The sequence below is a fragment of the Mesorhizobium sp. STM 4661 genome, from assembly GCF_000359125.1.
Classification (GTDB): Bacteria; Pseudomonadota; Alphaproteobacteria; order Rhizobiales; family Rhizobiaceae; genus Mesorhizobium.
Genome location: NZ_CAAF010000067.1, coordinates 1 through 57,671 on the forward strand (window position 1 = coordinate 1; position 57,671 = coordinate 57,671).

At 63.3% G+C, this 57,671-nt stretch carries 49 protein-coding genes, 1 tRNA gene and 1 riboswitch (1 of these 51 running past the window's edge); of the genes, 19 read left to right on the top strand and 31 right to left on the bottom strand.

Annotated elements, in window-relative coordinates; genetic code table 11:
- Positions 1-1,247, bottom strand: a 1,247-nt coding sequence (locus MESS4_RS22575) for a D-amino acid dehydrogenase (protein WP_036241906.1), incomplete at its 3' end; no start/stop codon positions are given.
- A 111-nt stretch (positions 1,248-1,358) separates the two neighbouring features.
- On the bottom strand, positions 1,359-2,354 hold the full coding sequence (gene galE / locus MESS4_RS22580; protein WP_006335963.1) for a UDP-glucose 4-epimerase GalE: 996 nt from the start codon (positions 2,352-2,354) through the stop codon (positions 1,359-1,361).
- A 276-nt stretch (positions 2,355-2,630) separates the two neighbouring features.
- Here galE and hemA point away from each other — a divergent pair, with 276 nt between their 5' ends.
- Positions 2,631-3,908, top strand: coding sequence for a 5-aminolevulinate synthase (gene hemA / locus MESS4_RS22585; protein WP_006335964.1), 1,278 nt, complete (start codon positions 2,631-2,633; stop codon positions 3,906-3,908).
- Between the two features lie 24 nt (positions 3,909-3,932).
- Here hemA and MESS4_RS22590 read toward each other — a convergent pair whose 3' ends face one another.
- Together MESS4_RS22590 and mscL are read right to left on the bottom strand one after the other, a co-directional pair.
- Positions 3,933-5,099, bottom strand: a complete 1,167-nt coding sequence (locus tag MESS4_RS22590; protein WP_006335965.1) for a pyridoxal phosphate-dependent aminotransferase — start codon at positions 5,097-5,099, stop codon at positions 3,933-3,935.
- Positions 5,100-5,206: 107 nt separating this feature from the next.
- Positions 5,207-5,629: a large conductance mechanosensitive channel protein MscL gene (gene mscL / locus MESS4_RS22595; RefSeq protein WP_006335966.1), complete on the bottom strand. Its 423-nt coding sequence runs from the start codon at positions 5,627-5,629 to the stop codon at positions 5,207-5,209.
- A 248-nt stretch (positions 5,630-5,877) separates the two neighbouring features.
- Between mscL and MESS4_RS22600 the strand changes: the two genes are divergently transcribed.
- Complete coding sequence (locus MESS4_RS22600) at positions 5,878-9,366, top strand: PAS domain-containing hybrid sensor histidine kinase/response regulator (RefSeq protein WP_006335967.1); 3,489 nt, start codon at positions 5,878-5,880, stop codon at positions 9,364-9,366.
- A gap of 11 nt (positions 9,367-9,377) precedes the next feature.
- On the opposite strand, the gene MESS4_RS22605 is transcribed toward MESS4_RS22600, so the two are convergent.
- Both MESS4_RS22605 and MESS4_RS22610 read right to left on the bottom strand, forming a co-directional pair.
- A complete protein-coding gene (locus MESS4_RS22605; RefSeq protein ID WP_006335971.1) occupies positions 9,378-10,037 on the bottom strand; it encodes a response regulator transcription factor in 660 nt (219 codons plus the stop codon).
- Between the two features lie 156 nt (positions 10,038-10,193).
- On the bottom strand, positions 10,194-10,631 hold the full coding sequence (locus MESS4_RS22610) for a hypothetical protein (protein WP_006335972.1): 438 nt from the start codon (positions 10,629-10,631) through the stop codon (positions 10,194-10,196).
- Between the two features lie 103 nt (positions 10,632-10,734).
- Here MESS4_RS22610 and MESS4_RS22615 point away from each other — a divergent pair, with 103 nt between their 5' ends.
- Together MESS4_RS22615 and MESS4_RS22620 are read left to right on the top strand one after the other, a co-directional pair.
- Complete coding sequence (locus MESS4_RS22615; protein ID WP_006335973.1) at positions 10,735-11,085, top strand: DUF952 domain-containing protein; 351 nt, start codon at positions 10,735-10,737, stop codon at positions 11,083-11,085.
- Positions 11,082-12,158: a quinone-dependent dihydroorotate dehydrogenase gene (locus MESS4_RS22620; RefSeq protein ID WP_006335982.1), complete on the top strand. Its 1,077-nt coding sequence runs from the start codon at positions 11,082-11,084 to the stop codon at positions 12,156-12,158. The genes MESS4_RS22615 and MESS4_RS22620 overlap by 4 nt, the downstream gene beginning before the upstream one ends.
- Positions 12,159-12,516: 358 nt before the next feature.
- Here the strand turns inward: MESS4_RS22620 and MESS4_RS22630 are convergent, their stop codons facing one another.
- Positions 12,517-13,854: an MATE family efflux transporter gene (locus MESS4_RS22630; protein ID WP_006335988.1), complete on the bottom strand. Its 1,338-nt coding sequence runs from the start codon at positions 13,852-13,854 to the stop codon at positions 12,517-12,519.
- 130 nt (positions 13,855-13,984) lie between these two features.
- Here MESS4_RS22630 and MESS4_RS22635 point away from each other — a divergent pair, with 130 nt between their 5' ends.
- Complete coding sequence (locus tag MESS4_RS22635; RefSeq protein ID WP_006335989.1) at positions 13,985-14,887, top strand: histone deacetylase; 903 nt, start codon at positions 13,985-13,987, stop codon at positions 14,885-14,887.
- A gap of 103 nt (positions 14,888-14,990) precedes the next feature.
- On the opposite strand, the gene MESS4_RS22640 is transcribed toward MESS4_RS22635, so the two are convergent.
- Positions 14,991-15,254, bottom strand: a complete 264-nt coding sequence (locus tag MESS4_RS22640; protein ID WP_006335992.1) for a DUF6460 domain-containing protein — start codon at positions 15,252-15,254, stop codon at positions 14,991-14,993.
- Positions 15,255-15,395: 141 nt separating this feature from the next.
- On the opposite strand from MESS4_RS22640, the gene MESS4_RS22645 reads away from it, so the two are divergent.
- Positions 15,396-15,469, top strand: a tRNA-Gly gene (locus tag MESS4_RS22645).
- 19 nt (positions 15,470-15,488) lie between these two features.
- On the opposite strand, the gene MESS4_RS22650 is transcribed toward MESS4_RS22645, so the two are convergent.
- On the bottom strand, positions 15,489-16,478 hold the full coding sequence (locus MESS4_RS22650; protein WP_006335993.1) for a LysR family transcriptional regulator: 990 nt from the start codon (positions 16,476-16,478) through the stop codon (positions 15,489-15,491).
- Between the two features lie 293 nt (positions 16,479-16,771).
- Between MESS4_RS22650 and chvE the strand changes: the two genes are divergently transcribed.
- From chvE to araD1, 4 genes are all read left to right on the top strand, one after another.
- Positions 16,772-17,836 (top strand): multiple monosaccharide ABC transporter substrate-binding protein, encoded by a 1,065-nt coding sequence (gene chvE / locus MESS4_RS22655; protein ID WP_006335994.1) that lies wholly within the window; start codon positions 16,772-16,774, stop codon positions 17,834-17,836.
- 101 nt (positions 17,837-17,937) lie between these two features.
- On the top strand, positions 17,938-19,470 hold the full coding sequence (gene mmsA, locus MESS4_RS22660) for a multiple monosaccharide ABC transporter ATP-binding protein (RefSeq protein WP_006335995.1): 1,533 nt from the start codon (positions 17,938-17,940) through the stop codon (positions 19,468-19,470).
- Positions 19,467-20,759: a multiple monosaccharide ABC transporter permease gene (mmsB, locus tag MESS4_RS22665; protein ID WP_006335996.1), complete on the top strand. Its 1,293-nt coding sequence runs from the start codon at positions 19,467-19,469 to the stop codon at positions 20,757-20,759. Before mmsA ends, mmsB begins: the two co-directional genes overlap by 4 nt.
- Before the next feature lie 210 nt (positions 20,760-20,969).
- Entirely contained in the window at positions 20,970-21,962 is a 993-nt protein-coding gene (gene araD1, locus MESS4_RS22670; RefSeq protein ID WP_006336001.1) for an AraD1 family protein, read from the top strand.
- Between the two features lie 384 nt (positions 21,963-22,346).
- On the opposite strand, the gene MESS4_RS22675 is transcribed toward araD1, so the two are convergent.
- Both MESS4_RS22675 and MESS4_RS22680 read right to left on the bottom strand, forming a co-directional pair.
- Positions 22,347-23,120, bottom strand: coding sequence for an ABC transporter substrate-binding protein (locus MESS4_RS22675; protein ID WP_036241907.1), 774 nt, complete (start codon positions 23,118-23,120; stop codon positions 22,347-22,349).
- A gap of 201 nt (positions 23,121-23,321) precedes the next feature.
- Entirely contained in the window at positions 23,322-24,413 is a 1,092-nt protein-coding gene (locus MESS4_RS22680; RefSeq protein WP_006336005.1) for a 2'-deoxycytidine 5'-triphosphate deaminase, read from the bottom strand.
- A gap of 141 nt (positions 24,414-24,554) precedes the next feature.
- A riboswitch (SAM riboswitch) is annotated at positions 24,555-24,632 on the top strand.
- Positions 24,633-24,689: 57 nt separating this feature from the next.
- On the opposite strand from MESS4_RS22680, the gene MESS4_RS22685 reads away from it, so the two are divergent.
- Complete coding sequence (locus MESS4_RS22685) at positions 24,690-25,880, top strand: O-succinylhomoserine sulfhydrylase (protein WP_006336007.1); 1,191 nt, start codon at positions 24,690-24,692, stop codon at positions 25,878-25,880.
- Between the two features lie 24 nt (positions 25,881-25,904).
- Here MESS4_RS22685 and MESS4_RS22690 read toward each other — a convergent pair whose 3' ends face one another.
- Positions 25,905-27,053, bottom strand: a complete 1,149-nt coding sequence (locus MESS4_RS22690; protein WP_006336009.1) for a ceramide glucosyltransferase — start codon at positions 27,051-27,053, stop codon at positions 25,905-25,907.
- Between the two features lie 229 nt (positions 27,054-27,282).
- On the opposite strand from MESS4_RS22690, the gene apaG reads away from it, so the two are divergent.
- Entirely contained in the window at positions 27,283-27,675 is a 393-nt protein-coding gene (gene apaG / locus MESS4_RS22695) for a Co2+/Mg2+ efflux protein ApaG (protein ID WP_006336011.1), read from the top strand.
- 270 nt (positions 27,676-27,945) lie between these two features.
- On the opposite strand, the gene MESS4_RS22700 is transcribed toward apaG, so the two are convergent.
- The 3 genes from MESS4_RS22700 to MESS4_RS22710 form a co-directional block, all read right to left on the bottom strand.
- Entirely contained in the window at positions 27,946-28,980 is a 1,035-nt protein-coding gene (locus MESS4_RS22700; RefSeq protein ID WP_006336012.1) for an Hsp33 family molecular chaperone, read from the bottom strand.
- A gap of 93 nt (positions 28,981-29,073) precedes the next feature.
- Positions 29,074-29,985 carry an ornithine carbamoyltransferase gene (gene argF / locus MESS4_RS22705; RefSeq protein ID WP_006336013.1) on the bottom strand — a complete coding sequence of 304 codons (912 nt, stop codon included), beginning with the start codon at positions 29,983-29,985 and terminating at the stop codon, positions 29,074-29,076.
- Positions 29,986-30,002: 17 nt separating this feature from the next.
- Entirely contained in the window at positions 30,003-31,202 is a 1,200-nt protein-coding gene (locus MESS4_RS22710) for an aspartate aminotransferase family protein (RefSeq protein ID WP_006336014.1), read from the bottom strand.
- Positions 31,203-31,558: 356 nt separating this feature from the next.
- Here MESS4_RS22710 and MESS4_RS22715 point away from each other — a divergent pair, with 356 nt between their 5' ends.
- Positions 31,559-32,077, top strand: coding sequence for a GcrA family cell cycle regulator (locus tag MESS4_RS22715; RefSeq protein ID WP_006336016.1), 519 nt, complete (start codon positions 31,559-31,561; stop codon positions 32,075-32,077).
- Between the two features lie 101 nt (positions 32,078-32,178).
- Here the strand turns inward: MESS4_RS22715 and MESS4_RS22720 are convergent, their stop codons facing one another.
- The 3 genes from MESS4_RS22720 to MESS4_RS22730 form a co-directional block, all read right to left on the bottom strand.
- On the bottom strand, positions 32,179-33,189 hold the full coding sequence (locus MESS4_RS22720; protein WP_006336017.1) for a magnesium and cobalt transport protein CorA: 1,011 nt from the start codon (positions 33,187-33,189) through the stop codon (positions 32,179-32,181).
- Positions 33,190-33,384: 195 nt separating this feature from the next.
- Positions 33,385-34,110: a phosphate signaling complex protein PhoU gene (gene phoU, locus MESS4_RS22725; RefSeq protein WP_006336019.1), complete on the bottom strand. Its 726-nt coding sequence runs from the start codon at positions 34,108-34,110 to the stop codon at positions 33,385-33,387.
- Positions 34,111-34,285: 175 nt separating this feature from the next.
- Positions 34,286-35,548, bottom strand: coding sequence for an ATP-binding protein (locus MESS4_RS22730; protein WP_006336021.1), 1,263 nt, complete (start codon positions 35,546-35,548; stop codon positions 34,286-34,288).
- A 229-nt stretch (positions 35,549-35,777) separates the two neighbouring features.
- Here MESS4_RS22730 and ppk2 point away from each other — a divergent pair, with 229 nt between their 5' ends.
- Positions 35,778-36,686, top strand: a complete 909-nt coding sequence (ppk2, locus tag MESS4_RS22735) for a polyphosphate kinase 2 (RefSeq protein WP_006336023.1) — start codon at positions 35,778-35,780, stop codon at positions 36,684-36,686.
- Between the two features lie 74 nt (positions 36,687-36,760).
- On the opposite strand, the gene MESS4_RS22740 is transcribed toward ppk2, so the two are convergent.
- The 3 genes from MESS4_RS22740 to MESS4_RS22750 all read right to left on the bottom strand — a co-directional run bounded on the left by MESS4_RS22740 (position 36,761) and on the right by MESS4_RS22750 (position 38,991).
- Positions 36,761-37,522, bottom strand: coding sequence for an enoyl-CoA hydratase-related protein (locus MESS4_RS22740; protein ID WP_006336026.1), 762 nt, complete (start codon positions 37,520-37,522; stop codon positions 36,761-36,763).
- 1 nt (position 37,523) lies between these two features.
- Positions 37,524-38,162: an acyl-homoserine-lactone synthase gene (locus MESS4_RS22745; protein ID WP_006336028.1), complete on the bottom strand. Its 639-nt coding sequence runs from the start codon at positions 38,160-38,162 to the stop codon at positions 37,524-37,526.
- 97 nt (positions 38,163-38,259) lie between these two features.
- Entirely contained in the window at positions 38,260-38,991 is a 732-nt protein-coding gene (locus tag MESS4_RS22750) for a LuxR family transcriptional regulator (protein WP_006336030.1), read from the bottom strand.
- A gap of 286 nt (positions 38,992-39,277) precedes the next feature.
- On the opposite strand from MESS4_RS22750, the gene MESS4_RS22755 reads away from it, so the two are divergent.
- A complete protein-coding gene (locus tag MESS4_RS22755) occupies positions 39,278-40,093 on the top strand; it encodes a transporter substrate-binding domain-containing protein (RefSeq protein WP_036241908.1) in 816 nt (271 codons plus the stop codon).
- Between the two features lie 14 nt (positions 40,094-40,107).
- Here the strand turns inward: MESS4_RS22755 and MESS4_RS22760 are convergent, their stop codons facing one another.
- Complete coding sequence (locus MESS4_RS22760; protein ID WP_006336037.1) at positions 40,108-40,521, bottom strand: tellurite resistance TerB family protein; 414 nt, start codon at positions 40,519-40,521, stop codon at positions 40,108-40,110.
- A 152-nt stretch (positions 40,522-40,673) separates the two neighbouring features.
- On the opposite strand from MESS4_RS22760, the gene MESS4_RS22765 reads away from it, so the two are divergent.
- Positions 40,674-42,323, top strand: a complete 1,650-nt coding sequence (locus MESS4_RS22765; RefSeq protein WP_006336038.1) for a lysine--tRNA ligase — start codon at positions 40,674-40,676, stop codon at positions 42,321-42,323.
- Here MESS4_RS22765 and MESS4_RS22770 read toward each other — a convergent pair.
- The 9 genes from MESS4_RS22770 to MESS4_RS22805 form a co-directional block, all read right to left on the bottom strand.
- Positions 42,286-43,113: a thermonuclease family protein gene (locus MESS4_RS22770; protein WP_006336039.1), complete on the bottom strand. Its 828-nt coding sequence runs from the start codon at positions 43,111-43,113 to the stop codon at positions 42,286-42,288. The genes MESS4_RS22765 and MESS4_RS22770 overlap by 38 nt on opposite strands.
- Positions 43,114-43,123: 10 nt before the next feature.
- Positions 43,124-43,774 carry a helix-turn-helix transcriptional regulator gene (locus MESS4_RS22775; protein ID WP_006336041.1) on the bottom strand — a complete coding sequence of 217 codons (651 nt, stop codon included), beginning with the start codon at positions 43,772-43,774 and terminating at the stop codon, positions 43,124-43,126.
- An 81-nt stretch (positions 43,775-43,855) separates the two neighbouring features.
- Positions 43,856-44,401 carry a thioesterase family protein gene (locus tag MESS4_RS22780; protein WP_006336042.1) on the bottom strand — a complete coding sequence of 182 codons (546 nt, stop codon included), beginning with the start codon at positions 44,399-44,401 and terminating at the stop codon, positions 43,856-43,858.
- A 9-nt stretch (positions 44,402-44,410) separates the two neighbouring features.
- Positions 44,411-46,630 (bottom strand): 3-hydroxyacyl-CoA dehydrogenase NAD-binding domain-containing protein, encoded by a 2,220-nt coding sequence (locus tag MESS4_RS22785; protein WP_006336043.1) that lies wholly within the window; start codon positions 46,628-46,630, stop codon positions 44,411-44,413.
- Between the two features lie 14 nt (positions 46,631-46,644).
- Positions 46,645-47,853 carry an acetyl-CoA C-acetyltransferase gene (locus MESS4_RS22790; protein ID WP_006336044.1) on the bottom strand — a complete coding sequence of 403 codons (1,209 nt, stop codon included), beginning with the start codon at positions 47,851-47,853 and terminating at the stop codon, positions 46,645-46,647.
- A gap of 31 nt (positions 47,854-47,884) precedes the next feature.
- Positions 47,885-49,054: an acyl-CoA dehydrogenase family protein gene (locus tag MESS4_RS22795; RefSeq protein WP_006336045.1), complete on the bottom strand. Its 1,170-nt coding sequence runs from the start codon at positions 49,052-49,054 to the stop codon at positions 47,885-47,887.
- A gap of 1 nt (position 49,055) precedes the next feature.
- Positions 49,056-49,199, bottom strand: a complete 144-nt coding sequence (locus MESS4_RS33670) for a hypothetical protein (protein WP_157385645.1) — start codon at positions 49,197-49,199, stop codon at positions 49,056-49,058.
- A gap of 119 nt (positions 49,200-49,318) precedes the next feature.
- Positions 49,319-51,115, bottom strand: a complete 1,797-nt coding sequence (locus MESS4_RS22800) for an acyl-CoA dehydrogenase (RefSeq protein WP_006336047.1) — start codon at positions 51,113-51,115, stop codon at positions 49,319-49,321.
- A gap of 348 nt (positions 51,116-51,463) precedes the next feature.
- Positions 51,464-51,925, bottom strand: coding sequence for a MerR family DNA-binding transcriptional regulator (locus tag MESS4_RS22805; protein ID WP_081609828.1), 462 nt, complete (start codon positions 51,923-51,925; stop codon positions 51,464-51,466).
- A 498-nt stretch (positions 51,926-52,423) separates the two neighbouring features.
- On the opposite strand from MESS4_RS22805, the gene MESS4_RS22810 reads away from it, so the two are divergent.
- From MESS4_RS22810 to MESS4_RS22820, 3 genes are all read left to right on the top strand, one after another.
- On the top strand, positions 52,424-56,362 hold the full coding sequence (locus MESS4_RS22810; RefSeq protein ID WP_006336049.1) for a peptidoglycan-binding protein: 3,939 nt from the start codon (positions 52,424-52,426) through the stop codon (positions 56,360-56,362).
- Between the two features lie 191 nt (positions 56,363-56,553).
- Positions 56,554-57,477 (top strand): sulfite exporter TauE/SafE family protein, encoded by a 924-nt coding sequence (locus MESS4_RS22815; protein ID WP_006336051.1) that lies wholly within the window; start codon positions 56,554-56,556, stop codon positions 57,475-57,477.
- Positions 57,477-57,671, top strand: partial view of a TIGR02186 family protein gene (locus tag MESS4_RS22820; protein WP_006336052.1) — the 5' end (the start) only. It continues 597 nt past the right edge of the window; only the first 195 of its 792 coding nucleotides appear in the window; its start codon is at positions 57,477-57,479; its stop codon lies off the right edge, out of view. Before MESS4_RS22815 ends, MESS4_RS22820 begins: the two co-directional genes overlap by 1 nt.

Consider the following 57,671-nt stretch of genomic DNA (forward strand, 5'->3'; position numbering starts at 1 on the left):
TTCCTGTAGACCAGCCCTTGCGGGTCGATCTCCGGCTTGCGGCCGGCGACCAGATCGGCCAGGAACTTTCCCGAACCGCAGGCCATGGTCCAGCCGACATGGCCGTGGCCGGTGTCGAGATAGAGGTTCTTGTAGCGCGCCTGGCCGATGACCGGCACGGAGTTCGGCATCATCGGCCGCAGGCCAGCCCAGAGTACGGCCTTCTTCTCGTCGAAGGCGCCGGGGAACAGATCATTGCCGGTCCTGAACATGGCGGCGAAATCGCTCGGTCTGTGCGTGCGGTCGAAGCCGGTGAACTCGGCGGTGGAAGCGAGTCTCAGACGATTGCCGAGCCTGGAATAGGCGATCAACTGGTCCTCGTCGGCGCCGCCCATCGTAGGCCCTTTGCTCTCATCCTCCAGCGGGATGGTCGCGGTGTAGCCCTTGACGGGATAGACCGGCAGGTCGATGCCGTGGCGGCGGCCGAGCAGGCCACTTTCCGGCCCCATCGAGATCACCACGGCATCGCAGGTGACAGGGCCCGCGGACGTGATGGCCGCGCGCACCCGGTCGCCGTCGATGTCGAGGCCTTCGACCGTCGTGCCGTAGAGAAATTTCACGCCGAGTTTTTCGGCGGCATGAGCGGCGAGGTTCTGGGTGAACTGGCTGGAATCGCCGGTCTGGTCGATCGGCGAATAGACGCCGCCGGCTATTTTGTCCCTGGCGCCGGCAAGGCCCGGCTCGAGCTCGACCAGCCGGTCGCGGCCGACGATCTCGATCGGCAGGCCATGTTCGGCGAGATAACGGTAATTGTCGGTGCCGGTATCGAGGCTCTGCTGCGAACGGAAGAAATAGAGAATGCCCTTCTTGCGCTCGTCATAGTGGATGCCGGTCTCGGCCGAGATGGCGTTGATGCAATCGCGGGAATAGAGCGCCAGGCGCAGCTTGACCTGGCTGTTTGCGCGCAGCCGCGCCTGCGTGCACTGCCTGAGGAAGCGCAGGCTCCAGGCGAGAAAATAAGGATCGAAGCGCAGCCGCACCTTGATGCCGAGATCATGGTTGTAGAGCGCGCGCAGGAACGTCTTCAGCGCGGCGGGCGAGGCCCAGGCCGTGGCGTCGCCGGGTGATACCAGACCGGCATTCGACTGGCTGGTGCCGCGCGCTGCCGCCTGATGGCGCTCGATCACCGTCACCTCGTGGCCGTCGCTGGCCAGATAATAGGCGGCCGCCGTGCCGACCACGCCGGCCCCCAGCACCAGGATCTTCATGCCATCCCCCAAGGCTCGACGACGCGGTGCAACGCCTCCACGCTCCGCCGCGAGGCCATTCATAGCGCGTCCACGGCCGGCTTTCGAGCCCGCCGCCGAAGAACCGGCGGGTCAGGCCCGCGCCGAATTCTTGCCGGTCAGGATGCGTTCCCAGGCGAGCGCATCGGCGACGATCAGGTCGAGATCGTCGCGCTGGGGCGTCCAGCCGAGTTCGCGGCGCGCCAGCTCCGAATTGGCGACCACCGCCGCGGCGTCGCCCGGGCGGCGTTCGCCCATCCGCACGTCGAAATCATGGCCGAAGACGCGGCGCACGCTGTCGATGACTTCAAGCACCGAATAGCCGTGGCTGTAGCCGCAATTGGCGACGAGGCTGGTGCCGCCGGCGCGCAGCCGCTCGAGCGCCAGCCGATGCGCCGCCGCCAGATCGCTGACATGGATATAGTCGCGCATGCAAGTGCCGTCCGGCGTCGGATAATCGGTGCCGAACACCTGCATGAAGGGGCGCTTGCCGAGCGCCGTCTCGCAGGCGACCTTGATCAGATGCGTGGCGCCCGGCGTCGATTGGCCGGTGCGCCCTCTGGGATCGGCGCCGGCGACGTTGAAGTAGCGTAGCGCCGTGTAGTGCAAGCCGTGGGCGATCGCCGCGTCGCGCAGCATCCATTCGCTCATCAGCTTGGACAGGCCGTAGGGCGATTCCGGCGCTAGGCGCGCATCCTCGCGCACCGGCTCCAGCCCGGCGCCGCCATAGACGGCGGCGGTCGAGGAAAAGATGAAATTGGGCACGCCTTCGCGCACCGCGGTTTCGATCAGCGTGCGGGTCTTGCAGGTGTTGTTCTCGTAATAGCCAAGCGGGTCGGCGACCGATTCGGGAACCACGATCGAACCGGCGAAATGGATGATCGCGTCGACGTGATTGTCGCGGATGATGGAACCGACCAGTTCCTTGTCCGCGACATCACCGACGACCAGCTTTGCTTCCGGCGCCACTGCCCATTCGAAGCCGGTCGAAAGCCGGTCGAGAACGACGACGCTTTCGCCGGCATCCAGCAACTCCCAGACCATGTGGCTGCCGATATAGCCGGCACCGCCCGTCACCAAAACCGTCATCCGTATCCTCGCACCTTCTGATTTATCGGAAACTGTCTCAACAAGCGCCTTACTGGAAAGCCTGCCGCATGGCCATTAAAACCCTGAATGTTAAATCGGTAACAGTCGCTCCGGCCCGCGGCATGATACCGAAACAAAATTGATCCACATCAAGGGAATAGGCCACGATCCGTGGCCGTTAGGAATAAGTCCGGGGCGTGGCATTTTGACCAAACAGGCCCGGTGGACGACCAATGGGGCAATGATTATGATCCCGCGCAAAATTGGGAAGCCGACATGAACTACCAGCGGTTCTTCGAGGAAGCGATCGACCAGATCCATGCAGAGCGTCGCTACCGCGTCTTCGCCGATCTCGAGCGCATCGCGGGCAAGTTTCCGCGCGCCATCTGGCGCTCGAACGGCCGCGCCGAGGAAATCACCGTCTGGTGCTCCAATGACTATCTCGGCATGGGCCAGCATCCCGATGTCATCGCCGCGTTCCAGCAGGCGGCCGGCAAGATGGGATCGGGCGCCGGCGGCACCCGCAACATTTCCGGCACCAGCAACCCGCTGGTTGCACTGGAATTGGAGCTGGCCGACCTGCACGACAAGGAAGCCGCACTGGTCTTCACCTCCGGCTTCGTCTCCAACGAAGCGTCGATCTCGACCATTGCAAAGCTCCTGCCCAACTGCCTGGTGCTCTCGGACGAACTGAACCACGCCTCCATGATCGAGGGCGTGCGACGCTCGGGCGCGGAGAAGAAGATCTTCCGCCACAACGATGTCGCACATCTGGAAAGCCTGCTGCAGGCGGCCGGCCGCGAACGCGCCAAGCTGATCGTCTTCGAAAGCGTCTATTCGATGGATGGCGACATCGCGCCGATCAAGCAGATCGTCGATCTCGCAGAACGCTACAATGCCATGACCTATATCGACGAGGTCCATGCCGTCGGCATGTATGGGCCGCGCGGCGGCGGCATCACCGAGCGCGAAGGCCTGGCCGATCGCATCGACATCATCGAGGGGACGCTGGCCAAGGCGTTCGGCACGCTCGGTGGCTACATCACCGGCACAAGCGCGGTGATCGATGCCGTGCGCTCCTATGCGCCGGGCTTCATCTTCACCACGGCGCTGCCGCCGGCCATCGCCGCGGCCGCCACCACCTCGATCCGCCACCTCAAGCGCTCGCAGGCCGAGCGCGACGCGCAGTCGCGCCAGGCAACGCGGACCAAGCAGGTTCTTGCCGCGGCCGGCCTGCCGGTGATGGACTCCCCTACCCATATCGTGCCGCTGCTGGTCGGCGATCCCGAGCTCTGCAAAATGGCCAGCGACCGCCTGCTCGGCGTCCACGGCATCTACATCCAGCCGATCAACTACCCGACCGTGCCGCGTGGCACCGAACGGCTGCGCATCACGCCGACGCCGTTCCATTCGGATCAGCTGATCGCGGAACTTCAGGACGCCTTGGTCGAGACCTGGGACGCCGTGGGCATCCCCTATGGTTCGGCGGGCCGACCATCCGTGACCAAGAGCGACCGGATCATACCGCTGCTGGTGCCGAAGTCAGGCGGGTGAAGCCAGTCTCCGGCCTCCGGTGCCTCAAACCGTCTTCATCCATTTCGCCAGCCGGTGCGCCGCTTCCTCGAGCTGATCGAGGCGGCGGTGGAAGCACAGCCTGAGGAAGGCTTCGCCACCGGGGCCGAAGGCGGTGCCGGGCGCCAGGCCGACATTGGCCTTGTCGACGATGTCGACAGCAGCAGTGCGTGAATCCGTGATGCCGTCGACGGTGAAGAACAGATAGAATGCGCCCTGCGGCACGGTGAACCGGGCGCGGCCGGTTGCACCGAGAATGCCGCATACCAAATCACGCGCTGCCCGCGCCCGCTCCACCTGTTCGGCGATGAAGGCATCGCCCTCGTCGAGCGCGGCAATGGCGCCGCGCTGCATGAACTGGGCAACGCCCGACGTCGAATACTGGATCAAGTTCTCGAACACCTGCTGCAGCGCGGGATGCGTCTTGATCCAGCCGACGCGCCAGCCGGTCATCGCCCAGTTCTTGGAGAAGCTGTTGACGAACAGGATACGGTCCTCCCCCGTCGCAATGTCGAGGAAGGACGGGCCACGACCATGACCATAATGGAACAACGAATAGATCTCGTCGGCGATGATCCAAAGGTTTTTGGCGCGGGCGAGGTCGAGGATCGCCCGCAGGGTCTCATGATCGGCGGTCCAGCCGGTCGGGTTGGACGGCGTGTTGACGAACAGCGCCTTTGTCCGGGGCGTGACGGCGGCCGCGATCTTGTCGACGTCGCTGGACCAGCCATTGCCGGAATGATCGAGCGCAACCGGCACAGGAACGGCGCCCGCGACACCGGCGGCGGCGGCAAAATTCGGCCAGGCCGGCGACAGGTAGACGACCTCGTCGCCACTGCCGGCAACCGCATCGAGCGCCAGCTGGATGGCGTGCATGCCTGAGCCGGTGACGATGAATTCTTCCTCGGCGAAACTCTTGCCGAAATGCCTGGCGTAGTAGCGGGCCAGCGCCTGCCTGAGCTCGGGAATGCCCTTCTGCCAGGTATAGAAGGTCTCGCCGCCGGCCAGTCCCCGGGCGGCGGCATCGCTGATGAAGGCAGGCGTCGGCAGGTCTCCCTCGCCGGCCCAGAGCGGGATCAGGCCATCGCGCAGGCGGCCGTGGTTGACGACGGCGACAATGCCGCTTTCGGGCGCGGCCCGGGCTTCGGCGCGCAAATTCTGGATCAGGGTCATGCAAATGTCCGTTTGGTTTCGCGACAGCTAGCCTGTTTTAGGGCAGGCGAAAACAGAAAACCCCGGCCGTGGGCGGCCGGGGTTTTGGTCCAGAAATCTGGCCAGGGCTATTTCCTGGCCAGCAGATCGCGAATTTCGGTGAGCAGCGCGACATCGGCTGGCGGCGGAGCAGCCGGAGCAGCGGGCTTCTCACGCTCCAGCCGCTTGCGCATATTGTTCACCGCCTTGACCATCAGGAAGATGATGAAGGCGAGGATGAGGAAGTTCAGCGCTACGGTGATGAAGCTGCCATAGGCAAAAACAGCGCTCTGATCCTTGGCAGCGGCCAGCGAGGTGGCCTTGTTGTCCAACGACAGGGGCAGGAAATAGTTGTTGAAGTCCAGCCCGCCGAAAATCGCGCTTACGATCGGCATGATGATGTCGTTGACAAGAGAATCGACGATCTTGCTGAAAGCAGCGCCGATGATGACGCCGACGGCCAGGTCCATCACGTTACCTTTGGAAATGAATTCCTGGAATTCTTTCAGCATTTGACCCTCCATGTCATCACAGGCCGTGCTGCCGCCTCCACCCGATCCTTCGGCGCCGGCCGCAGGCAACATAACAAAAACCTGCGGTTGCAACAGACGCAAAAAGCGGAAAACCCAGTGGTTTTCACTGTCACCGTCGTCCGACACCGCAGCCATCATGCACCGAAAGCCGTGATGGACTTGCCCCTCAAGCTGTGATTGCCTCACGAGAGGCCGGAGGAAAACCGGCAAGGGAGGATTTCTAGGCCGTGCAGGGCTGGTTCATCGTCATCATCGCGATCGCCTATGTGACGTTGCTCTTCGCCATCGCCAGCCTCGGCGACCGGCGCTCGACGACGTCCAGGCCCGACCAGGCCCGACCCTTCATCTATGCGCTCAGCCTGGCGATCTACTGCACCTCCTGGACGTTCTTCGGCTCGGTCGGCCTTTCCTCCGAACGCGGCCTCGAATTCCTCGGTATCTATATCGGTCCGGTGCTGGTCTTCGTGTTCGGCTTTCCGCTGCTTCAACGCATCGTCAGGCTGGCCAAGACCGAAAAGATCACCTCGATTGCCGATTTCCTCGGCGCCCGCTACGGCAAGAGCTTTGCGGTCGCCGCGATCGCCACGCTGATCGCAACGATCGGCGCGGTGCCCTACATCGCACTGCAGTTGAAGGCGATTTCCGGCTCGGTCAGCCTGATGGTCGAGCACTATACCGGCTCGCCGCCCTCCTTCGATCCCTTCGTCAGCGACATCTCGCTGGTCGTCGCCATGCTGCTGGCGCTGTTTGCGGTGCTGTTCGGCACGCGCCACGCCGACGCCACCGAGCATCAGGACGGGCTGGTGCTGGCGGTCGCGGTCGAAACCGTGGTCAAGCTTGCCGCCTTCCTGGCGATCGGCCTGATGGTGACCTTCCTGATCTTCGGCGGCCCGGGCGACATGATCGACAAGCTCGCGCGGAATGAGCAAGTGCGTCAGGCGATGAGCTACAACACCTCGCTCGCCACCTGGCTGGTGCTGACGGGCCTCAGCGGCTTCGCCATCATCATGCTGCCGCGCCAGTTCTACGTCACCATCGTCGAGAACCGCAGCGAGGCCGAGCTGCGCACCGCGACATGGGTGTTTCCACTCTATCTGGTGGCGATCAACCTGTTCGTGCTGCCGATCGCGCTGGCCGGCCTGTCGCTGGTCGGCACCAAGACCAGCAGCGATCTCTATGTCTTGTCGCTGCCGCTGCTCAGCGGCCATGATGTGCTGGCCATGGCAGCCTTCATCGGCGGCCTGTCGGCGGCGACCGCAATGGTGATCGTCGAAAGCGTCGCGCTGTCGATCATGATCTCCAACGACCTCGTCATCCCGCTGTTCGTGCGCCGCCTGCTCAAAACCACGACCTCCCAGAACGAGGACTGGTCGACGCTCATCCTCAATGTGCGGCGCGGGGCGATCTTCATCATGCTGTTCATCGCCTTTCTTTACTACCGCGAGAGCACCAACAATGCGCGGCTCTCCTCCATCGGCCTGATGTCGTTTGCAGCCATTGCCCAGTTCGCGCCGGCCCTTATCGGCGGGCTGGTCTGGCGCGGCGCCAATGGCCGGGGTGCCGCGCTCGGCATGGTCGCCGGCATCCTCGTCTGGAGCTATACGCTGCTGCTGCCGTCACTGGCCGCACCCGATACCGGCATCGTCGTCCATGGCCTGTTAGGTTTCGAAGCGTTGCGGCCGCAGGCGCTGTTCGGCACCGTCGCCGAGCCGCTGAACCACGGCGTCTTGTGGAGCCTGTCGATCAACACGCTGTTCTTCGTGCTCGGCTCGCTGTCGCGCGCATCGGTGCCGCTGGAGCGCATCCAGGCGGCGATCTTCGTGCCGCGCGACGCCGGTCCGATGCCCAGCCTGCGCCGCTTCCGCACCGCCGTCACCGTCAACGACCTCAAGGACACCATCGCGCGCTACCTCGGTGTCGAACGCACCGAACGCTCCTTTCAGTCGTTCGAAAAGAGCAGCGGCACCTCGCTGCACGGCAACGAGCAGGCGAGCATGGACGTCATCCGCTTTTCCGAGCAGCTGTTGGCGAGCGCGGTCGGTTCGTCTTCGGCGCGGCTGATCCTGTCGCTGCTTTTGCGCCGCAACGACCGCGAATCCAAGGATGCCTTTCGCCTGCTCGACGACGCCACCGAGGCGCTGCAACACAACCGCGATCTGTTGCAGATCGCACTCGACCAGATGGAACAGGGCATCACCGTCTTCGATCGGGATTTTCGGCTGATCTGCTGGAATCGCCAGTACCGGGCGCTGTTCGACCTACCCGACGAGATGGGCCAGGTCGGTGTCTCGCTCGACCGCATATTGCACCACCTCGCCCAGCGCGGCGACATTCCGGCGGACCAGCGGGTGGCGATGCTCAACCGCCTGACCAGTTTCGTCAGCCCCTGGCAGATGGAGCTGAAGACAAGCGGCCGCATCCTCGAATTGCGCTCCAACCCGATGCCGGATGGCGGCATCGTCGCCACCTATGCCGACATCTCCGGACGCGTCGAGCAGGACCTGGCGCTCAAGCGCGCCAATGAATCGCTGGAACAGCGCGTCAGGGACCGTACCGTCGAACTGACCCGCGTCAACGAGGAGCTGGCGCAGGCGCAGATGCTGGCCGAAGAGGCCAATCTCGGCAAGACACGCTTTCTTGCCGCCGCCGGCCACGACATCCTGCAGCCGCTGAACGCCGCCCGGCTCTATTGCTCGTCGCTGATCGAAAAGGTCGGCAAGGGACCCGCCGGCAAGGCCGCGGTCAACATCGAATCCTCGCTGGAATCGGTCGAGACCATTCTCGGCGCGGTGCTTGACATTTCCCGCCTCGACGCCGGCGCGATGAAGCCGGACGATACCGCCTTCAGCCTGGATGGCTTGCTCAGGCAGATCGGCAACGACTTCCGGCCGCTGGCCGCCGAGAAGAAACTCGGCCTGACCATCATGCCGTCGTCGCTCAGCGTGATGACGGACCGCAATCTGTTGCGCCGCCTGATCCAGAACCTGGTGTCCAACGCCATCAAATATACGCGCCATGGCCGCATCCTGGTCGGTGTCAGGCGGCGCGGTGAACTGGCGGAGATTCAGGTGATCGATACCGGCATCGGCATCGCCGGCGACAAGCTGAACACGGTCTTTCACGAATTCACCCGGCTCGACGAAGGCGCGCGCGAGGCAGAAGGCCTGGGTCTGGGCCTCTCCATCGTCGACCGCATCGCCCGGGTCCTGCGCCTCGAAATCCGGATCTTCTCGAATCCTGGCAAGGGCACGCGCTTTTCCGTCATCCTGCCGGTCGCGGCGGTCGAGGCGCCGCGCCGCGCCGTCGAGGCCAAGGCGCCAGTCCGCGCCGCCGCCTCCCTTGCCGGACTCCATGTATTCTGCATCGACAACGACGCCCGCATCCTCGATGGCATGCGGCTGCTTCTCGAAGGCTGGGGCTGCGACGTCGATCTTTTTTCCGGCTCGGAGGATTTCGAGGGGCCGGGGCTGCGAAGGCCGGACATCGTGCTTGCCGACTACCATCTCGACGGCAGGACCGGCATCGACGTGATCGCGAGATTGCGTGCGATCCATGGCGAGGACATGCCTGCCGTGCTGGTCACCGCCGACCGCTCCAGCGAGGTTCGTACGGCCGCCGCCAGGCTCGACGTGCCCGTGGTCAACAAGCCGCTGAAACCGGCGGTGCTGCGTTCGATGATGGCCAGGGTCAGGCCGCTGGCGTCAGCGGCGGAGTAAAGCCCAAACAGTCAATCCGCGGCCTGCAGCGGGTCGCTGCCGATCTTGGAGAGCTGGATCACCGCCTGGGTGCGGCTGTCGACGCCGAGCTTCTGCAGGATCGCCGAGACATGCGCCTTGATCGTCGCTTCGGAGACGCCGAGTTCGTAAGCGATCTGCTTGTTGAGCAGCCCTTCGGCCAGCATGCCGAGCACGCGCGTCTGCTGCGGCGTCAGCGCCTGCAGCCGCTTGATCAGGTCGGAGATCTCTGGATCGCGCTCGACGCCGAGATCGATGCCGACGGGAGCCGCGATATCGCCGGCCAGCACCGACTGCACGGCACTACGGATCTCCTCCATGCTGGCCGATTTGGAGATGAAGCCCGAGGCGCCGAGATCGAGCGCGCGGCGGATCGTCACCGGGTCATCATGCGCCGACACCACAACCAGCGGCACCGCCGGATGGATGCCGCGCAGCGATATCAGACCGGAAAGGCCGCTGGCGCCCGGCATCGACAGGTCGAGCAGCACCAGATCGACATCCTCATTGGCCACGACCAGCGCCTTAGCACTTTCGAAATCGCCGGCCTCGTGAATGACGGCGACATTGCCGATGCCGGCCAGCGCCTCCCGAAGGGCGCCGCGGAACAGCGGATGATCGTCGGCAATGACGAACGTGTAGCCCGACGGCAAATGTCCCTCCCCGAATCCCATCGATGATTTTCTGTTTTTCGGGACCAGTCGAACAATTATGCGGTGATGTCGGCTGTTTTCAAGCGGCAAAGGCCAAGCGCGGATTTTTCCCCAGGCCAGGACCATCGCCATTCGGCGATTTTGCCCTAACTGCGCTCAGGTCTTTTGCGAATTGAGCTTGGCGCCGTCGCCGCCATTGTCCTTGTCCATATCCTTGACGATGTCCATGAAGCCGCGCAGGAAGCGCTCCATGTAGCTCATCGTCTTGTTGAAATCCTCCTCACTCGGCAAGGACGATTCCAGACGGGCGGACAGCGAGTTTTCGAGCTTGACGACGCGCCCGTCCAGCGCTTTCACCGAGCCTTGCAGCCGGTCGATCTCGTCCTGGAAGGCGGCGCGTTCGTCGGCGGCCACCTTGCAGACGAGCTGGCCGGAACGTTCCTCGCAGATCGACATCGCGCCGGTCTGGGTGTCCATGCGGACATAGCCATTGGCCGACTTTTCCAGCTTGTAGCGATCGGTTTCCTCGGAAAAGGCCGATGCCGCGACGAGCGAAACGAGTGCTGCCGGGATCAAGACGTGCTGCAGACGCATGTTGTCCTCCATGGGCCAATAGGTGCAATCTATCACATGTTTGCGCCGGAAATGGGGAAGAAGCGCCCTTCCCCGCCTGGTCTGTTCAGACTATAGCGCAACCATGTCTCAGATTATCTACAAGATAGCCCCTGAAGCGCTTTGGCGCGAGGCCGAAAGAAACGGAAGCTTCACCGGCGCGCCGATCGATCTCGCCGATGGCTTCATCCATTTTTCCACCGCCGGGCAGGCCAGGGAAACGGCAGCAAAGCATTTTGCCGGCCAGGCGGGGCTGTTGCTGATCGCCATCGACGGCACGCGCCTGGGTGAAGCGCTAAGATATGAGGTCTCGCGCGGCGGCGCTCTGTTCCCGCATCTCTACGCCCCACTGGATCTCGAGGCCGTGCTTTGGGTGAGGCCCCTGCCGCTCGACGTGGACGGCCTGCACGAATTCCCGACGCTGGAGGCCGAATGAGCCTGCTCGACCGCGTCGGCCAGAAGCTGCTGTTCGGATTCGACCCGGAAACCGCGCACGGCCTTTCAATCGCGGCGCTGAGATGCGGCCTGCCGATTGCCGGGCGCCCTGTGCGCGACGAAAGGCTGAAGGTCAGCCTCTGCGGCATCGATTTCCCGAACCCGCTCGGCATGGCCGCCGGCTATGACAAGAACGCCGAGGTGCCGGACGCGCTGCTCGGCCTCGGCTTCGGCTTCGCCGAGGTCGGCACGGTCACGCCGCTGTCTCAGGCCGGCAATCCGAAGCCGCGCATTTTCCGGCTGACAGCGGACGAAGCGGTGATCAACCGGCTGGGCTTCAACAATGAGGGTCACGACGCGGCCGAGCGACGCCTTGCCGCCCGCAGGGGCCGCGCCGGCATCGTCGGCGTCAACATCGGCGCCAACAAGGACAGCGCCGACCGCATCGGTGACTATGAACGCGGCGTCACCAGGTTTGCGCCTTACGCCAGCTATCTGACGGTCAACATCTCCTCGCCCAACACGCCGGGCCTGCGCACCATGCAGGCGCGCGAGCAGCTCGGCGAGCTGCTTACCCGTGTCATGGCCGCGCGAGCGGCGGCATCAGTGAAACCGCCGATCTTCCTGAAGATCGCGCCGGATCTGGTCGAGGCCGAGCTGGAGGATATCGCCGCCGAAGTCACCGAGAAGCAGATAGACGGCGTCATCGTCTCCAACACCACCATTTCGCGACTGAGCCTGCATAGCGCCGCTGTCGCCGGCGAGACCGGCGGGCTCTCAGGGAAGCCCTTGTTCGAGCGCTCGACCATCGTGCTGGCGAGGATACGCAAACTGCTTGGCCCGGACCGCGCCATCATCGGCGTCGGCGGCGTCGATTCCGCCCAGACGGCGCTGGAAAAGATCCGCGCCGGCGCCGATCTCGTGCAGATCTACACCGGCATGATCTATGCCGGGCCTTCGCTGCCAGGACGCATTCTTTCCGGAATGATCCGTTTCGTGGAAAAAGAGCGGCTCAAATCCATCCGCGATCTACGTGACAACCGGCTCGACTTCTGGGCGTCGAAGCAACTCTAAACTGCGCCAGAAGCGTGATATCCCAGGTTGAAATTTCGTCCAGGTTCGAGCCGCGCGGATCGTCGACTAAAGCTTTGCCAGTATGGCCCCTGTAGCCAATAAGATAGCGGACGCAAACCACAGAGAAAGCAATACCCACCCCTCTTTCCTACGGTGAATGAAGAAATAATTGAGGTATCGACCTTGCCTGTCTCTCATGAGAGAGAGGTCCTTAAGCACGATGTAGCCAACGCCAGCTATAAAAAGAAATCCAAATGCAAAGGCGCCGTATGCCGAGATATCGGTAATGATGCCACTTCTTCCAACCAGTTCCCGCATATTTTCGACCCTAAGATTGTTCATTCCAATATGACAGCACCTAAAACGCTGTGCGCACCCGCAGCCGCAGAATGGCGAGCAGGCTGAAGCCGCGCACCAGCAGGAAGACATGCAGCGCCGCCCACAGGCCGTGATTGCCGAATGCCGGCGCCAAAGTGAGCAGCGCGGCGCTGAAGACCAGGAACGACAACAGCATCATGTTGCGCATGTCGCGCGACCAGGTTGCACCAATGAAGACGCCGTCCATCTGGAATGCCAGCACGCCGCTCAGCGCGGTGAAGGCGGCCCAGGGCAGATAGATGTCGGCAACGGCTCGAACATCTTCAGATGTCGTGATCAGGGCGACAAGATCGGCACCAGCCAGCAAAAGGATCAAGGTAGCGGCGCCCGCCAGTCCGAGCCCCCAGAACAGGGTCAGCCGCACCGCCTGCCGGAATTGTGTCGCGGCGCGCGCGCCGACCGCCCGTCCTGCGAGTTGCTCGGCGGCAGTCGCGAAACCGTCGAGGAAATAGCCGGCGACGAGGAAAAGATTCATCAGCACGGCGTTGGCGGCCAGCATCACCGTGCCGAACTGTGCGCCCTGGCGGGTGAACAGCGCGAAGGCGGCGAGCAGCGAGAACGAGCGGATCATGATGTCGCGGTTGAGCGACAGCATGCGCAGGAAGGCCGGCAGGTCGAGAACGCGATGGCGCGGCAGTCGGGGGGCCGCCCAGAACCGACGGCCGATGATCGCCAGGCCAAGCAGCATGGCGACGAATTCGCCGGTGACGGTCGCCCAGGCGACGCCGGCAACGCCCCAGCCGAGCTTCAGCCCCAGCAGGATGCAGAGCGCGATGTTGATGCCGTTCAGCACCAGTTGCAGCATCAGCCCCAGCCCGCCCTCGCCGCGCCCCAGCACATAGCCGAGGATGGCGTAGTTGATCAGCGAGAACGGTGCGGCGAGCAATCTGATGCAGATATAGACGCCCATCGCCTCGCTGACGCGCGGTTCGGCGCCCATGAACCATTGACCGGCGATGGCGACCAATGGCGCGAGCGCCGCAGCCACGATGCCGGCGACAACCGCGATCAGCACGGCGCGCCAGAACACCGCCTGTTCCTCCAGTTCGTCGCCGCGCCCGAAAGCCTGGGCGACTAGGCCGGTGGTGCCGGAGCGCAGGAAATTGAAGGACGTGAAGACGACGTCGAAAACAAGCGCGCCCGCCGCCAGGCCGCCGAGAAGGGCCGCGTCGCCCAACTGCCCGACCACCGCCGTGTCGACGATGCCGAGCAGCGGCGTCGTCAGATAGGCAAGCGTCATCGGCACCGCTATGGCGAGCACCGAGCGGTTGGTAACGATGAAAGGCCGGGCATTGACCGTTGATGGCGCCTGATCCAAGGAGCCTCTTTCCTGCGGGAGCATCTTGATCGACCCGCCGATGTGCCCCAGTTTCGTTCCCCCGCGCAACCGTCCATCCCGTCATGGTCAACCGAAACCCGCTTCTGGCGCACCAGCCGTAAACCGCCTCATGCCCCTGCAGATCGTTCATCATCCCGACTACGACGCCGGCTTTGCCGTCAATCATCGCTTCCCGATGAGCAAATACCCACTGCTCATGGAAGCGCTGAGCGCGCGCGGACTGGCCGGGAGCGACGCACTCAACATGCCCGAACCGGCGCCGGCGTCATGGTTGAAGCTTGCCCATGCGGCCTTCTATGTCGACCAGGTGATTGCCTGCGAAGTGCCCGCAAAAGTCGAGCGAGAGATCGGCTTTCCGGTCGGACCGCGCGTTTCGCTGAGAGCACAGCTCGCAACCGGTGGCACGGTGCTGGCGGCACGGCTGGCGTTGCTGAACGGCATCGCCTGCAACACCGCCGGCGGCAGCCATCACGCCCGGCGCGCGCAAGGCGCCGGCTTCTGCACCTTCAACGATGTCGCCGTCGCCTCGCTGGTGCTGCTTGCCGAAGGTGCCGTCCAAAACATCCTGATCGTCGATCTCGACGTGCATCAAGGCGACGGCACGGCGGACATTCTGGGCGACGAGCCGCGCGCGTTCACCTTTTCCATGCATGGCGAGCGCAACTATCCGGTGCGCAAGATCGCCTCCGATCTCGATATCGCGCTGCCCGACGGCACCGGCGACGCGGCCTACCTCGAGAGGCTCAGTGGCCTCCTGCCGAAATTGTCCGCCAGGGCGCGCTGGGACATCGTCTTCTACAATGCCGGGGTCGATGTCCATGCCGAGGACCGGCTGGGCAGGCTGTCGCTGTCGAACGAGGGACTGCGCGCCCGCGACGACACGGTGATCCGCCATTTCCGCGCGCTCGATGCCCCCGTGTGCGGCGTCATCGGCGGTGGCTATGCGACGGATGTGGCCGCACTTGCCGCGCGCCATGCCATCCTGTTCGAGGTGGCTTCGCGCTACGCCTGACGGTCTTATCGTTTGAGCATGATCCTTTCCGAACCGCAGGTCAGCGAAGCAAAAACCGGTTTCCACTTTTCGCTGACGCGGACCTTCGGTTCGGGATCATGCTCTATTTCTTATAGTTGGCGATCCTGAGCAGGATGAAGGCCGGCACGACGATCGCCGCGCCCAGCAGGATATAGCCGAGGAAACGGTCGACGGCGCGGAAACCCAGGTTCCACAGATCGACGAAGAACTTCTGGATGCCGTAGAGCACGTCCATTGGCGACCAGCCGAAGGCGTTCATGACGAGGCCGACGAGGAACGACACGACCAGCAGCTTCAGGAGCACCCGGAGCGGCGTATCGCCGAGAAAGCGGTTCAGTGCGGACAAGGCTCGTCTCCAGAATAGGTTGCACCGATTCGCGTACCGGTTCAGAAATACGCAGTTGCAGCGCCAGCATCAAGCCGGGCTCGGGATTCCGACCGCTTTGCGATTGCCCGAAGCCGGGCCATCATGGTAACGAAGGCTCACGCGGGTATGATGTAATGGTAGCTTGTCAGCTTCCCAAGCTGAACGCGCGGGTTCGATTCCCGCTACCCGCTCCAGCCGCCACCCCATGGCGCTTCATCCCACCTCCCGCAAAATGAAGTCGTGCAACATCTTGGCCGCCGGCGACAGCACGCGGTTCTTCACGGTGATCAGGCTGTAGGGCCTGACCTCGATGTCGAACTCGGTCTGGACGACGTCGATGGCACCGGCCAGCCCCTCGGGGTTCTGGATGAATTTCGCCACCTGGATCGACACCGGCGCGATCGCGTCCGACTGCGCCACCATGACCAAAGTGAGCAGCAGCGAGCTGGTGTTGAGGATGCGATCCGGCAGCGCGATGTTGCGGTTCAGGAAATTGCTTTCCATCGCCTGGCGCAGCGGCGAGCCACCCGACTGGAAGACCCAGTCATAGGCGGCGGTTTCCTCCAGCCGCACCGCCTTGCCCTTGCTCAGCGGGTGGCCGCGGCGCACGATCAGGCAGGCTTTCTCGACGCCGATGACGCGCGATTCGAACAGCCGCGGATTGAGGTCGTCGGGGATGCGCGCGATGATGAAATCGTGTCGCGTGGCGATCAGCTCGCGCGCCAGCACGTTGGAGGTCTCGACCTGCATGGTGATCTCGATGCGCGGATAGATGCGGCGGATTTCGCGGATCGCCGGCACGGCCAGCTCGATCGCCGGCGCGGTCACCGCGCCGAGGAATACCGAGCCGCCCTTGCCGGCCTTGAGCTCCGAGATCTCGCGATCGACCTCGCGCATTTCGAGCAGGATCGAGCGCGCGCGCCTCGCCAATGCCTTGCCATAGGGTGTCAGCGTGATGCCGCGCGGCAGCCTTTCGCACAGCTTGACGTCGAGCACCGCCTCCATCTCGGCGATCATGCGCGAGGCGGCGGGCTGCGAGATGTTCAACACCTGCGCCGCCGCACTCACCCGGCCGTGATCGTCAAGGGCGGCGATCATGCGCATGTGGCGCAGGCTGAGGCCGCTGCGCAACAGGGTTTCGCCGTCGCCCGGAAGCTCGTCGTAACCGGCGGAAATTCCTGAAGGATTTCGCAATGCCGCCATGATCTTCGCCAGCTCCAGCCAATGTCCCGGTCTGCCTCAGTCATATACCAGTTTCGATATAGCAACCATCAAAGATCGCATTTGACAGTTATGTCAAAGGGACACACCCTTCGCGCGTCCCGAGACGTGACAGTCGATGACGAGAAAAATCGTATCGATTGAAATAAGCGTTGCGGGGCCGATTGGGAGGATACCGGAGATCGATAGACGACAGCGGCGCGCTCGCGCTTCTGCTCGACTGCGCGGCCCGCGAAGCCCCGAAATGTCGCGTCCATCAACCAGGGAGAGTTACTGTGAAAATCATCAAGACACTGGCCGCCGTGGCGGCCCTTGGCATCGCGGCCATGACGCTGCCTGCGCAGGCGGGCGAAGGCCTGGTCGGCGTGCTGATGCCGACCAAGACCTCGCAGCGCTGGATCAATGACGGCGACGCCGTCAAGTCCCAGCTCGAGGCTCTCGGCTACACCGTCGACCTGCAATACGCGCAGGACGACATTCCGAACCAGCTCAGCCAGCTGGAAAACGAAATCACCAAGGGCCCGAAGGCGCTGATCATCGCCTCGATCGACGGCACTACCCTGTCGGACGCGCTGCAGAAGGCGGCTGACGCCGGCGTCGTCGTCGTCGCCTATGACCGCCTGATCAAGAAGACCGCCAACGTCGATTACTACACCACCTTCGACAATTTCGGCGTCGGCGTCATCCAGGCCAATTCGCTGCTCAAGGGCCTCGGCATTCCGGAGAAGAAGGGTCCGTTCAACATCGAGCTGTTCGGCGGTTCGCCGGACGACAACAACGCCTTCTTTTTCTACGATGGCGCCATGTCGGTTCTCCAGCCGCTGATCGACAACAAGACCCTCGTGGTGAAGTCCGGCCAGACGGGCATGGACAAGGTCGGCACGCTGCGCTGGCTGGCGGCAACCGCCCAGGCCCGCATGGACAATCTGCTCTCCGCCAACTACTCGGACGGCAGCCGCGTCGACGGCGTTCTGTCGCCATATGACGGCCTGTCGCGCGGTATCACCGCCTCGCTGCGCGCCGTGGGTTACGGCACGGACGCTCAGCCTTGGCCGATCGTGACCGGTCAGGACGCCGAGACCGCCTCGGTCAAGCTGATCATCTCGGGCGAGCAGTACTCGACCGTGTTCAAGGACACTCGCGAACTGGCCAAGGCCACTGTCGGTCTCGTCGACAAGGTGCTCTCGGGCGGCAAGCCTGACGGTCTCGACACCAAGACCTACAACAACGACGTCAAGGTCGTTCCCTCGATCCTGTTGACGCCGTATGAGGTCGACAAGTCGAACTACCAGGCGCTGGTCGTCGACTCCGGCTACATCAAGGCCGACGAGCTGAAGTAATCTCGGTTGCAAAGACAGGGGTCCTGCGCAACGCAGGGCCCCTTTTCGTTAACCAGCGAGCCCGGTATTGTTTTGCCGATCTCGGAGGAGCTTAATTCCTGATGACCTCGACGATTTTGGAGATGCGCGACATCACCAAGACGTTCCCCGGCGTGAAGGCGCTGTCCAACGTCAATCTCAGCGTCGAGGAAGGCGAGATCCACGCCGTGGTCGGAGAGAACGGCGCCGGCAAGTCGACGCTGATGAAGGTGCTGTCGGGCGTATATGCGTCCGGCACCTATGACGGCGCGATCGTCTACCGAGGCGAGGAATGCCATTTCAAAGGCATCCACGACAGCGAACACAAGGGCATCGTCATCATCCACCAGGAACTTGCGCTGGTGCCGATGCTGTCGATCACGGAAAACATTTTCCTTGGCAACGAACACGCCAGATACGGCGTCATCGACTGGAATGCCAACGAGACGCGCACCGGCGCCCTGCTCAAGAAGGTGGGCCTCAAGGAGGACCCCAAGACGCTGATCACCAATATCGGCGTCGGCAAGCAGCAACTGGTCGAGATCGCCAAGGCGCTGAGCAAGGAAGTGAGGCTGCTGATCCTCGACGAGCCGACCGCGAGCCTGTCCGAAAAGGACAGCCAGGCGCTGCTCGATCTATTGCTCGAATTCAAGCGGCAAGGCATCACCTCGATCCTGATCTCGCACAAGCTCAACGAGGTCAACCGGGTCGCCGACAAGGTCACGATCATCCGCGACGGGCGGACGATCGAAACGCTGGCCAAGAAAGACATTTCGGAAGACCGCATCATCACCTCGATGGTCGGCCGCTCGCTCGACGACCGCTATCCGCCGCGCGAGCCCAAGATCGGCGAGGTCGTGCTCCAGGTGAAGAACTGGTCGGTCTATCATCCGATCCATGCCGAGCGGCAAGTGATCAAGGGCATCGACATCGACGTCCGCAAGGGCGAGGTGGTCGGCATCGCCGGGCTGATGGGCGCCGGACGCACCGAATTCGCAATGAGCCTGTTCGGCCGCTCCTATGGCCGCCGCATCAGCGGCGAGGTGCTGCTGAAGGGCAAGCCGATCGATGTCTCCTCGGTGAGCAAGGCGGTGGAACACGGCATCGCCTACGTCACCGAGGACCGCAAGACCTACGGTCTCAACCTGATCGATCACATCAAGCACAACATCACGCTGGCCAATCTTCCCGGCGTGTCGCGCCATGGCGTGATCGACGATTTGCGCGAACTCGCCGTCGCCAACGAATACAAGGCCAAGACCAACATCCGCTCGTCCAGCGTCTATCAGATGACGGGCAATCTGTCGGGCGGCAATCAACAGAAGGTGGTGCTGTCGAAGTGGCTGTTCGCCAATCCGGAAGTGCTGATCCTCGACGAGCCGACGCGCGGCATCGACGTCGGCGCCAAATATGAAATCTATACGATCATCGCGCGTCTCGCCTCCGAGGGTAAGGCGATCATCGTCATCTCGTCGGAAATGCCCGAACTGCTCGGCATCACCGACCGCATCTACGTCATGAATGAAGGACGCATCGTGGGAGAAATGGCAGCAAGCGACGCAAGTCAGGAAAAAATCATGCGCGCCATCGTCCGGGGAGAAGGAAAAGCATCATGAGCACCGAAAGCGCTCCCGCGCCGAAAAGCGGCGTCGCCGAAGATGTGGCCCAGCAGCCGCGCGTTGCCGTCTCGGCGCTGGTCACCAATCTGCGCGAATACGGCCTGATCCTGGCATTGATCGCCATCATGGTGTTCTTCCAGTTCACGACGTCCGGAACGCTGTTCAAGCCGGTGAACCTGAGCAATTTGGTGCAGCAGAACAGCTTCATCATCGTGATGGCGCTGGGCATGCTTTTGGTGATCGTCTCCGGCCATATCGATCTCAGCGTCGGCTCCGTCGCCGGCTTCATCGGCGCGCTGGCGGCGATGATGATGGTCATCTGGCCGCTCGGTCCATTGAGCAATCCGCTGGTGGTGTCGATCATCTGCCTGATCGTGGGTGGCGCGATCGGCGCGGCACAGGGCTACTGGATTGCCTATCACCGAATACCGAGCTTCATCGTCACGCTGGCGGGCATGCTGATCTTCCGCGGCATCTGCCAGGCGCTGCTGGGTGGCGGGTCTTCCGTGGGGCCGCTTCCTGACGGCTTCAAGGCGCTCAGCTCCGGCTTCATTCCGGACGTGATCGGCTCATTGACGCTGATCCCGCCGGTCGTGAACGCCGCCGGCAAGACCATCGTCGGCAGCGGGCTGACGCTGCACATGACGACGATCGTGATCGGCCTCGTCGCCGTGCTCGCCTATGCCTATTTCGGGCTCAGGGCGCGGCGCAGCCGCGAGCGGCATGGCTACGAAGCCGAGCCCTTCTCGCTGTTCGTCGTCAAGACCCTGGTGACCAGCGCTCTGGCGCTGTTCCTTGTCTACCAATTCGCCACCTACAGAGGCCTGCCGATCGTCCTCATGGTGATGGGCGTGCTGATCGCCCTGTTCGTCTTCGTTACCAAACGCATGACGATCGGCCGCCGCATCTACGCGATGGGCGGCAATGCCAAGGCTGCGCAGCTATCGGGCATCAAGACCGAACGGCTGACCCTTATGGTGTTCATCAATATGGGCGTGCTGTCGGCGCTTGGCGGCCTCATCATCGCGGCGCGGCTGGGGCAGGCCGTGCCGGCGGCGGGCCTCGGCAGCGAGCTCGACGTCATCGCCGCCGTGTTCATCGGCGGCGCTTCGGCCATGGGCGGCGTCGGTCAGGTCATCGGCGCGGTGGTCGGCGGCTTCATCATGGGCGTCATGAACAACGGCATGTCGATCATGGGCGTCAATGTCGACTGGCAGCAGGTTGTGAAAGGTCTGGTGCTGCTCGGCGCCGTGGTCTTCGACGTCTACAACAAGAACAAGGGTTGAGCCGGGAAAAACCTGGCCGGACGAGGAAACCATACGGGTCACATCGCGGCTGCCGGCAAGAGGCCGGTGCGAAGAAGTCTCCTGAGAGACCAGGCCAGCGAGCGCAATCCGGACGAAGAATTTCACCCGTGGCGCGGACCTGGTCCGGGTCGCGCTTGGAAGGGTTTGCCAGACCGGCAGGCCGCCAAGGCAAATGAGAGAGGGTACATCATGCTGATCTCCCAGATCCTCGACGACGCCGAGACGATCCGCGTCGTTGCCCGCAACGGCGGCAAGATCCGGATCATCAACGGCGCCCGCAGCGTCTATTCGCTGGCGATGGAAGCCGCCCGCACCGGCACCGGTCTTGCCGCCCTCATCGAGCGCAAGGGGTTCGGTGAAGCGGTCGACCTCGATGCCGCCTACAAGAAGGGACGGCTGTTGTCGCCGATCAACCATCCCGATCCCGCGCATCTCCATCTCACCGGCACGGGCTTGACGCATCTCGGCTCGGCGGCGACCCGCGATTCCATGCACAAGAAGCTCAATACCGACGGCGAGGAACAGCTCACCGATTCCATGAAGATGTTCCGCATGGGGCTGGAAGGCGGCAAGCCGGCCAAGGGCCAGATGGGTGTGCAGCCGGAGTGGTTCTACAAGGGCAATGGCACGATGGCGGTGGCGCCGGGCGCGGCACTGATGTCGCCCGCCTTCGCCCAGGATGCCGGCGAGGAACCGGAAGTCGCCGGCATCTATGTCATCGGCGACGACGGCGCCCCGTTCCGCGTCGGCTTCACGCTGTCGAACGAGTTTTCAGACCATGTCACCGAGCGCGTGAACTATTTGTTCCTCGCGCATTCCAAGCTGCGCAACGCCTCGTTCGGACCGGAGATCCTGATCGGCGACCTGCCCTCCGACATCAGGGGCTCCTCGCGCATCCTTCGCGACGGCAAGCTGCTTTGGGAAAAGCCGTTCCTGTCAGGCGAGGCGAACATGTCGCACACCATCGCCAATCTCGAACACCACCATTTCAAATATTCGGCCTTCCGCCAGCCAGGCGACGTGCATGTGCACATGTTCGGCACGGCGACGCTCTCCTTTGCCGACGGCATCCGGACCGAGGCCGGCGACGTGTTCGAGATCGAAGCCGGGGATTTCGGCCTGCCGCTGCGCAATCCGCTCGAAATCGAGAAGCCGGTGAAGGTTGCGGTGAAGGCGCTTTGAGCGGGTGATCTCCCCCTCGAGGGGAGATGTCGCCGAAGGCGACAGAGGGGATCGTCTCGCGTAGAGCGCCAGCCTCCTGCGTCTGCGATAAAGAGCCGAGCCCGGCTGGACCGACCCCCTCTGGCCTGCCGGCCATCTCCCCCTCAAGGCAGGGCAATCGCATATGGCAGCGCCGGCCCCCTCTCCGGGTGCCGCTGCGCGGCCACCTCTCCCCCACTTTGTGGGGGCGAGGAACCCAAGCTTTTCAAGGCCGCGACCTCGGCGGTTGGCGTTCCTCGCCCCCATGGAATGGGGGAGAGGTGGCTCGGCGAAGCCGAGACGGAGAGGGGGAGCGCCATATGCGATTGCCCTGCCCCACAAGGGAGGAGATCGGCAGCTTGGACCTCAATAAATATCGAAGTCGAAATATTTGGCATGGATCTTCTTGTAGGTGCCGTCGGCGACGATGGCGTCGATGGCCGCGTTGAGCTTTTCGCGCAGCGCATTGTCTTCCTTGCGTACGGCGATGCCGGCTTCCGTCTCGGTGCCCTTGACGTCGCCGACCATCTTGCAGCAGCCGTCGCTCGCCTTCTTCATCCAGTCCATCAGCACGAACTTGTCCGAAAGGACGGCATCGAGACGGCCGTTCATGAGGTCGGTGATCGCCTCTTCCTGGGTCGGATAGAGCTTCGCCTCGGCGCCGGCCTTGCCATAGACGTTCTGGGCATAGTCGGCCTGGGTCGTGGAGGCCTGCGCCCCCACCGTCTTGCCGGCGAGCGCTGCGGCCTCGGTCGAAGCGATGTCGGTGTCGTTCAGCGCCACCAGCGAGAGCGGCGTCGTATAATATTTGTTGGTGAAGGAGACCTGCTTCTTGCGCTCCTCGGTGATGCTCATCGAGGCGATGATGGCGTCGAACTTCCTGGCCTGGAGCGCCGGAATCATGCCGTCCCAGTCCTGCGTGACGAACTCGCATTCGACCTTCATCTGATCGCAAAGCGCATCGGCGATGTCGATGTCGAAGCCGACCAGCTTGCCGTCCGCGGTGATGGTGTTGAACGGCGGATAGGCTCCCTCGGTGCCGATCTTCAGTTTTTCCTGTGCCTGCGCCGAGGAGAGGCCGGCGCCGACCACCAGCATGGCAGCAGCCGCTGCCGATATGATCCATCTCGAAATCCGCATTTTTTTGTTCCCCTTGCGGTTGGTCAATTTTGACGATCGGCACAGCCAAGCATGGCGCGCCCGGCCAGGCAAGCACAGTCTGGAGCGGGATGCGTTCAGGGTTGAACGGCGCATCCCGCTCTATCTATTTGTTTAGCCGCATTTCTGCGACGCCAAGTGATTCCACTTGGCTGCAAAATGCTCTGGCGGCTGGCGGAAGGATCAGCGCGCGGCGCGGAAATGCTTGGACAGTTTCAGGCCCTGTGCCTGGTAGTTCGAGCCGAGATCGGTGCCATAGAGCGCCTGTGGCCGCTTCAGCATATGCTCGTAGACGAGCCGCCCGACGATCTGGCCGTGGTCGAGGATGAACGGCACTTCATGGCTGCGCACTTCGAGCACCGCCCGGCTGCCGGTGCCGCCGGCCGCCGAATGGCCGAAGCCCGGATCGAAGAAACCGGCATAGTGGACCCGGAATTCGCCGACCAGCGGATCGAAGGGCGTCATCTCGGCGGCGTAGAGCGGCGGCACATGCACCGCCTCCTGGCTGACCAGGATATAGAATTCGTCCGGATCGAGCACCAGTTCGCCGGCACCGCTCTTGTAGAGCGGCTCCCAGAAGTCGACGACATCCTGCGCGGCGCGCTTGTCGACATCGACCAGCCCGGTGTGATGCTTGCCGCGGTAGCCGACCAGCCCGTCCTTGTCGCCGTCGAGATCGATCGAGAGTGCGATGCCGCCGCCGGAAATGTTCGGCGGCTCGGTGGCAACCAGCGTCTCGGCGCGATGCAGGTCGTGCAGTTCGCGTTCCGACAGAAGCGCGTTGCCGGTGCGGAACCTGATCTGCGACAGCCGCGAGCCGGTGCGGACCACGATCGGAAAGGTCCGCGGGCTGACTTCGAGATAGAGCGGGCCATGATAGCCGGCGGCGATCTTGTCGAACTCGTGGCCGCGATCGGTCATCACGCGGGTGAAGATGTCGAGCCGTCCGGTCGAGCTCTTCGGGTTGGCCGAGGCCGAAATGTCTTCGGGCAGCGCCAGGCTTTCGAGCAGCGGCACGATGTAGACGCAGCCGGTTTCGAGCACGGCGCCCTCTACCAGATTGATCTCGTGCAGCTTCAGCCGATCGAGCTTTTCCGCGACCCGGTGACCGGGGCCAGGCAGGAAAGAGGCGCGCACGCGCCAGGCCTTGTCGCCGAGCCTGAGATCGAGGCTGGCCGGCTGGATCTGATCGGCATCGAGGGCAGGCGCCTTCAGCGCGCCCGACTGGAACAGCGCGGAAATGTCGTGATCGGGAAGAATGCCTGTCTGCCGCAAAGGCTGGCTCCGCTCCAACGCCGAGTCATTTTTGTCGCAGGTTCTTGTCGCAAAACCGTGGAACACTTTTGCGGAACCTGCTTGGTACAAACCTCTTAATCAAGCCGGCAATTGACGCAAGCGCGGTGCGGGTCTAAAGGGTCGTTATCCCGTGGTGATTTGGCCGGTCGGCTTGCAGCCACGTTAAACAAGTCGCTAAAGGACCGTCGGGCCGCAAGGCCGTATGGACCGGTTGCGACTTTCGCGGCCGGTTTTTTTGTGTCTGGAACAAAAGCGATGAGCATCAAGAAGCGCAACTGGAAGTCTCAAACGGCACTCGTGCATGGCGGGACGCTGCGTTCCGGCTTCGGCGAAACGTCCGAGGCGATGTACCTCACCCAAGGCTACGTCTATGAGACGGCACAGGCGGCGGAAGCCCGCTTCAAGGGCGAGGAACCGGGCTTCATCTATTCGCGCTACGCCAATCCAACGGTCGACATGTTCGAGAAGCGCATGTGCGCGCTGGAAGGTGCCGAAGACGCGCGCGCCACCGCATCGGGCATGGCGGCGGTGACCGCGGCACTTCTATGCAGCGCCAGGGCCGGCGACCATATCGTGGCGGCGCGCGCGCTGTTCGGCTCCTGCCGCTGGGTGGTCGAGACGCTGGCGCCGAAATACGGCATCGAGGCGACGCTGGTCGACGGCACCGACATCGCCAACTGGGAAAAGGCGGTCAGGCCGAACACCAAGCTGTTCTTCCTGGAAAGCCCGACCAATCCGACCCTGGAGGTGGTCGACATCGCCGCCGTCGCAACGCTTGCCAATTCGATCGGGGCGCGGTTGATCGTCGACAACGTCTTTGCCACCCCCTTGCAGCAGAAGCCGTTGCAACTCGGCGCCCACATCGTCGTCTATTCGGCGACCAAGCACATCGACGGCCAGGGGCGGTGCCTGGGCGGCGTCATCCTGTCGGACAAGAAGTGGATCGACGAGAATCTGCACGACTATTTCCGCCACACCGGCCCCAGCCTGTCGCCCTTCAATGCCTGGACGCTGCTCAAGGGCCTGGAGACGCTGCCGCTGCGCGTGCGCCAGCAGACTGAAAGTGCCGGCAAGATCGCGGATTTCCTCGCCGGGCGGCCGGAAATTGCCCGCGTCATCTATCCCGGCCGCGCCGATCACCCGCAGGCGGCCGTCGTCAAGAAGCAGATGTCGGGCGGCTCGACGCTGATCTGCCTCGACATCAAGGGCGGCAAGCAGCCAGCCTTCGCCTTCCAGAACGCCCTCGACATCGTGCTGATCTCCAACAATCTCGGCGACGCCAAGAGCCTGATCACCCATCCGGCGACGACGACGCACAAGAACCTCAGCGACGAGGCCCGCGCCGAACTCGGCATCGGACCGGGCACGCTGAGGCTGTCCGTCGGCCTGGAAGACGCGGACGATCTGCTCGCGGATGTCGAGCAGGCGCTGAAGTCAGCCAAATAGCAGCCGCCGCGCGGCAGGGATTGCTCAGACGCCTTCCTCCAGCTCGGTCATCGCCTTGGTGCGGATGGTCATGGCGTTGCCGCGCCATTCGACAGCGCCGCCCAGCCAGCCACGTGCCCAAATGGCGGGAAGCATTATATCCCGCACGATCATGGCGGTGACGATGCGTGGCGAGAGATACCAGCCCTTGGACCAGGCGAGCATGCATTCCGGCAGATAGGCAATCAGCAGCACGCAAAAAGCCGTGGTGGGCAGACTGATGCCGGCGCTTGCCGCCGCGATCAGCGCCAACAGCAGTGGCATTGCCACGCCGGTCAGGATTTCCGGCGCGAAGAACAGTGGGAAGGTGACGCGCCGCAGCCGCGCCCAGCGCGCCTGGCGCGACCAGATTTCGCCAAATGTGCGCTGGCCGAGCGGCTGCTCGAATGGCGAGGCGACGAGGTTGACGCGCAATCCGAGCCCGTTGACCAGCTTGGTCGCGGCGGCGTCCTCGGCGATCTCGGCGGCAAGCGCGCGGATGCCGCCATTGGTGTCGAGCATCGGTTTCTTCCACAACATACTCTTGCCCTGGGCGAAGCCGAGGCCGAGCGCCTCGCCGGCATATTGCCAGCGCGCCTGCAGCGTATTGAGGAAGGCGCATTCGACCTCCGCCCAGAAGCCGTCCGGCCGCGAGCCGATCGGTGTCGAGCAGACAAGACCGGTGTCGGGCCGCCACGCGGCCATCAGATGCTGGACATAATCCTTCGGCATCAGGACATTGGAATCGGCAAGAATGACCCAATGGTGGCGCGCCGCTTCCCAGCCCTTGACGCAGTTGTTGAGCTTGGGATTGGCGCTGATGCGGTCATCGCCGGTGAGCAGCTGCGCCGGTACATTGGGAAACCGGGCAATCGCCCTGTTTATCAGTTTGATCACCGGATCATCGGCATTAGCGACACAGAAGATGAGTTCGTAACGCGGCCAGTCGAGCGAGAAGGCACGCGCAAGCGTTTCCTCGGTAAATGGTTCGACCCCGCGCGAGGGGATGACGATCGACACCGGCGGGGACTTGCCGGCAGGCCGCGCGAGGCTGCGCGGCGGCTTCAGCCTGAAAGCCGCGAGCAGGATGCTTGCGAGATTTGAAAGAAGCAGGGCAGTCGAAAACAGGGCGGCGGCTATGACTGTCAGTTCCATCGATATCTGGTCACTCCGGAAAAGCCGGCCGGAAGGTGGCCGTTTTGAACAGGTCGACAGAGCGCCCGAGTCGCCCGGCACGGTTTGCGCACACCATCATTGTCATGTGTCACTTAAATGACATTGTTTGGCGGCAGGTGCGCATAAAACCGGAAGGGACAGGCAGCGCGCGCCGTTAACCTTGTAAGGAGCGCGTCGAAACTTCCGCTGGGACTGTTTGGAGTAGCTCATGTACCGCGCCGTCACGCGCAACATCGAAGTGCAAGTCAGGCCGTTCTATCTGGAGGATCGCTCGGACCCGTCGGAGAACCGCTATGTCTGGGGTTACCAGGTGACGATCGACAATCAGTCGGACGAGTTCGTGCAGCTTCTGTCGCGCTATTGGCACATCACGGACGGCGCAGGCCGCGTCGAGGAAGTGCGCGGCGCCGGCGTCGTCGGCGACCAGCCCGAACTCAATCCCGGCGACAGCTATCAATACACGTCCGGCTGTCCGTTGCCGACGCCGTCCGGCATCATGGTCGGCCACTACACGATGCGCAACGCGCGGGGCGAGACGTTCAACATCGCCATCCCCGCCTTCTCGCTCGACCTGCCAGGCACGCGGCGGACGGTGAACTGACGTTCACTTGGGTTTCCTCGCCCCCGCGAAGCGGGGGAGAGGTGGCCCGGCGAAGCCGGGACGGAGAGGGGGACGACATTCGCGAAGCCAGAACCGGCAAGGGAATGGGCGCAAGACTAACAGTGACACGAAGCACATCAAGAGTCCTTGAACGGCGAATTCCCAGCCGCCGCGAAGGCCCCCTCTCCGTCCCGGCTTCGCCGGGCCACCTCTCCCCACTCCGTGGGGCGAGGAACCCAAGTTCTGCGAAGGCAACCGCACTGACGCTCGCTACTCAGCCGCCGCAAACTCCGCCGGGTCGAAGTCATATTGCTTCGAGCAGAATTCGCAGGCGACGTGAATGCCGCCATCCTCGGTGCTGTCCCTGATTTCGTCGGCGGAAAAACCTTCGAGAATGCCGCGGATCTTGTCTCTCGAGCATGAGCACTGGTCGGCGACCGGCACGCCGCCGAAGACGCGGACGCCATGCTCGTGGAACAGGCGGTAAAGCAACCGCTCCGCGCCTATCGTCGGATCGATCAGTTCGGTCGGCTCGATGGTGCCGAGCAGCGCCAGCAGTTCCTGCCAGGAATTGTCGGCCGGATCGTGGATTTCCTCGCGCGGATCGCCATCGCCGCCCGGCAGATCGGGCACGCGCATGCGTTCGGGCGACTGCGGCAGGAACTGCGCCAGGATGCCACCGGCGCGCCATTGCTCGCGGGCACCACCATTACCGGGCGTCAACAGCTTGGCCACCGAAAGCCGGAGATCGGTCGGGATCTGCTCCGACTGGCGGAAATAGGTGCGCGCCGCTTCTTCCAAAGTCTCGCCATCGAGCTGGACGATGCCTTGATAGCGCTGAGTATGGGCGCCCTGGTCGATGGTCAGCGCCAAGACGCCGCTGCCGAGCAGCGTCTGCTGCGACGTCTCGCCGGCGGCCGTCAGCGCCTCCAGCCGGTCGGCATCGAAACGCGCATAGGCCCGCAATGCGGACGGCGTGGAAAAATCCGCGACCAGCATATCGACCGGCCCATCGGTGCGGGTCTGCAGGATGAACTTGCCCTCGAACTTGAGCGAGGTGCCAAGCAGCACCGTCAGCACGCAAGCTTCCGCCAGCAGGCGAGCAACCGGCTCGGGATAGTCGTGACGGGAAAGGATCGCATCGAGCATCGGCCCGAGCTGAACCGTGCGGCCGCGCACATCGAGCGGACCGACCTCGAAGGGCACGACATGATCGTCGCCGGCATAGCCGAATTCGCCGAGTTTGGGTTGATGTTCAGCCAACTGACGGGTTTCCAACATGACAAAGCTCCGGGGCGCGGCCATGCCGCCCTCCGGGGCGCATGCGTCGAAACGCGCTCATTTTGCGTGATGCGCCTGAGATAGGCACCACGCATTGCCGGATCAAGGTTGCCCGGATCAAGCGCCCAGACACCAGGCGAGAACCGCCTTCTGGGCATGAAGCCGGTTCTCGGCCTCGTCGAACACCACCGAATGCGGCCCGTCGATGACCTCGTCGGTAACCTCCTCGCCGCGATGCGCCGGCAGGCAGTGCATGAAGAGCGCGTCGGGCTTGGCCTTCGCCATCAACGCCGCATTGACCTGATAGGGCAGGAAAACGTTGTGGCCGCGGGCGCGGTGTTCCTGGCCCATCGACACCCAGCAGTCGGTGACGACGCAGTCGGCCTCGTGGACTGCCTCCTCGGGCGAGCGGGTGAAGTTCAGCTTGCCGCCATGCCGCTTCGACCAGTCGACATGTTTCTCGCCCGGCTCGCTGCCTTCGGGCACGGCGACATTCAGGTTGAAGGCGAACCGCGCCGAAGCTTCCAGTAGCGAATGCAGCACATTGTTGCCGTCGCCGGTCCAGGCGATGGTCTTGCCGGCCACCGGACCGCGATGTTCCTCGAAGGTCATGATGTCGGCCATCAGCTGGCAGGGATGGGTTTCGTCGGTCAGCCCGTTGATGACGGGTATGGTGGCATTCTCGGTCAGCTCCAGCAGCCGGTCATGCGAGGTGGTGCGGATCATGATCGCATCGACATAGCGCGACAGCACCTTGGCGGTGTCGGCGATGGTTTCGGAGCGGCCGAGCTGCATCTCGGTGCCGGTCAGCATGATGGTCTCGCCGCCGAGCTGGCGCATGCCGACGTCGAAGGAGACGCGCGTGCGCGTCGACGGCTTGTCGAAGATCATCGCCAGCACCTTGCCTTCGAGCGGCTTCGTCCGCTCTCCGGCCTTAAGGCGCGCCTTTCGCATCACGGCGTCGTCCAGCATGAAGCGCAGGTCGCCCGCGGAAACGGCGGAGAGATCGGTGAAATGGCGAAGTGACATCAGGACTGGTTCCGGGATTACTTCGCGGCAGCCGCGGCGATGGCGTCCGCCAGGCCCCGGGCACCGGCGCGGATGCGGTCGAGCGCCTCATGGATCTCGGCATCGGTGACGGTGAGCGGCGGCAGCAGGCGGATGACGTTGTCGCCGGCCGGAACCGTCAGCAGATGCTGGTCGCGCAGCGCCATGTTCACCTTGGTGTTGGGCATCGCGCATTTGAGGCCGAGCATCAGCCCGGTTCCCCGGATATCCTCGATGACATCGGGAAATTCATCGGCGACACCCGCCAGACCCTGCTTCAGCAACAGCGCCTTGCGCTGGACATCCTCCAGGAAGCCGTCTTCCAGCACCACGTCGAGCACGGCGTTGCCGACCGCCATCGCCAGCGGATTGCCGCCGAAGGTGGTGCCATGCACGCCAGCGGTCATGCCGACCGCTGCCTCGTCGGTGGCAAGGCAGGCGCCCATCGGAAAGCCACCGCCGATGCCCTTGGCGACCGCCATGATGTCGGGCGTGACACCGGCCCATTCATGCGCGAACAGCTTTCCGGTGCGGCCGACGCCGCACTGGACCTCATCGAAGATCAGAAGCAGGCCGTGCTGGTCGCAGAGCTGCCGCAGCCGCTTCAGCGATTGCGTCGGCACTTGCCTGATACCACCCTCGCCCTGCACCGGCTCGACCAGGATCGCTGCGGTCTCCGGCGTGATCGCCTTTTCAGCGGCATCGATGTCGTCGAAGCCGACCTGGTCGAAGCCGTCGACCTTGGGCCCAAAACCTTCGAGATATTTGTACTGGCCGCCGGCGGCGATGGTCGCCAGGGTGCGGCCATGGAAGGCGCCTTCGAAGGTGATGATACGAAAGCGCTCGGGATGGCCCTTGACGAAGTGATAGCGCCGCGCCGTCTTGATCGCGCATTCCAGCGCCTCGGCGCCCGAATTGGTAAAGAACACCTTGTCGGCGAAGGTGGCTTCGGCCAGCCGCTCACCCAGCCGGCTCTGTCCCGGAATCTCGTAGAGATTGGAGACATGCCAGACCTTGGCCGCCTGTTCGGTGAGTGCCGAGACCAGATGCGGATGGCTGTGGCCCAACGAATTCACGGCAACACCGCCGCCAAAATCGAGATATCGCTCGCCCTTGTCTGTAACCAGCCAAGTGCCTTCCCCATGGTCGAAAGCCAGGGGTGCGCGGGTAAAGGTCTCGAAAAGCGCCGAACCGCTCATTATATGCGTCTCCGGAACCGGAAAATCAAAAAAGCCGCCAAAGCGGCGGCCTTTGCGGCTTATCGTGTTTTTCGGCCATGAAGTCAACGAAAACGTCGCGCAAGGACGCGCGGCAAGCCCCCAGCGAGACGCCGGCTCATAAGCGACCGGGCAAGTTGGGGAAAACCGAAAAAACCGATTCGTGTTGCCCTTGGGACTCTTGTCACTGAGTCAACGGATAGGTATTTGTAGTCGAGAAATAACTAGATTTCGTGCGGCGGACCTAATCACCCGGTATATGTGGTGTTGTTTGCCCGGCGAGAGCCGGGTCGGGAAAGGATTCCGACCGCTGCACGCCTCAGCAGGAGCGCGGTCTCATGAACTGGACTGACGAGCGGGTCGAACTTCTTAGAAAACTGTGGTCGGAAGGACTGAGCGCAAGCCAGATCGCCGCACAGCTCGGGGGTGTCAGCCGCAATGCGGTCATCGGCAAGGTGCATCGGCTGAAACTGTCGGGCCGCGGCCGCTCGACGGCCACGCCGTCACGCCAGAAGAAGAGCGTGCAGGGATCGAGCGTCCAGAAATCTGTGTCACGGGCGGCAAGCGCGGCGCGGCATATGACCACGTCGATCGGAGCGACCGCGCTGCAGGCGCAATTCGACGCCGAACCGGTGGCGCGTCATTACATCCGCCCGGTCGAGAACGTCGTCGTACCGATCTCGCGGCATCTGCGGCTCGTCGAATTGACCGAGCGGACCTGCAAATGGCCGAATGGCGATCCGCTTTCGGAAGACTTCCATTTCTGCGGCAACGATGCCGCCGAAACCGGGCCCTACTGCAAGTATCACGCCCGCGTAGCGTTCCAGCCGGCTTCGGAGCGGCGGCGGAGTCGGTGAGTAGAGTAGTGAGTAGTGAGTAGTGAGTAGTGAGTAGTGAGTAGGAAAATGGAGCGCCTAGAGCGCTGTTTCACTACTCACTAATTTTCTACTGACTCAATTCACAGCCACCCATTCTTGCGGAAACGCCAGTACAGGAAAGAGCAGATCGCAGCGATCGCTGCCAGCACGATCGGGTAGCCATATTCCATCTTCAGTTCCGGCATGTCGTCGAAATTCATGCCGTAGATGCCAGCGAGCGCCGTCGGCACCGCCAATATCGCGGCCCATGAGGCGAGCTTCTTGGTGTTCGCCGTTTCCTGGCTCTGGCCCACCAGAAGGCTGGCCTCGAAAGCAAAGGCGAGAACCTCCCGCAAGCTGTCGATCTTTTCCTGGACGGTGCGGATATGATCGGTGACGTCGCGAAACAGCGGGTGCATGGCCGCATGGATCTGCGGCAGGTCGGCGCTGGTCAGCCGGCGGCAGACCTCCACCAGCGGCAGCGCCGCATTGCGCAAGCGCAACAGATCGCGGCGCAGCATATAGAGCCGCTCGATATCAGGCCCAGTCATCGGCCTCAGCAGGACCTTGTCCTCGATCGCCTCGACCTCGTCCTCGATCTGCTCGAGCACCGGCATGTAGTTGTCGACGATGAAATCGAGAATGGCATAGAGGACGAAATCCTCGCCCTTGGCCAGCGAATGCGGGCAGCTTTCCCAATGCTGGCGGACGGCGGCATAGGAGGTGGAAGGACCGTGCCTGACGCTGACGATGTAGCCGGCGCCGACGAACAGATGCGTCTCGCCGAAGGTGACGCGGCCGTCGATCAGTTGGGCCGTGCGGGCAACGATGAACAAGGCATCGCCATATTGCTCGATCTTCGGCCGCTGGTGCGGATGCTCGGCATCCTCGATCGCCAGTTCATGCAGGTGGAATTGCGCCTGGACGCGCAGTAGCAGGTTGCGGTCGGGCTCCAGCAGGCCGATCCAGACGACATGGCCCGGCTTGCCGGCCCATTCGCCAGCTTCCTCGATCGCAATGTCGGCGATACGCCGGCCGGCGGTATAGACGCTGGAAGCGATGATGCCCGACGTCGGCGGCGGGGCCGGAGTCAGGTTCCGAACGTTTTCCATCGCTACCTCCTGGAGACATGGCCTCCGGTCAGGATCAGGACGTTCAGGGAAGCTTAGCTTAAAGCACGCCGCATTTGAAAGGATTCATGCGACGCGCTTTAAGTTCCTGTTTTTTATGCATGTCGTTATCGCAAAACCGTTGCACACTTTTGCGCGGCATGCATCAAATTAGCAATGGGTTCGAGAGGCGGCCGTTCACTTCGCCGGCTGCATGCCGGGAAGGACGACCTTGTCCGTCTTGTCGCCCTTCGGCCGCTCGGCCGGCATCTGGTCGCCGGTGACAATGTAATAGATCGTCTCGGCGATGTTGGTGGCGTGATCGCCGATCCGCTCGATGTTCTTGGCGCAGAACAGGAGATGCGTGCAAGGCGTGATGTTGCGCGGGTCTTCCATCATATAGGTCAGCAATTCGCGAAACAGCGAGGTGTACATGGCGTCGATCTGGTCGTCGCGGTCGCGCACGAAGCCGATCTTTTCCACCGAGCGCGACGCGTAGACGTCGAGTACTTCCTTGAGCTGCGTCAACGCCAGGTCGGCCAGTGCCTCGAGGCCACGGAACAGGCTGGTCGGCTGGCGCCCTTCGATGACGGAAGCCACCCGCTTGGCGACATTCTTGCCGAGGTCACCAACTCGTTCGAGGTCGGCCGAGATGCGGATCGCGCCGACGATTTCGCGCAAATCCGTCGCCATCGGCTGACGCTTGGCGATGATGACAATCGCCTTGTCGTCGATCGCGCGCTGCCCCTCGTCCAGAACCAGGTCGTCACGGATGACCTTCTGGGCGAGGCCGGGATCGGCGTTGACCAGGGCCGTGATCGCCTGTTCGACCATGCGCTCGGCATGCCCGCCCATCGCGGCGATGCGCTTCGACAGGTATTTCAGCTCCTCGTCATAGGCGCTGACGATGTGCACGGACTGCATGGATGAAATGCCTTCCCATGGTCTTCTGGTTTGAGTCGTTTCCTCGAATCCCCGCTGATACGCCAGCGGGATGACAGAAAAAAGAAAAAGACTGTTGAAGCAACGCACTCAGCTAGACGGACAAAGCACGCCCCAACACTCTTTTCGAGCCTATGCCGCAGTAAATAGTGCGGCGTCAGCGCGTCGGCAAATGAACCGAGAAGGCTGCGCCCTTGCCGACCTCCGACTTGATCGAAAGCCTGGCGTTGTGGCGCGTCAAAATGTGCTTGACGATGGACAGGCCAAGGCCGGTCCCCTTATGGGTCCGGCTGTTCTCGACATCGACACGGTAGAAGCGCTCGGTGATGCGCGGGATGTGTTCTTCGGCAATGCCGGGACCGAAATCCCTGATGGCGACGTCGATGCCCGGTTCGGGAATATCGCTGCGCGCGATCGACACCACGACGCGTCCGCCCGACTGTCCGTATTTGCAGGCGTTTTCCAGCAGGTTTTCGAAAACCTGGAAGAGTTCGTCCCGGTCCCCTGGCACATCGAGCGGCCCTTCCGCGAAATCCCGCTCGATGGCGACTCCATTTTCCCTGGCAAGCGGCCCAAGCGAATCGATGACGCTGCCGAGGGTCTGGCGGAGATCGACCTCGGTTCCCGGCTTCAGATAGGGCTTCATCTCCAGCCGAGACAGCGACAAGAGGTCGTCGATCAGGCGCGCCATGCGACCGGTCTGGTTCTGCATGATTTGCAGAAACTGTTCGCGCGCCGCCGGATCGCCGCGGGCCGGCCCGCGCAGCGTCTCGATGAAGCCCGATATCGAGGCCAACGGGGTGCGCAGTTCGTGGCTTGCATTGGCGATGAAATCAGCGCGCATCCGGTCGATCCGGCGCGCCTCGCTCTGGTCCTTGAACACCAACACATAGAGATCGGTGCCGTGACCGACCGAAGAGGCGCTTACCCGGTAGGCCCGTTCGACCGGCAGCTTTTCGGTATAGTCGACGACATCCGAAGCGACATTTCCCGACAAGATGCTGTCCAGCAGGGTCTGCATTTCGGGCGCGCGGAACTTGAGCGACAGCGACAGGCCGGGCGCGATGCCACCAAAGGCGGCAAAGGCAGCAGCGTTGGCATGGACGATCATGGCAGTGCGGTCGAAGATGATCAGCGGATCGGCAACGGCCGCCGCCAGATATTCGCCCGACAGCCGCTGCAGCCCGCTGGCCTCGATCGCCGCGGCGTCCTCGGCGGACTGGCGCGCAGCGTCGGTTTGCAGCATCGCGGCGGCAAGCAGCACCGCACAGGCCAGCAGCACCACATAGCCGGACATGCCTGCGAACCAATAAACCGCCAGAACCGCGATGATGCCGGCAGTAAGCAGCAAGCGGCTGTGCCACAGCCGGATAGCGACTGTTTGCGCCGCGCCTTGCCGCTCCGCGCTTGTCTCAGCCATTGTCAGCCATTCGCGCGTACCTCGTGCCCTGGCATCCTGTCGGTCGGCCGGCTGGAAAACTTCCCGCTGGACCGGCGCTAGAGCGCCGTGCGTCCAATTGGACGCACAAAGGACGCTCTACCACTTTCAATCTGCTGCATCGTTCTTTCCGAAAATCGATTCCGATTTTCGGGCCGATGCAGTAAGGCTCCCAATAGCATGAGTCCCGAAGCTGGAAAGGTTCGTCTCGATGAAAAAACCCAAGGAAAGTCCCGCAGCACCCGCGTCAGGTCCGCTGAAGATCAGGATCGACGGCAAGGAGCGGGAGTTCGACATCGAGAATGCCGAGCTTCCCGACTGGGTCGAGGACAGCAAGCTGACCTCGGGCGGCTATCCCTATGACAAGAAAATGAAGAGCGAGGATTATGACGAGCCGCTCGAGCGGCTGCAGATCGAACTGGTCAAGGCGCAGGCCTGGCTGCAGTCGACCGGCAAGCGGGTGATGGTGCTGTTCGAGGGACGCGACGCCGCCGGCAAGGGCGGCACGATCTTCGTGCTGCACCAGTACATGAACCCTCGCACCGCGCGCAATGTGGCGCTGACCAAGCCGACCGAGACCGAACGCGGACAGTGGTATTTCCAGCGCTATGTCGATCATTTCCCCACGGCGGGAGAATTCGTCACCTTCGACCGCTCCTGGTACAACCGCGCCGGCGTCGAGCCGGTCATGGGGTTCTGCACACCGGAACAGCACGAGAAATTTCTCGACGAGACGCCGCATTTCGAACGGATGATCTGCAACGAGGGCATCCATTTCTTCAAGATCTGGCTGAACATCGGCCAGGAAGCCCAGCTCGAACGGTTCCACGATCGCCGCTGGAGTCCTTTGAAGAACTGGAAATTCTCGCCGATCGACGTCGCCGGCATCACGAAATGGGACGACTACACCAGGGCGCGCGACCTGATGGTGGAGCGCACGCACAAGGAGTTCGCGCCGTGGATCATCGTACGGGCCAACGACAAGCGGCGCGCGCGGCTTGCCGTCATCCGGCGCATCCTGCTGTCGCTGCCCTATGAGGGCCGCGACCTCGACGCCATCGGCAAGGAAGACAAGAAGATCATCGGCGAAGGGCCGTCATTTCTCGGAAAACAGGACTGACGCTTCTGGCGCCGCGCGGCCTCTTGGCCGCGCGGCGCTCGATTCATCGATCGCTCTCTTTTCGGCGTGGCCGTTCAAGCCGCCAGCCTGGCGATCCGCTGTAGCCGCTTCAGCGTGACGTCGTCCTGCAAAGCCTGCTGGAAGAGCGAGATCTCCCGATCGATGCGGTCGCAAAGCACTCCGGTGTCGCCCCTGAGCAGGTCACGCGTCTGCAACAATGCGGCGACTGGCTTCTTGGCGAGTTGCCTGGCCCTGCCAAGTGCCGCTTCCTCGACGCTGCCACCCGCCACGATCTCCGTGACCAGGCCGAGCGCCTTGGCATCCTCGGCGCGGAGCGTGTCGCCCAGGCAGAAGAAGCGGAAGGCGCCGGCATAACCGAGCTTCTGCGGCGCCAGAATGCTGGTCGCGGCGTCCGGCACGAGGCCGAAATCGACGAACGGCACCCGGAACGTGCTTTCTCCAGATGCGATCACCATGTCGCAATGGAACAAGATGGTGCAGCCGACACCGACAGCGTCGCCATCGACACAGGCAAGCACCGGCTTCGGAAACGTCGCCAACGTGCGGAACATGTCGGTGACGGCGGCGATCAACCGTTGATGCTTGGTGGCATCAAGGAATTCGGAAAAGTCGCCGCCGAGGCAGAAGCAGCCGGCCAGGCCACGCAGCACCACGACCCGCACCTCATCGTCGACGGCTGCTTCGTGGAAGGTCTTGGCCAGGCTTTCATAGGCTCGCCTGTCCAGCACCGGCCGGCCGTCATCCGTCGACACTGTGACAATCAGCGTATGGTTGCGGAACTCCGTTTGCGTGGGGATGTTCATGACCGTCTCCATCTCACGATGCCCGCCTCATCCCGAGCATGTCGGGATATCCCCAGGCCAGCACCGGCGCGAAATGATTGCGACGCGAACGCACCACATCCAGCGTATGGTCGTTGAAGGTGAGCAGCGTGGCGACGACCTGCTGGTTGCCGTAAGTGCGCTGGTAGCCGAGCGGCGTGGCCAGGAAATGCAGTTGCAACGCACGCAGGACCCACATCGGCTCGAATTCGATGATCACCTGATTGACGTTGCGCTTCAGCCCCCACTCGACGAAACCGGCAATCAGCTCGGTGCCGACCGTCGACACGCCGCGCTTGCCGTCACGAAAGCCCGGCGCCACCGCATAGCGGGTCAGTTCCCAGACATTCGGCCCCGAGGGCGGCGTCCCTTCATAGAGATCCGCCAGCACATCGGTCAGAAGATGCGCCCGCGTCGTCGGCAACATCCTCTGATAACCGGCGAGTTCGCCGTTGCGGATGACAAGCTGATGTACTGCTTCGTCGTGGTCGAACTGGTCGATCTCAAGGCCGTCGGGACGCTTCAGATCGGTCCAGCCCATCTCCTCGACAAAGATCTTGTAGCGCAAGCGATGAACCGCCTCCCAAAGGTCGGGGCGTTCCATCAATTCCTGAGTATTTAGGGAAAAAAGCATTTTGCCGTCTCCTGGTTTAAGAGGAAGATACGGCCGGGCTTTCCCGAGAAAATTACGTGATCACGTAGGCAAGAATTTCTAGGCCGGCGCGGCCGACCTAGCTAATATAGCCGCGCCTTATCGCTTCCGCGACCGCCTGCACCCGGTTGACGGCACCGAGTTTGCTCTTGGCGTTAAGAAGGTGTTTCTCGGAGGTATGTTCCGAGATGCCGAGGATTTGCGAGATCTCCCACTCGGACTTGCCGACAGCCGCCCATTGCATGCATTCGCGCTCGCGCGGCGTCAGTTCAATGTGATCGATGGTCTTGTTGGCCATCGTGTGGAGTTGCATGGCGCGGCCGATGGCATAGGTCGACACCAGCGACACCAGCCCGAACTCGGCCCCCGACAATTCGACGGCCTCGCCGCCCAGCGACACCATGACGATCTGGCCGTCCAGCGTGATCAGCGGGAAGGCCAGCCCGTCGCGCAACTTGAATTCGCCGGCGTCGCCCATCACTTCGCCGCTGCTCTTGTCGACGCGAATGCCCTGAGCGGCCTCCCGCCACTGGAACGGCGCCTGAAGCTGCTTCATATGGCTGACGACGGGGTCATGGTCGACATAGTTGCGCGACACATAGCGCTCCAGCCATTCCACCGGCCACTCGCAAAGCAGCACATGATCCTTTTGCTGGCCTCTTGGCGTGCCTGGCTGCGGAACCGTCCCGGCCATGAGCGCCGTCAGGCCGAACTCCGAGGTTATGCCAAGCAGCTTTTCGCAGACCAACGCCGGCGTGTTGGCGTGCTGCAGCTGATCTATGAATTCCAGTGTGCGATCGAAGTGACCCATCGCAACATCTACCCCATGTTGCCTTCCGCATTGAGATCGACGTGCCGGTGTTTGACTTGTACGTTGCCATCGACCCGGATGCAAACCTGCTGCCCCGCCGCAGCGCCCACGACTAACCCCCAGCCGAAGCGATGCAGTCATTTGCAAGCTCACTAATCATATCCCTAAATCAGCCTGATGAAATCAAAAACCGTTGTGCCTGTGCCGTTTTCGTACGAAAAGCCAATATAAAATGAGGACAAAGCGGAGTTTGATCGTGGCAATTCGGTGGATATCCATCGTCTTGATGCTGGCATTGATGGGAGCACAGCCGCTGATTGCGCGCGCCGCGGAGCCACAGGTGCCGGTCTTGTGGGATGCCAAGGAGCGGTTGCCGAAGCCGGATCTTTCCAAATTGCCCCGGTTGCGTTTCCTGACCACCACCGATTTCCCGCCTTTCAACTTCCTCGACGGGGCGGGCCGGCTGTCCGGCTTCCACGTCGATCTGGCGCGCGCCATCTGCGCCGAACTCGGCATCGCCGAAAAATGTCAGATCCAGGCGCTGCCCTGGGCCGAGCTGGAAGGCGCGCTGCGGAAGGGCGAAGGCGAAGCGATCATTGCCGGCATCGCCGCCACGCCGGAGTCGCGATCGAAATATGCCTTCTCGCGCTCCTATTTGCAGTTTCCGGCGCGCTTCATCATGCCGAAGACAAAAGCCCTCACCGAACCGATCTTCGACAGATTGCGCGGCAAGCGCGTCGGCGTGCTCGCCGGCTCCGCGCATGAGCGGATGCTGCGCGCCTATTTCGACGCCGTTCAGGTCGTCCCGTTCGAGCGGCCGGAAGACCTCTACACCGAACTCAAGGCCGGCAAGATCGACGCCGCCTTCGGCGACGGCATGCGTTTCGCATTCTGGCTGGGCGGCTCGGATGCCGCGGGCTGCTGCCGCTTTGCCGGCGGCCCCTATCTGGCGCCGGAATATCTGGGCTCCGGCATGGCCATCGCTACCAGGGCCGACGATCCGGCGCTGGCCGCGGCATTCGACTACGCATTGCAGGAGCTTTCGGTGAAGGGCATCTTCGCCGAATTCTATCTGCGCTATTTCCCGGTCAGTTTTTTCTGATCCGGTCCAGTTGCCTAGGTGAGCGTCCGGAGGCGGGCCTTGGCCGCGCGGCCGATGGCGGCGACAGTCAGCGTATCGAGACCGAGCTGGCGGCGGATAAGCTGCAGCACGCGCACCTCCTCCATCCGCATTTCGAGGTCGACGGCCGCCACTTCGAAGGCGGCGGCGTAGGCCGTGTCGTGCAGCCGTTCGGGCAAAACCTCGGAGACATTGGCCAAAACGCCTTCCAGACCGTCCTTTTCATGCAGCATCTTCTGGCAGGCCTGGGCGACCTCGACCAGCCGGTCATGGTTGAAATCCTCGAACACCGGCCATGAGCGGACGACGTCACCGATCCGCGCCAGTTCGACATCGGTCATGTCGCGATCGGACGCCGAGGTGATGACCATCAGGTAGATCAGGGCTTCATGCGGCGTCGGCAACGGCATTTTTTACTCCTTGAACGGGTTCCGAACTTAGGAACGCGGTATCTGTGCCGCAAGGAAAAAGAGCGGCGATCGTTGACGCCCAAGACAGGCACGCCTAGAGACCGGTTGAAAAATCTTGCGGCTTTGCCGGATGAACGACCTGGAACAGTGACATGGCGGGATCAAACATCATCGATCTCAATCCCGAGGTGCTTGCGGCAGCGGCCGAAAGCAAGGCATGGCCGTTCGAGGAGGCCAAAAAGATCGTCGAGCGCTACAAGGGCACCGACTTTCCCGAGACCGTGCTGTTCGAAACCGGCTACGGCCCGTCGGGCCTGCCGCATATCGGCACGTTCGGCGAGGTCGCGCGCACCTCGATGGTGCGCCATGCCTTCCGCGTCCTGACCACGGACACGGTCAAGACCAAGTTGCTCTGCTTCTCCGACGATATGGACGGCATGCGCAAGATTCCCGACAACGTGCCGGATCGCGCCGCGCTCGAACCGCATCTGCACAAGCCGCTGTCGTCGGTCCCCAATCCGTTTGGCGGCGACTATGCGAGCTTCGCGGATCACAACAATGCGATGCTTTGCCGCTTCCTGGATACGTTCGGCTTCGACTACGAGTTCGCCAGCGCAACTCAATATTACAAGGCCGGCCGTTTCGACGCAGTCCTGCTGCGCGCCGCCGAACGCTACAACGAGATCATGGCCGTGATGCTGCCGACGCTTGGGTCGGAGCGGCAGGCCACCTACAGCCCGTTCCTGCCGATTTCACCGAAGAGCGGTCGCGTGCTTTATGTCCCGATGAAGCATGTCGACGCCAAGGCCGGCACCATCACCTTCGACGACGACGGCACCGAAACCACGCTTTCAATCAAGGGCGGCAAGGTGAAGCTGCAGTGGAAGCCGGATTTCGGCATGCGCTGGGCAGCGCTGGGCGTCGATTTCGAAATGTTCGGCAAGGACCACCAGACCAACGCTGTGATCTACGACCGTATCTGCAACATTCTGGGCGGGAGGGCGCCAGAACATTTCGTCTATGAGCTGTTCCTCGACGAGAACGGCCAGAAGATCTCGAAGTCGAAGGGCAATGGACTGACCATCGACGAGTGGCTGACCTATGCGCCGACTGAAAGCCTCGGCCTCTATATGTATCAGCGGCCGCGGCAGGCCAAGAAGCTCTATTTCGACGTCATCCCGCGGGCCGTGGACGAATATTACACCTTCCTCGCCGCCTATCCCAGGCAGGATTGGAAAGAGCGGCTGGGCAATCCGGTCTGGCACATGCATGACGGCAACCCGCCTGATATCGACCTGCCGGTGCCGTTCTCGCTGCTGCTCAATCTCGTCAGTGCCTCCAACGCCCAGAACAAGGATGTGCTGTGGGGCTTCATCTCGCGCCATGTACCTGGTGTAACACCTGGGACGCATCCCGAGCTCGACAGGCTGACGGGCTATGCAATCCGCTATTTCGACGATTTCGTGAAGCCGACGAAAACCTTTCGCGCGGCCGACAATGTCGAGCGTGGGGCCCTGGCGGAGCTGTCGCAAGCGCTTGCCTCACTTCCCGCCGGCGCTACCGGCGAAGCGATCCAGAACGCGGCGCTCAACGTCGCGCGCAGGATCGAGCGCTATCAGGACCATTCGAAGCAGAGCCCCGAAGGCGGGCCTGGCGTCTCCGGCGCCTTCTTCCAGATGATCTACCAGGTGCTGATCGGACAGGAGCGCGGCCCGCGCTTCGGCTCCTTTGTCGCGCTCTATGGCATCGAGGAGACCCGCGCGCTTATTCAGAAGGCTCTGGCTGGTCAACTGGCGGCGTAGCCGTCGTCGCCGACGGATCGAGTATCGGCTGCGTGGCTGTCGGTGCGACCGCAACGGGAGCCGGCGCCGGCGGCAGGCCGGAGAGCTTTGGCGCCGGCCCGAAAATGCCTTTCTTGGCCTCACGCGCCTTCTCGCCGGCCTCGACGTAAGGGCTGCCCTTGGCGGCGCGCGCCCAGCCGTTCTCGATCAGCCACTGGCCAATATCCTGTTTGCCGACCCGGCATTCGGCGGCGATCAGGTCACGACCGCCCTGCGGCGGCACCGTGCAGACCACCGCCCGGCCACGCAGAAAGGCGCGGAACGCGGTGCGCGCCCGGATACCGCAGGCCCAGGACTTGCCGCCATCGGTGCAGCTTTCGTCCTGCTTGACGATGTCGATGCCGGAAACCGCGACCGAATAGCCGTTGGCCTCGATCACTCCGGCAGCCGGCGCGACCGGCTGGAAGAGTTTTGTCCCGTTCCAGTCGTCGGGCATTTTTGTTTTGGGCGGCTTGGGCGGGCCGGCCAGCGCCAGTTCACTCAGCGGCGCGCGAGGCTCTACTCGCTCGAGTTCCTCAGTCTGAAGCTGCGGCTGCGCGACGATCTCGGGATCGACGGCCCTGGAGTGCGCTTCCGGCTTTGCCGCCTGGTGTTTCGGAATTGCTGCGGCGGCAGCCACGTCGGATTGCGTCTGCACCGGCTCTTCGCCGCTGCCGTTTTCACCGTGCTGCACGACGCGGCCGCCGGCCACGATCGCTGTCCCCGTCGCCAGGAGAACCAACACCGCGACGGCGGCTTGAAGCGGGCGCATCGGCGGCACCCTACTGGCTTGCCCAGACAATCCGCGCCACCCATTCGACATCCCGCATGGGGATGTCGCGGTCCGGATGGTCGGGATTGAGCGAGACCAGCACGATCGATTTCGCCGTCTGGCGGTCGAGCACCTTGGCCATGACCTCGCCGGCATTGGTCTTGACGACGACGCGGTCGCCCCTGCGGGTGGCGGCGCCCGGCTCGACGATCAGCACGTCGCCGTTACGATAGAGCGGCAGCATGGAATCGCCCTGGACCTGCAACGCATAGGAAGTTTCCGTCGACCGCGCCGGAAGCTCGACCAGGTCCCAGCCCTGCCCCGCCGGAAAGCCGGCATCGTCGAAGAAGCCGCCGGCGCCGGCCTGGGCGAAGCCGAGCAGCGGCACCGAAGACTTCTGCGCAGGCAGGAATCCGGGACCGGACTTGCCCCGGCCTTCGACCAGCCCGGTGAATTCGTCGAGCGAGGCGCCGGTCGCCTCGATGATCTTGGCCAGCGATTCGGTCGAGGGCCAGCGCGGGCGGCCGTCCGAGGACAGCCGCTTCGACTTGTTGAAGGCGGTCGAATCAAGGCCCGCGCGCTTCGCCAGTCCCGAGGCCGAGAGCGAATAGCGCTCGGCCAGAGCGTCGATGGCGGCCCACACCCGATCATGCGAGAGCACTTTTTGCTCTCCTTCAAACAGGAAAAAATACCTTCTTTCTTCTAGTCTTCGATCGCTGATTTGTCCACCGTCGGGAAAGGTTCAATCCCCTGCCTTTGCCAAGTTGCGCAACCCCTGGTGGGACGCCATGAACCTCTCCTCGGCCGGTGTCAGCGGACGCGGTTGGACGCTACGGCCCAATGCTGCGACGACCTCGCCCATGTCGAGAAAGCGGCGGTTGGCACGGTCGTAGATGCCCGCCGTCGTCATGATCAATGCGGCCGTTTCGCCGTTGTCGAGGACGAAACGGTGCTTGCCGACAACAGCGGTACCTTCCCAGGTCTCGATCGAGGAGACCACTTCGAAGCGCCGCCACAGCCTGATCTCGCGTACGTAGACGGATTGCAGCCCGCCCATCATTGGCGCCCAGCCGTTCTTCCTCGCCAGCGTGACGAGGCCCGCGCGCACGAAAATATCGATGCGGCCGAGATCGGCCAGCATCATGTAGCGCGCATTGTTGAGATGGATGTTGGAATCGATATCGGTCGGCAGGCAGCGAAAGGCGAGCCGGCTTTCACCGCCCATCAGATAGGGGCCACGGCGAGGCGCCGTGGCGATCATCCGTGCCAGACGCGCCCAGACATACATCGGGCGGCGTCAGGCTGCCTTCTTCACCTCGCCCTTCGCATAGGGATCGAAGCGCTGGTAGAAGGTTTCACCTTTTTCGGCCATGTCGAGCAGCAGCTTCGGCGCCTTGAACTCGGCGCCGTACTTCTTCTGCAGGCCCTTGGCGATCTTGACGAATTTCTTCGCGCCGATGCCGTCGATGTAGGACAGCACGCCGCCGGTATAGGGCGCGAAGCCGAAGGCGAGGATCGAGCCGACATCGGCTTCGCGCGGATCGGTGACGATGCCCTCCTCCATCACCCGCGCCGCTTCCAGCGCGATGGTGACCAGGAGCCGCTGCTTCAGCTCCTCATAGTCGACCTTTTCTGGCTTGAGCTGCGGATAGAGGTCCTTCAGGCCCGGCCACAGCTTCTTCTTGGCTGGCTTCGCCGGATAGTCGTAAAAGCCCTTGCCGTTCTTGCGGCCGAAGCGGCCATGGGTGTCGACCAGCGTGTTGATCAGCGCCATCTGCTTCGGGTCGACTGCCTTGTCGCCGAGATCCCTGATGGTCTGCTTCATGATCTTCTGGGCAAGGTCGATCGCCGTTTCGTCGGTCAGCGCCAAGGGACCGACCGGCATGCCGGCAGCCTTTGCCGCGTTCTCGATCATCGGCGCCGGAACGCCCTCGATCAGCATCTTGTAGGCTTCCGACATGTAGCGCAGCACGCAGCGATTGACGAAGAAGCCGCGGGTGTCGTTGACGACGATCGGCGTCTTCTTGATGGCGCGGACGAAGTCGATCGCGGTGGCCAGCGCCTTGTCGCCGGTCTTCTTGCCGAGGATGATCTCGACCAGCATCATCTTGTCGACCGGCGAGAAGAAATGGATGCCGATGAAATTCTTCGGCCGCGCCGAATTCTTGGCCAGCGCGGTGATCGGAATGGTCGAGGTGTTGGAGGCGAGCACCGCCGACGACTTCAGCACCGCTTCGGCCTGTTCGGTGGCAGCCTTCTTGACGCCTGAATCCTCGAACACCGCCTCGACGACCAGATCGCACCCTGCGAGGTCGGCATAGTCGGCCGTCGGCGTGATCAGCGACAGCAGCCTGTCCTTGTCCTCCGGCTTGGCGCGGCCCTTCTTGACCTGATCCGAGATCAGGCTGTCGGAATGCGCCTTGCCCTTGGCGGCGGACTCCATGTCGCGGTCGAGCAGCACCACCGGGATGCCGGCCTTGGCGGTGACATAGGCGATGCCGGCGCCCATGAAGCCGGCGCCGAGAATGCCGATCTTCTTGAATTTCGTTTCCGGCACGCCGGCCGGACGGCGCGCGCCCTTGTTGAGCTCCTGCAGCGAGACGAACAGCGAGCGGATCATCGCCGCCGCTTCCCTGGTCTGCATGATCTCGGTGAAATAGCGCTGCTCGATGCGCAGGCCCGTGTCGAACGGCACCAGCAGACCTTCATAGACGCATTTCAAGATCGCGGCGGCGGCCGGATAGTTGCCATAGGTCTCGCGGCGCAGGATGGCGATAGCCGGCGGCCACAGATTGGCGCCGGCCACCGAATAGATCGGGCCGCCGGGCAGCTTGAAGCCCTTCTCGTCCCACGGCTGAACTGCTTTCAGGCCGTTCCTGATCATCGCCTTGGCGGTCTCGACCAGCTTCTTGGGCTCGGCGATCTCATGGATCAGGCCCATCGACTTGGCCTTCTGCGGCGACAGCGTCTGGCCCGAGGTCAGCATCTGCAGCGCCTGTTGCTGGTCGGTCAGCCGCGGCACGCGCTGGGTGCCGCCGGCGCCAGGGAAGATGCCGATCTTCACTTCCGGAAGCGCCATCTTGACCTTCTCGGAATCGGCCGCGACACGGCCGTGGCAGGCGAGCGACAATTCGAACGCGCCGCCCATGCAGGTGCCGTTGATCGCCGACACCCAGGGCTTGCCCGAGATTTCCAGCTTGCGGAACAGTCCGGTCATCTTGCCGGCATTGTCGAACAGCGCCTTGGTCGCCTGCTCGGCGTTCCTGGCCTTGTCGGCGGCAAAGGTGGTCAGCATCTTCTGCAGCAAGGTGATGTCGGCGCCGCCCGAGAAGGTGTCCTTGCCGGAGGTGATCACCGCGCCCTTGATCGCGGCGTCGCCCGCCACCTTGTCGACAATGGCATCGAGTTCGAGCATCGCCTCTTCGGTGAAGACGTTCATCGAGCGGCCGGGCATGTCCCAGGTGACCAGCGCGATGCCGTCAGCGTCGATGTCGAGGGTGAAATTGGTGTAGCTCATCGTCTTTCTCCCGGTCAGACGCGTTCGATGATCGTTGCGGTGCCCATGCCGGCACCGATGCAAAGCGTCACCAGCGCGGTGTTGAGGTCGCGGCGCTCCAGTTCGTCGAGCACCGTGCCGAAGATCATCGCGCCGGTGGCGCCGAGCGGATGGCCCATGGCAATCGCCCCGCCATTGACGTTGATCCTGTCGTGCGGAATGTCGAAGGCCTGCATGTAGCGCAGCACCACCGAGGCGAAAGCCTCGTTGAGCTCGAACAGGTCGATGTCGGACAGCTTCATCCTGGCGCGCTGCAGCAGCTTCTCGGTGACGTCGACCGGGCCGGTCAGCATCAGCACCGGTTCCGAGCCGATATTGGCAAAAGCGCGAATGCGCGCGCGCGGCTTCAGGCCGAGCGTCTTGCCCGCCTTCTTCGAGCCGAGCAGAACGGCGGCCGCGCCGTCGACGATGCCCGACGAATTGCCGGCATGGTGGACGTGGTTGACTTCTTCGACCTCGGGATGCTTCTGCACCGCGACGGCGTCGAAGCCACCCATTTCGCCGGGCATGACGAAAGATGGGTTGAGTGCGGCCAGCGACTGCATGTCGGTCGAAGGCCGCATGTGCTCGTCATGGTCGAGGATGGTCAGGCCGTTCTGGTCCTTGATCGAGATCACCGAATTCTTGAAGCGGCCCTCGCCCCAGGCCTTGGCGGCGCGCTTCTGGCTCTCGACGGCATAGGCGTCGACGTCGTCGCGCGAAAAGCCGTATTTGGTGGCGATCAGATCGGCCGAAATGCCTTGCGGCACGAACCATCCGGGCAGGCCGACCGAGGGGTCCATGAACCAGGCGCCGCCCGATGCGCCCATGCCGACGCGCGACATCGATTCGACGCCGCCGGCAATGACGATCTCGTCAGACCCTTGCGCGATCTTGGCGGCGCCGAAATTGATGGCGTCGAGGCCGGAGGCGCAGAAGCGCGAGATCTGCATGCCGGGCGCCTTGGTGTCGTAACCGGCTTCAAAGGCAGCCGCGCGCGGAATGACGGAACCCGCTTCGCCGACCGGATCGACGCAGCCGAAGATGATGTCGTCGACGGCGCCGGTGTCCAGCCCGTTGCGGTCGCGGATCGCCTCGAGCACCTTGGCGCCGAGCCGCACCGCCGGCACCTCATGCAGCGACCCATCCTTCTTGCCCTTGCCGCGCGGCGTGCGCACGGCGTCATAGACATAAGCTTCGGCCATTTTTCTGCTCCTTGGGTTTGCTGAGTGCCGCTCAGAGCGAGCGCCCGATCAGCAATTTCATGATCTCGTTGGTGCCGCCGTAGATGCGCTGGACGCGGGCGTCGCGGAACATGCGGGCGATCGGATACTCATTCATGTAGCCATAGCCGCCGTGCAATTGAAGACATTCGTCGACGACTTTACCCTGCAGGTCGGACAGCCAGTATTTGGCCATCGAGGCCGTCACCGGGTCGAGGCCGCCATTGATGTGGCGGGCGACGCAATCATTGTAGAAGACGCGGCCGATGGTTGCCTCGGTCTTCAGTTCGGCGAGCTTGAACTGGGTGTTCTGGAAATCGATGATCGCCTTGCCGAAGGCCTTGCGCTCCTTGACGTACTCGATGGTCAGCGCCAATGCGCGCTCGATCATGGCGATGGCCCCGGTGCCGATCTGCAGCCGCTCCTGCGGCAATTGCTGCATGAGCTGGATGAAGCCCTGGCCTTCCTCATGGCCGAGCAGGTTGGAGGTCGGCACGCGCACGTCGTTGAAGAAGAGTTCCGACGTGTCGTTGGCCTTGAGCCCGATCTTGTCGAGGTTGCGGCCGCGCTCGAAGCCCTCCACCTCGTCGGTTTCGACGACGATCAGCGAGGTACCCTTGGCGCCCTTCGCCGGATCGGTCTTGGTGACGACGATGATGAAATTGGCGAGCTGGCCGTTGGTGATGAAGGTCTTCGAGCCGTTGACCTTGTACTGGTTGCCGTCCTTCTCGGCGCGCGTCTTCACGCCCTGCAGGTCGGAGCCGGCGCCCGGTTCGGTCATGGCGATGGCGCCGATCAGCTCGCCGGTGGCGAGTTTCGGCAGCCACTTCTTCTTCTGCTCCTCCGAGCCGTAGTGGAGGATGTAAGGGGCGACGATCGAATTGTGCAGGCCGATGCCGAAGCCGTCGACACCGACATGGCCGATCGCCTCGATGATGGCGCTCTCATGCGCGAAAGTGCCGCCCGAGCCGCCATACTGCTCCGGCATCGAGGCGCAGAGCAGGCCGGCGGCACCCGCCTTCAACCAGCTCTCGCGGTCGACCATCTCGTTCTTCTCGAACTCGTCGTAGCGCGGCGCGATCTCTTCCGACATGAAACGGTTCGCCATGTCGTAGAGCATGCCGACTTCGTCCGCCGCCCAGGCGGGCTTGGGGAGGCCAAGGATTTCGGCGGGGTTGGTCATGCTATTCCTCCTTGGCGCCGATATCCGCCTCCCCCTCGAGGGGAGGGTGGCCGCGAAGCGGCCGGGAGGGGTCGCCGATGAAGTGCTCGGCCTTCAACGCTTGCGCCTTCTGCCGCATCTCGAAACTGATTGGGGTCCGGGGCATTGCGATGATCTTCCTCCCAAGGCACATCGTTAAAATTGAGGTTGGCGCACTGCCGTTGCGACCCCTCCCGGCCCTTCGGGCCACCCTCCCCTCAAGGGGGAGGGGGACGCCGACCGTCTTTAAAACGCTTCCGCCGGCAGTGCCATCAATGTGTCGGCGCCACTGGAGATGCGGGCGAGGTGCGCCGACGTCTCCGGCATGATCCGCTCCATGAAGAAGCGCGCCGTCACCAGCTTGCTGTCGTAGAAGGACGACGCCCCGTTGGCGCCGTTCGCCAGCTTCGCGTCGGCCGCCTTGGCCATCTGCGCCCACATGTAGCCCAGCGCCACCAGCCCGAAGAGATGCATGTAGTCGCTCGAGGCCGCACCTGCATTGTCGGGCTTGGCCATGCCGTTCTGCACCAGCCACATGGTCGCCGCCTGCAGATCGTTGAGGCCCTTCTTGAGCGCCTTGGTGAAGGGCGCCATCTTCTCGTCGGCGCGGTTCTCCTCGCAGAATTCGCCGACCTCCTTGAAGAAGGCCTGCACGGCGCGGCCGCCGTTCAGGCCAAGCTTGCGGCCGACGAGATCGAGCGCCTGGATGCCGTTGGCGCCTTCATAGATCATGGCGATGCGGGCATCGCGCACGAACTGGCTCATGCCGTGCTCTTCGATATAGCCATGACCGCCGAACACCTGCTGTGCCATGACGGCGTGATCGAAGCCCTTGTCGGTGAGCACGCCCTTGACCACCGGCGTCATCAGCCCGGTGTAGTCGTCGGCGGCCTGGCGGTCCCTGTCGTCACCGGAGCGGTGGGCGATATCGGACTTGATCGCCGTCCATAGCGCCAGCGCGCGGCCGGCCTCGTTGAAGGCCTTCATGGTCATCAGACCGCGGCGGATGTCGGGGTGGACGATGATCGGATCGGCCTTCTTGTCCGGCGCCTTGGCCCCGGACAGCGAGCGGCCCTGCAGGCGGTCCTTGGCGTAGGAGACGGCGTTCTGATAGGCGACCTCGGATAGCGAAAGCCCTTGCAGGCCGACGCCGAGGCGGGCCTCGTTCATCATGGTGAACATCGCCTTCAGGCCACCATTCGCCTCGCCGAGCAACGCGCCTTCAGCCTCGTCATAGTTCATGACGCAGGTCGAATTGCCGTGGATGCCCATCTTCTCCTCGATCGAGCCGCAGGAGACGGTGTTCCTCTCGTCCGGATTGCCCTCGGCATCGAGCCTGAGCTTCGGCACGATGAACAGCGAAATGCCCTTCACGCCTTCCGGCGCGCCCTCGATGCGGGCCAGCACCAGATGGACGATGTTGTCCGACATGTCGTGCTCGCCGGCCGAGATGAAGATCTTCTGGCCTGATATTTTGTAGGTGCCGTCGCCGTTCGGAACGGCCTTGGTGCGCAGCAAGCCAAGATCGGTGCCGCAATGCGGCTCGGTCAGGTTCATGGTGCCGGTCCAGGCGCCCTCGACCAGCTTCGGCAGCCATGTCGCCTTCTGCTCGTCGGTGCCATGGGTGATGATGGCCGCGATCGCGCCCTGCGTCAGGCCTGGATACATCATCAGCGACATGTTGGCCGACACCATGTATTCGGCGACCGCGGTGTGAACCGCGTAAGGCAGGCCCTGTCCGCCGAACTCCACGGGTGCGGCCAGCCCCATCCAGCCGCCTTCGCGATACTGGTCGAAGGCCTCCTTGAAGCCTTTCGGCGTCGTCACCGAGCCATCGTCATGGCGCACGCAGCCCTCCATGTCGCCGACGCGGTTCAGCGGCTGCATGACATTTTCGGCGAGCTTGGCGCCTTCGGCGAGGATCGCCTCGACCACATCCGGCGTCGCATCGGAGAAGCCCGGAAGATTGGAATAGCGCTGGTAGCCTAGCACCTCGTTCAGCACGAACAGCGTGTCCTGGACCGGAGCCCTGTAGATCGGCATGCTTTTTCCCTCCACCATGCGGACTTGGCCCCGGAATCAAGCCGTGCGCGGCAGCCGGACCAATGTTGAAATCGGGATAACAAAAATTGACGTTTGCGTAAACGTCAATTTTTTGATGCGACAAATTTTCCCGACGTCTCGCGGGTAAGCGTAGCGGCGTGATGCGCTGTAAGCCAGCGCGGAATGTCTTCGTATGAAGGCAACCTAAAGCGCTTCGCGTTTGTCGCAAAACCGCTGCGCACTTTTGCGCGACTTGCATTGGAAGCAACGCAAAGAACCGCGCGGCGAAGGCCACGCGGCTTTTATTCGTTCGTCAGAAGGCCGTTCGCCGGAAGCCGGCGGGCGGATTTAGCTGGCGACGCTGGCCTGCGGCGCCGAACGCTCGATCAGCATCTGGCGCACCGCCGCCATCGAGTTGCTCAACTCGCCGATGGCGTCCTCGATCAGCGCCCGCTGCTTCTGCAGGCGGGCAAGCTGCTTTTCCGACTTGTCGAGCGCCAGCCGCAACTGCTTGGTGTTGGAGCCGGTCGGATCGTAGAGATCCATCATCTGCTTGACGTCGCGCAGCGAGAACCCGACCTTGCGACCGAGCAGGATCAGTTTCAGCCGCGCCTTGTCGCGGCGCGTGTAGAGACGGGTAGAGCCGTCGCGCCGCGGATTGAGAAGGCCCTTGTCCTCGTAGAAACGCAACGTGCGCAGCGTTACTCCGTAGTTCTTGGCCATCTCGCCGATGCGGGCAAGGTCCTCGCCGGCTTCGACAGACATATCATTGGTATTGGCCGCGGCTTCGCCGGGCGAAACAAGTTTCATGGTCACTGGCTTTCCCCGTCTGGTGGCATCGCGGTCCGGGACCTCGCGTCGCCTGAGTGGAAGCGGGGGCGTGCTTCCAGTCGTGGTTTCAACAACAAATCGTAAAAGACGCGGTCTGTGCACCCTTTACGTTTACGTCAATTCTATATCGATAGCCGCCTCACGACGCAAGGGCATTGTGTTGGCGTTGTGTGGGCGGAACGTTATGCCGCATCTCCCGGGCACGGACACGTGGCGCGGCAGACGGTCCCAACAACGTTGCAACTTCTTAAGCTTGGTTAACGCGTTGTTTACCACGTTGGGCGAAATGTGCGCATGTCGGTACCCCGTGTTTATCCTGTAGCGAATTTTTCACGGTTTTTCGAAGCGCGGGTGAAATCCCGGGAAGTTCGCCTTCCACCGCAGCAAAGCCGCGCGGTCGCCTCGTTCCCGGCAGGACTTTGGGAAACTGGCCGCAAGCCAGCAAGACGGGCCAGCAATTCTGAAACGGGCGCATTGATGAACAGCAAGCGGTCCTATCTCGATACACTCAACGCCGGCAGGGAGCGCAGGCCGCATACCACGCTTGAGGAGCTCAACCGTTCCCTGGAAACGCTGGAGCAGCGGCTGGAGCGCACGCGCGAGGATGCAAATGTGCGTCCCGATCCACGCCGATCGGGCGCGGAGCCGCGCTATGCCAGCGCCCAGCCCTATGGCCAGCAGCGCTGGTATGAGGAGCCGCGCCCGCCGCAGCAGCGGCCGAAGAGCCCGGCGCCAGCCGCCTTCGAGCAGAATTACCAGGCGATCGCCCGAGACATCGACCGCGTGCGCGGTCAGGAGGACGGCGTCGCCGTAGTCGGCAAGATCGCCGGCGAATTGCGCGGTCTGCGTGAAGAACTGCGCCACCAGATGACCGCCGGCTTGCAGCGCGAGTTCGACCAGCTGCGCAAGGACATCGAGCGGGCTTTCCAGGCAAGCGCTCAGCCGGGAGGCGCCGGCAAAGGCAGCGCTGAACTCGGCGTCGAGTTCGAACGGCTTTCCGGCGCCATCCAGACGCTGGCCGAAAAGAGCGACGACAGAAGCGTCAACATGCTTCGTCTCGAACTGGAGCAGGTCAAGGCCGCGCTCGATACGCTGGCGCGCGAGGAAAGCGTGCAGGCGGTCGGCCGCCGCTGGGACGAATTCGACCGCCGCTGGAGCGCTTTCGAAGATCGTGTCGATGCCGATCAGCAGAAGCGATCGGATGCGCCCGGCCTGGCGATGCTGACCGACCGGCTCGAACAGATCAGCAATGCCGTCAACAATCTGCCGGAATCGCTGTCGCTGCGTTCGCTCGAAGACAAGGTCCGCACGCTTGCCGGCGCCGTCGACCATTTCGCCAGCCAGCAGGACAATCGCAGCAGCGGTACATTCGGCATGATCGACGAGCGGCTGGACGAGATTTCCCGCGCCATCGTCGCCTCGACCGTCGCGGCGCAAGCCAATTCATTCGATCCGGAACCCTTCGAACGCATCGAGAAGCGGATCGCCTCGCTTGCCCAGCAGATCGAGGAGGTCGCGCAGGATCGCCCGGGCAGTCAGGTGATCGACCAGCTCAACATGCTGTCGAGCCGGGTCGACGATCTCGCCGGCCGTGCCAATCTGCCGGAGCAGGCGATGGAGCGCCTCGGCAAGCAGATCGCACTCATCGCCGACAAGATCGACCGGGCGCCTGCCATGCCGGACGCCGACTATATTTTCCAGGGGCTCGAACAGCGTTTCGACGTGCTGTCCGGCATGATGGAACGCCGCCAGGGCGATGCGATCGAACAGGGCAACATGCTGTTTCGCGATCTCGAACGCCGGCTGGACGAAGTCGCCGACAGGCTGGACCAGCGCACGTCACAGGTCGACAGCGCCGGCATCATGGACGTCATCGACGCCCGCTTCACCGCGCTTGCCAAGCGCATGGAGACACGCGCTCCCGATCCCGCCGGCGAGGCGGCGATCCGTGGCCTGGAAAGCCGGCTCGAAGATATTTCTAGCCGTCTGGATTCGTCCGCGGCGCAAGTCGCCGGCATCGACCCGGCGCTGATCCGCAGCCTGGAAGCGCAGGTCGCGGGGCTGTCGGCCCATCTTTCGAAGCCCGGCACACCACTGCCGGAATTCGAGGACATCAGCCCGCGCCTCAATGAAATCGAGAAGTCACTGGCTGGAACCCGCGATTCCATCCTCACCGCGGCGCGCGAGGCAGCCGAAAGCGCCGTCAGTTCGCTGGCCGGCTCCAGCGCCAACACGGCGGCCGTTTCCGGGCTCGCCCAGGATCTGAAGACGCTCGAAGCACTGACGCGCCGATCGGACGAGCGCAATTCGCGAACCTTCGAGGCCATCCACGACACGCTGCTCAAGATCGTCGACCGGCTGGGGTCGCTGGAAACCAGCGAGCCGGCCGACGCGGTGAGCGAACTTCTGAATGTGCAACCGGCCGATCAGGGCAGCTGGCGCGGCGGGCGGCGGTCAAAGATGGCCGTTCGGGCTGCGCCGTCCATGGATATCGACCAGCCGCTGCCGCTGACAGGCGACATGGCCGAACTCGAGAGCCGTGCCGCTGCCATCATGCGCAACGAGCCAAACACGCGCACACCGGCCGAAGCCGCCGCCGCAGCGGCCATGGCGGCGCTTGGTTCCGACACGCTGCCGGACCAAGACGAACAGGCCGGCGGCCGCAAATCGATGTTCGGCGGACTGGCGCGCGCCTTCAAGGGCAAGAGGGAGGCGGACATTCCGCCGCTTGCCGGCTCGGCGCCCGGTGTCGAGATACCAAGCGTCGACCTTGACGAGCCGCTCGACCCCAAGCTCGCCAACCGGCCGTTGGAGCCCGGCTCCGGTGCGCCCGACCTCAATGCCATCATGAAGCGCGTTCGCGATGAGCGTGGGCCGGCCGCAAGGACCGGCGACACCGATACGGCGAAGTCGGATTTCATCGCGGCGGCCAGGCGAGCGGCACAGGCCGCCGCCGCCGAGGCCGAGGTTCTCAAACGGCAGTCGACCAAGAGCGGACCGGTGAAGGCTCTCAGAATCGGCGACCTGCTCAAGAAGCGACGCAAGCCGATCCTGATGGCCGCCGCCGCGATCATGCTGGCGCTCGCCGGCCTGCAATTGGGCAAGGCCTTCTTCTCCGACCCCGTCGAAATGGCCAGCAACGATGCGGCGCCGATCGCGGCAGCGCAGCCGGTGGAAACCGCGTCGGCCGGCGCCACCAGCGAGCCGAAGACGGCTGCGCAAATGGCAGATCAGGACAGAGAGCCGGACCGTATTGTCAGGCAGGCAGAGCCATCCGCTCCCCGGAGCAAGGACGACATGGCGGCGCAGACCGCTCTCGGCGCGCCGTCCAACGCCGAACTCCCGATGGACTCCGTATCCGAGGAGCCTGTTCCTGCCCCCACGGCTCCGGCGGCATCGCCTGATCCGATGGCCGCGACGCCAGAAGCGACTGCGTCGGCATCCGCGGACCCCACCGCTGCCGAGCCAATGGTCACTGCACCTGCGACCACGCCGAGCGCCCAGGACATGACCGGCACGGTTCCACCCGCGGATGCTTCGACGACGCCAGCCATTGCCAAGATCGACATACCGGCCGATGCCGGCCCGGCAGCGTTGCGCGACGCGGCGGCCGGTGGTGACGCCAAGGCGTTGTTCGAGATCGGCTCGCGCTATGCCGAATCGCGCGGCGTCAAGGAAGACATGGCCGCGGCCGCCAAGTGGTACGAGAAATCAGCCGAACTCGGCTTCGCCCCGGCGGAGTACCGCATCGGCAATTTCTACGAGAAGGGCGTGGGCGTCGCGCGCGACGTCAAGAAGTCGAAGACCTGGTACCAACTCGCCGCGGAACAGGGCAACGCCAGCGCCATGCATAACCTGGCCGTGCTCTTCGCCATGGCAGCGGACGGCGTGACCGACAATGAATCGGCTGCCAAGTGGTTCCAGGCCGCCGCCGATCTCGGCGTCAAGGACAGCCAGTTCAATCTCGGCATCCTGGCGGCGAAAGGCGTCGGCATGAAGCAGAATCTCGAGGAATCCTACAAATGGTTCGCACTTGTCGCCAAGACCGGCGACAAGGACGCGGCGGCAAAGCGCGACGAGATCGCCAACGCGCTCAGGCCCGAGCAGTTGGAACGCGCCCGCGCCGCCGCCGAACTGTGGAAGGCAAAGCCGCTCGATCCCGCGGCCAATTCAGCCGACATCCCCGAATCCTGGCAGGACGGCACGCCCCAGACCACCGCCAGCGTCGATATGAAAAAGGCTGTGCAGAACATCCAGCGCATCCTTAACAAGAACGGCTATGAGGCCGGCAACGCCGACGGTGTGATGGGCGGGAAAACCAAGACCGCGATCATGGCTTTCCAGACCGACAACAAGATGAAGGCGACCGGTACGGTCGACGAAAAGCTGATCAAGGCGCTGCTGGCGCGCAAATAACGGCAGATGCGTCGCTCCCACGACGCCCTGCCATATATTTGCCTGTTAACTGATTGAGATGTTTTTTGTTTCGGCGATGTGGCGAGGTTTGACTTCGCCACCTTGCCGGCGCAAGAACAATTTAGCTTTTTTGGCGCAAGATGCCCGCAACGGTTGCATTCGCCGATAGGCATACTGATCGAGACTGACGGGTGGGCATCTATCTCCCGATCGCGGAAATTTCCGTCAACGTCTTCGTGCTGCTGGCCATGGGCGCGGCGGTGGGTTTCCTGTCGGGCATGTTCGGGGTGGGCGGCGGCTTCCTCATCACGCCGCTGCTGATCTTCTACAACATACCGCCGGCGATCGCGGTCGCCACCGGCGCCAACCAGGTCATCGCCTCCTCCTTCTCGGGCGCATTGTCGCATGTGAAGCGCGGTACGCTCGACTTCAAGCTCGGCGGGGTGCTTTTGGCCGGCGGCATCGTCGGCTCCACCGGAGGCATCTTCGTCTTTGGCTTCCTGCGTCGGCTCGGCCAGCTCGATCTGTTCATCTCGCTGCTTTATGTCGTGCTGCTCGGCACTGTCGGCGGGCTGATGCTGGTCGAGAGCGTCAATGCACTGCGCGCCACCCGCAGCGGCGCTGCACCAGTGCTGAAGAAATCCGGCCAGCACAACTGGATCCACCGCTTGCCGCTCAAGATGCGCTTCAGAGCCTCGAAGCTGTTCGTCAGCGTCATCCCGGTGCTTGGGCTGGGCGCCGGCATCGGTTTCCTGTCGTCGATCATGGGCGTCGGCGGCGGCTTCATCATGGTGCCGGCGCTGATCTACCTCTTGAAAGTGCCGACCAATGTCGTCATCGGCACCTCGCTGTTCCAGATCATCTTCACCTCCGCTTACACCACGCTGGTCCACGCCACCACCAACCAGACGGTCGATGTCATGCTCGCCTTCCTGCTGATGGCGGGCGGTGTCGCCGGCGCGCAATATGGCGCCAAGGCCGGCCAGAGGCTGCGTGGCGAGCAGCTCAGGGCGTTGCTGGCGCTGCTGGTGCTGGCGGTAGCGATCCGGCTTGCCATCGATCTGTTCGTGACGCCGCCCAACCGCTATTCGCTCACTGGCGTGGATCTGGGCTGATGGCAGATGCGAAGGCGTTCGTTGCCGCTGCCTGGCTGACGCTGTCGGCCTTCACGTTGCCGGGCATGGCGCAGACGCCGCCGACCGAAAACATCCAGATTGGCCTGTCCACCGACAATGTCTCGATCACCGCCGGCTTTTCCGGCGCCGACCTCACCATTTTCGGCTCGCTGGAAAACGCCGATCCGCTTGTC

Bases quoted from the DNA above. Each gene is read 5' to 3' on its own strand.
- galE (WP_006335963.1), bottom strand. From the start codon at position 2,354: ATGACGGTTTTGGTGACGGGCGGTGCCGGCTATATCGGCAGCCACATG.
- hemA (WP_006335964.1), top strand. From the start codon at position 2,631: ATGAACTACCAGCGGTTCTTCGAGGAAGCGATCGACCAGATCCATGCA.
- MESS4_RS22590 (WP_006335965.1), bottom strand. From the start codon at position 5,099: ATGACCCTGATCCAGAATTTGCGCGCCGAAGCCCGGGCCGCGCCCGAA.
- mscL (WP_006335966.1), bottom strand. From the start codon at position 5,629: ATGCTGAAAGAATTCCAGGAATTCATTTCCAAAGGTAACGTGATGGAC.
- MESS4_RS22610 (WP_006335972.1), bottom strand. From the start codon at position 10,631: ATGCGTCTGCAGCACGTCTTGATCCCGGCAGCACTCGTTTCGCTCGTC.
- MESS4_RS22615 (WP_006335973.1), top strand. From the start codon at position 10,735: ATGTCTCAGATTATCTACAAGATAGCCCCTGAAGCGCTTTGGCGCGAG.
- MESS4_RS22620 (WP_006335982.1), top strand. From the start codon at position 11,082: ATGAGCCTGCTCGACCGCGTCGGCCAGAAGCTGCTGTTCGGATTCGAC.
- MESS4_RS22635 (WP_006335989.1), top strand. From the start codon at position 13,985: ATGCCCCTGCAGATCGTTCATCATCCCGACTACGACGCCGGCTTTGCC.
- MESS4_RS22650 (WP_006335993.1), bottom strand. From the start codon at position 16,478: ATGGCGGCATTGCGAAATCCTTCAGGAATTTCCGCCGGTTACGACGAG.
- mmsA (WP_006335995.1), top strand. From the start codon at position 17,938: ATGACCTCGACGATTTTGGAGATGCGCGACATCACCAAGACGTTCCCC.
- mmsB (WP_006335996.1), top strand. From the start codon at position 19,467: ATGAGCACCGAAAGCGCTCCCGCGCCGAAAAGCGGCGTCGCCGAAGAT.
- araD1 (WP_006336001.1), top strand. From the start codon at position 20,970: ATGCTGATCTCCCAGATCCTCGACGACGCCGAGACGATCCGCGTCGTT.
- MESS4_RS22675 (WP_036241907.1), bottom strand. From the start codon at position 23,120: ATGCGGATTTCGAGATGGATCATATCGGCAGCGGCTGCTGCCATGCTG.
- MESS4_RS22685 (WP_006336007.1), top strand. From the start codon at position 24,690: ATGAGCATCAAGAAGCGCAACTGGAAGTCTCAAACGGCACTCGTGCAT.
- MESS4_RS22690 (WP_006336009.1), bottom strand. From the start codon at position 27,053: ATGGAACTGACAGTCATAGCCGCCGCCCTGTTTTCGACTGCCCTGCTT.
- apaG (WP_006336011.1), top strand. From the start codon at position 27,283: ATGTACCGCGCCGTCACGCGCAACATCGAAGTGCAAGTCAGGCCGTTC.
- MESS4_RS22700 (WP_006336012.1), bottom strand. From the start codon at position 28,980: ATGGCCGCGCCCCGGAGCTTTGTCATGTTGGAAACCCGTCAGTTGGCT.
- argF (WP_006336013.1), bottom strand. From the start codon at position 29,985: ATGTCACTTCGCCATTTCACCGATCTCTCCGCCGTTTCCGCGGGCGAC.
- MESS4_RS22710 (WP_006336014.1), bottom strand. From the start codon at position 31,202: ATGAGCGGTTCGGCGCTTTTCGAGACCTTTACCCGCGCACCCCTGGCT.
- MESS4_RS22715 (WP_006336016.1), top strand. From the start codon at position 31,559: ATGAACTGGACTGACGAGCGGGTCGAACTTCTTAGAAAACTGTGGTCG.
- MESS4_RS22720 (WP_006336017.1), bottom strand. From the start codon at position 33,189: ATGGAAAACGTTCGGAACCTGACTCCGGCCCCGCCGCCGACGTCGGGC.
- phoU (WP_006336019.1), bottom strand. From the start codon at position 34,110: ATGCAGTCCGTGCACATCGTCAGCGCCTATGACGAGGAGCTGAAATAC.
- MESS4_RS22730 (WP_006336021.1), bottom strand. From the start codon at position 35,548: ATGGCTGAGACAAGCGCGGAGCGGCAAGGCGCGGCGCAAACAGTCGCT.
- ppk2 (WP_006336023.1), top strand. From the start codon at position 35,778: ATGAAAAAACCCAAGGAAAGTCCCGCAGCACCCGCGTCAGGTCCGCTG.
- MESS4_RS22740 (WP_006336026.1), bottom strand. From the start codon at position 37,522: ATGGAGACGGTCATGAACATCCCCACGCAAACGGAGTTCCGCAACCAT.
- MESS4_RS22745 (WP_006336028.1), bottom strand. From the start codon at position 38,162: ATGCTTTTTTCCCTAAATACTCAGGAATTGATGGAACGCCCCGACCTT.
- MESS4_RS22750 (WP_006336030.1), bottom strand. From the start codon at position 38,991: ATGGGTCACTTCGATCGCACACTGGAATTCATAGATCAGCTGCAGCAC.
- MESS4_RS22755 (WP_036241908.1), top strand. From the start codon at position 39,278: ATGCTGGCATTGATGGGAGCACAGCCGCTGATTGCGCGCGCCGCGGAG.
- MESS4_RS22760 (WP_006336037.1), bottom strand. From the start codon at position 40,521: ATGCCGTTGCCGACGCCGCATGAAGCCCTGATCTACCTGATGGTCATC.
- MESS4_RS22765 (WP_006336038.1), top strand. From the start codon at position 40,674: ATGGCGGGATCAAACATCATCGATCTCAATCCCGAGGTGCTTGCGGCA.
- MESS4_RS22770 (WP_006336039.1), bottom strand. From the start codon at position 43,113: ATGCGCCCGCTTCAAGCCGCCGTCGCGGTGTTGGTTCTCCTGGCGACG.
- MESS4_RS22780 (WP_006336042.1), bottom strand. From the start codon at position 44,401: ATGTATGTCTGGGCGCGTCTGGCACGGATGATCGCCACGGCGCCTCGC.
- MESS4_RS22785 (WP_006336043.1), bottom strand. From the start codon at position 46,630: ATGAGCTACACCAATTTCACCCTCGACATCGACGCTGACGGCATCGCG.
- MESS4_RS22790 (WP_006336044.1), bottom strand. From the start codon at position 47,853: ATGGCCGAAGCTTATGTCTATGACGCCGTGCGCACGCCGCGCGGCAAG.
- MESS4_RS22795 (WP_006336045.1), bottom strand. From the start codon at position 49,054: ATGACCAACCCCGCCGAAATCCTTGGCCTCCCCAAGCCCGCCTGGGCG.
- MESS4_RS33670 (WP_157385645.1), bottom strand. From the start codon at position 49,199: ATGCCCCGGACCCCAATCAGTTTCGAGATGCGGCAGAAGGCGCAAGCG.
- MESS4_RS22800 (WP_006336047.1), bottom strand. From the start codon at position 51,115: ATGCCGATCTACAGGGCTCCGGTCCAGGACACGCTGTTCGTGCTGAAC.
- MESS4_RS22805 (WP_081609828.1), bottom strand. From the start codon at position 51,925: ATGAAACTTGTTTCGCCCGGCGAAGCCGCGGCCAATACCAATGATATG.
- MESS4_RS22810 (WP_006336049.1), top strand. From the start codon at position 52,424: ATGAACAGCAAGCGGTCCTATCTCGATACACTCAACGCCGGCAGGGAG.